Raw genomic sequence first — 57,671 nt, forward strand, 5'->3', positions numbered from 1 at the left:
GAGACGGGCTGGCAGTGGGGTACGTGGGCCGCCCGGAGCTGACGGCGGAGCGCTTCGTACCAAGCCCATTCGGTGAGGGAGAGCGGCTGTACCGCACGGGGGACGTGGTGCGGTGGCTGGGGAACGGAACGTTGGAGTTCCTGGGCCGAGCGGACACGCAGGTGAAGGTGAGGGGCTACCGCATCGAGTTGGGAGAAGTGGAAGCGGCGCTGGCCCAGCACAGTGGCGTCAACGAAGCCGTGGTGGTGGCGCGGGAGGATGGAGGCGAAGGCAAGCGGTTGGTGGCCTACGTGACGGCGCAGGAAGGGGCCTCGCTGGACACGGGTGCACTGCGAAGCCACGTGAAGCAGCGGCTGCCGGAGTACATGGTGCCGTCGGCGTACGTGGTGCTGGAGTCGCTGCCGCTGACGCCGAACGGTAAGGTGGACCGCCAGGCGCTGCCCGCACCAGATGCACAAGGCCCGAAGACGGCGCACTTTGAAGCGCCTCGCACGGCGACTGAGGAGAAGCTGACGTCCATCTTCGCTGAGGTGCTGAACGTCGAGCGCGTCAGCGTCGATGAAGACTTCTTCGAGCTGGGTGGCCACTCGCTGCTGGCCACGCAGTTGGTGTCACGCGTCCGCGAGTCCTTCCAGGTTGAACTGCCACTCAGGACCGTTTTCGAGTCCCGGTCTGTTGAGACGCTGGCGAGGTGGCTGGACGGTGCCTCGGGAGTCGCTGCTGGGCTGAGAGGCCCTCCGCTGGTTCGCGCTTCACGCGACGGCACGCTTCCTCTGTCGTTCGCGCAGCAACGGCTGTGGTTCCTCCACCAGCTTGACCCCGACAGTGCCTTCTACAACGTGCCCGTGGCAGTGAAGCTCTTAGGGGCCCTTGATGTTGCGGCGCTGGAATGGAGCTTCCATTCACTCGTTCTCCGTCATGAGGCGCTGCGCACGACCTTCCGTTCCGAGGCAGGTGTTCCCACCCAGGTCATCTCTCCCACAGGACGGGGCGCGTTGGAGTTCGTGGACCTGAGTGCGCTCCAGGGTACGGAGAAGCCCTTGGAGGTCCAGCGTCGAACGGAACTTCAAACACTTCGTCCGTTCAACCTGGAGACGGGTCCGCTGCTGAGGGCGACGCTGCTGAAGGAGGGGGAAGAAGCGCACGTGCTGGTGCTGGTGATGCACCACATCGTCTCGGATGGCTGGTCCATGGGCGTGCTGGTGAGGGAGTTGGTGGCCCTGTACGAGGCGTATTCGCAGGGGCGCGAGTCACCGCTGGCGGAGCTGGCGGTGCAGTACGCGGACTACGCGGTGTGGCAGCGAGAGTGGCTGAAGGGTGAGGTGCTGGAAGAGCAGCTCGGGTACTGGAGGAAGCAGCTAGCGGGTGCGCCGGCGGCGTTGGAGTTGCCGACGGACAAGGTGAGGCCGGCGGTCCAGACGTACCGAGGAGACACGAGAGGGCTGGAGTGGCCGAAGGAGTTGTGGGAGGGCGTGAAGGGGCTGGCGCAGCGGGAGAACGCGACGCCCTTCATGGTGCTGCTGGCGGCCTTCCAGGTGGTGCTGTCGCGCTATGCGCGCCAGGACGACATCTCTGTGGGCTCCCCCATCGCCAATCGCACGCGAGCCGAGACGGAGGAGTTGATTGGCTTCTTCGTGAACACGCTCGTGCTGCGGACACGGCTGGATGGCAATCCCAGCTTCCGTGAGCTGCTGGCGCAGGTGCGCGAAGTGACGCTGGGGGCGTACGCGCACCAGGAAGTGCCTTTCGAGAGGCTGGTGGAGGAGCTGCAGCCGGAGCGGGACCTGAGCCGCAGCCCGCTGTTCCAGGTGATGTTGGTGCTGCAGAACACCCCGGGAGGCGCGGTAAGCCTGCCCGGACTGAAGTTGGAGGCAGCGGAGTCGACTGGGAAGACGTCGAAGTTCGACTTGACGCTCGGCTTGGGAGCGTCGAGCGCAGGTGGACTGACAGGCGCGTTGGAGTTCAACAGCGACCTGTTCGAAGCCGAGACGATGGAGCGGCTGCTAGGGCATCTGAGGGTGCTGTTGGAGGCCGCCGTCGCTGAGCCGGAGACGCGGCTGGCCGAGCTGCCGTTGATGGGCAGTGAGGAGCAGCAGCGACTGGTGAAGGAATGGAGCGGGACGGCGTCGACGTACCCACGCGATGCGAGCCTGAGTGCTCTCTTCGAGCAGCAGGCACAGCGGACGCCGGACGCGGTGGCGGTGGAGTACGAGGGCCAGCGACTGACGTACGCGGAATTGAACCGACGTGCGAACCAGTTGGCGCACCACCTGAGGTCCATGGGTGTAGGGCCGGAAGTCCGGGTGGGGTTGTGCGTGGAGCGCTCGCTGGAGCTGGTGGTGAGCGTGCTGGGCATCCTGAAGGCGGGAGGCGTGTACGTGCCGCTGGATGCCAGCTACCCGCTGGAGCGCCTGGCGTGGATGAAGGCGGAGGCCGGCGTCGCCGTGCTGGTAGCGCAGGAGAAGCTGGCGGACGAGGTGGCCACGGGCGGTGAGCTGGTGGTGTGCCTGGACACGGAGTGGGACACGCAGATTGCCCATCAGCCGCAAACCACGCCGAGCGCCAACGTGGGCGGTGGCAACCTGGCGTACGTGATGTTCACGTCAGGGAGCACGGGGAAGCCGAAGGGCGTGGGCGTGCCCCACCGAGCGGTGTCACGCCTGGTGCTGGGGACGGACTTCGCGCACTTCGGGCCGGAGGAAGTGTGGCTGCAACTGGCGCCCATCTCTTTCGATGCATCGACGCTGGAGGTATGGGGCGCGTTGCTGCACGGCTCGCGGTTGGTGGTGTACCCGGCAGGGACTCCGACGCTGGAGGAGTTGGGCCGGAAGCTGGAGTCTTCAGGTGTGACGTCGCTGTGGCTGACGGCTGCGCTCTTCGAGCAGATGCAGGCGCGGCAGCCGAAGGCGTTGGCCAGTGTCCGTCAGCTGCTTGCAGGGGGCGACGCGCTCCCGGTGTCCCGCGTGAAGGAGCGGCTGGCAGCGGGCGGTGTGCTCATCAACGGGTATGGCCCGACGGAGAATACGACGTTCTCCAGCACGTACCGGATGGAGAGGCCGGAGGAAGTAGGTGCCTCGGTGTCCATTGGCCGGCCAGTGAGGAACACGGTGGCCTACGTGCTGGACGGGGCAATGCGTCCAGTGCCTGTGGGCGTTCCGGGTGAGCTGTACGTGGGCGGAGACGGGCTGGCAGTGGGGTACGTGGGGCGCCCGGAGCTGACGGCGGAGCGCTTCGTACCAAGCCCATTCGGCGAAGGAGAGCGGCTGTACCGCACGGGGGACGTGGTGCGGTGGTTGGGGAACGGGACGTTGGAGTTCCTGGGCCGAGCGGACACGCAGGTGAAGGTGCGCGGTTACCGGATTGAGCTGGGCGAAGTGGAAGCGGCGCTGGCCCAGCACAGTGGCGTCAACGAAGCCGTGGTGGTGGCACGCGAGGACGGGAGCGAAGGCAAGCGGTTGGTGGCCTACGTGACGACGCAGGAAGGTGCCTCGCTGGACACGGGTGCACTGCGAAGCCATGTGAAGCAGCGACTGCCGGAGTACATGGTGCCGTCAGCGTACGTGGTGCTGGAGTCGTTGCCGCTGACGCCGAACGGCAAGGTGGACCGCAAGGCACTGCCCGCACCGGACTCAGAGGGCACGGCGAGCGAGAAATATGTGGCGCCTCGAACAGCGACCGAAAAGACGTTGGCCGCAATCTTCGTCGACGTCCTGAAGGTCGAGCGGGTCGGGCTCGACGGAGACTTCTTCGAACTGGGCGGACACTCTTTGCTGGCAACGCAGTTGGTGTCGCGCGTGCGGGAGGAACTCCAAGTCGAGCTCCCCCTTCGAGACATCTTCGAGTGTCCCACGGTGGAGAAGCTCGCCCAGCGGCTGGACCACACTTCGAAAACGGATGGCGGCGCGCAGCCACCACCGTTGGTACGGGTTCCTCGCGACAGGGCGCTTCCCCTGTCATTCGCCCAGCAGCGCTTGTGGTTCCTCGCGCAGTTGGAGCCTGACAGCACCGTCTACAACGTCCCGGCGTCGGTGCGGTTGACGGGCGCCTTGAACGTTCCCGCGCTGACGCAGAGCTTCGACGCGCTGGTCCAGCGTCACGAGGCGCTGCGCACCACGTTCCGGACCGAGGGCGGTTCGCCGGTACAGGTCATCGACCCACGGGGCGGCGCGCGGCTCGACATCGTGGACCTGCGCTCGCTGCCAGCGGCGCGGAGGGAAGAGGAGGCGCAGCGGATCGCGCAAGAGGCGTCACAGCGCCCGTTCGACCTGGAAAGCGGTCCGCTGCTGTGGATCGCCTTGCTCGCGCTGTCGGAGCAGGACCATGTGTTGGTGCTGGTGATGCACCACATCGTCTCGGACGGTTGGTCCATGGGGCTCCTGGTTCGCGAGCTGACCGAGCTCTATGCGTCCTTCTCTCAGGGGCAGCCGTCGCACCTGCCGGAGCTGCCGCTTCAGTACGCGGACTATGCGGTCTGGCAGCGCGAGTGGCTCCAGGGGGGCGTCCTGGATGCGCAGCTCGGCTACTGGAAGCAACGCCTGGACGGCGCGCCCCGGTTGCTGGAGCTGCCCACGGACAGGCCGCGTCCGGCAGTCCAGTCCCTGGAAGGGGCGTACGTGCCCTTCTCATTGGGCCTTGAGCTTTCGGAGGCGGTTCATGCACTCGCCCGCCGAGAAGGCGTCACGCCGTTCATGGTGCTGCTGGCGGCGTTCCAGGCCGTGCTGGCGCGCTACTCAGGGCAGGACGACGTGAGCGTCGGTTCGCCCATCGCCGGACGCACTCGCGCGGAGACGGAGGGGCTCATCGGCTTCTTCGTGAACACGCTGGTGCTCAGAACCCGGCTGGAGGGGAGCCCGTCCTTCCGTGAGCTGTTGGCTCGGGTCCGGGAGGTCACGCTTGGCGCCTACGCGCACCAGGACGTGCCTTTCGAAAAGCTCGTCGAGGCGCTGCGTCCGGAGCGCAGCCTCAGTCATTCGCCGCTGTTCCAGGTCATGCTCACCTTCGACAGCACACCAGATGCTGGAGGAGACGCGCAGGCTGGCATGGGGATGAAGCACGTCGCCGTGGAGCACCGGGTGTCGCGGTTCGACCTCTCGCTCGGCTTCGTGGAAGGCAAGGACGGCTTCTCCGGTGGACTGGAGTACAGCACCGTCCTCTTCGAGCCCGAGACTGCGGCGCGACTTCTGGCCCACCTGAAGACGTTGCTTGAAGGTGCCGTGGCGGAGCCGGATCGGTCCGTGTACGCGCTGCCCTTGCTGGACGCGGATGAACAGCGGCGGTTGCTGGTGGAGTGGAATGAGACCGGCTCCGGCGACATCTCGGAGACGAGCATCCACGCCCTGGTCGAACGGCAGGCGGCGGCCACTCCCGACGCCGTGGCGGTGGTGGCTGGTGACGAAGTGCTCACGTACCGCGAGCTCATGCAGCGGTCGGACCGGCTGGCGCGGAAGCTCCGCACGCTGGGCGTCGGGCCGGAGGTCCGCGTGGGCCTCTGTGCGGAGCGCAATGCGGACCTGCTGATCGCGGTGCTCGGCATCCTCAAGGCGGGTGGCGCGTACGTCCCGTTGGACCCGGCATACCCGAGCCAGCGGCTGGCCTTCATGATCGAGGACTCCCGGCCTCGCGTCCTGGTGGGCCAGCGCGCGCTGCTCGACGCGCTGCCTCCCGGGGACGTGGCCCGGTTGGCGCTCGACGATGCGGATGGGCTCGTGGCGGAAGCCGAGGCGGCGCCGGTGCCCAGGTCCGCTCCGGACCATCTGGCCTACGTTCTGTTCACGTCGGGCAGCACGGGCCGGCCGAAGGGCGTGGCCCTGGCGCATCGCAGCGCCGTGGCCTTCCTGCGCTGGACGACGCAGGCCTTCTCGTCGGACGAGCTGGTGGGGGTTCTCGCCTCCACGTCGCTCAACTTCGACCTGTCCGTGTTCGAGATGTTCGCGCCGCTCATCCGTGGCGGGGCCGTGGTCATCGCTCGCAATGCCTTGGAGTTGCCGTCGCTCCCGGGGGCCCGGCGGGTGACGCTCGTCAACACGGTGCCCTCCGCGATGGCGGAGTTGGTGCGCGCCCATGCCGTGCCGGACTCGGTGCGCACGGTGAACCTGGCGGGAGAACCGCTGGCCCAATCCCTGGTGGAAGCCATCCACCAGTCCGCACCCGGTGTGCAGCGCGTGCTCAACCTCTACGGCCCCACCGAGGACACGACGTACTCGACCTGGACCGTGGCCCCTCGCGGCGCCACGCGGGAGCCCACCGTGGGGCGACCGATTGAGGGGACTCGCGCGTACGTGCTGGATGCGCTCGGTCAACCCGTGCCTCAGGGCGTGGCGGGCGAGCTGTACCTGGGCGGGGATGGGCTTGCCCGAGGGTATGTCGACCGGCCCGAGTTGACCGCAGAGCGCTTCGTTCCCGACGCGTTCAGTCCGCGGCCCGGAGCGCGGCTGTACCGCACCGGAGATAGCGTGCGGTGGTTGCCGGATGGCGTGCTGCAGTACCTGGGCCGAATCGACCAGCAGGTGAAGGTGCGTGGCTTCCGAATCGAGCTGGGCGAAATCGAGGCCGTGTTGCGCAGGCATCCGGACGTGCGCGAGGCCGTGGTGCTTGTGCGCGACGACGGGAGCGAAGGACGGCGCCTGGTGGCGTACATCGTGCCCCAGCCGGACGGGGTGCTCGATGCCACGGCGCTCCGACGCTTCGTGAAGGAAGGCCTGCCGGACTTCATGGTGCCCTCGGTGGTGATGGTGCTGGCCTCGCTGCCGCTGACGCCCAATGGCAAGGTGGACCGCAAGGCGCTCCCGGCGCCGGACGCACTCCGTCCGGAGTCGACGCGGGCCTATGTGGCGCCTCGGGATGCACTGGAGCTCCTGCTCACGCGCATCTGGGAGGAGTTGCTGGGCACCGGCCCCATTGGCATCCACTCCGACTTCTTCGAGCTGGGAGGGCACTCGCTCCTGGCCATGCGGATGGTGTCGCTCATCCGCGAGCGCCTGGGACGCAGCCTGCCCGTGGTTTCACTGTTCCAGGCGGGGACGCTGGCGGAGCTGGCTTCTCGGCTCCGGCAGACACCCGGGCACGTGTCCCCGCTGGTGCCGATTCAGAACGGCGGTTCGCAGCGGCCCGTCTTCTGCGTCCACCCAGTCAGCGGCAACGTCCTGCCGTACCTGGAACTGTCGCGGCGCCTGGGGCCGGACCAACCGTTCTACGCGTTCCAGGCCCCGGGCCTCGAAGGCGAGCGGGCGCCGCTGGGGACCGTGGAGGCGATGGCCTCCACCTATGTGGAGGCCATGCGTGGCGTCCAAGCCAGCGGGCCATACCGGCTGGCGGGGTGGTCCTTGGGAGGTGTCGTGGCGTTCGAAATGGCGCGGCAGTTGGAGCAGCAGGGGGAGCAGGTGGAGCAGCTGACGCTCATCGACGCCTACGCCTTTGATCAGCGGACAGAGGAACCCGTGGGCGCGGAGTGGATTGCCGCCCGGTTCGTGGAGTTCACGGGCCAGCTCCTGGGCCTGCCCGTCTCGGAGTTGATGGCGGATGCGCATCTCGCGGACGAGGCTTCGCTGCTGGGCCGCCTGTTGGAGCTGGGGCGGCGCACCGGCATTCTGGCTCAGGGCGTTGGATCCGAACAACTCCGCGCGCTGTACCGTGTCTACGAGAGCAACCTCCGCGCCCTCTGGGATTATCAACCGGGACACTACGGTGGCCGCGTCACGCTGCTGCGCGCGAGCGAGACGCACGTGCCCACGGGCAATGATGGCGGCTGGGGAGCGCTGGCGGCAGGAGGGGTGGAGGTGCACGAACTCTCCGGTGACCACCACTCCATCCTCAGGGCGCCAGCGGTTGACGTGATCGCGGAGACGATGGCGCTGAAGTCGTCCCCGTAGACGTCCACCTGCCGCAGTTGATGAGGATGCCCGCCGCGGCAGTCAGATGCCGCGGCAACGCCGCTCCCGTGCCCGGGGGATGTCCTTCACCAGGCGGGTTCCCGCGGAGGTGCCGTCGCTGCCCCACAGCTCCGTGATCTGTTCACCAAAGCCAGACGGGGGCGAACGCCATCTCCGTGAGGGCTCAGGGGTTCGTCTGATGGCACTCGCTGGCGGGGCGGAAGGGCAGGGCGTAGAGCTCGCGCCCGCTGGCTTCGTCCTCGGCGGTGAAGAACACGTCCCAGCCGGAGCGGATGAAGGCGCGTGGGGCTCGCGCTGTCCCTGCGTCGAGCTTCCGGGTGCCGGACGCAGTGCCGTTGCTCACCCAGGGCTCCGAGCCATGCCCCGTCGTCGCGCCGAAGAAGAGCCAGCCCTGGACGGCGGTCACCTCGGTAGGAGATGCGCCCTCCGTCCCGGGCACCAGGTCCGCGAAGAGCTTCGTTCCTCTCGACGTGCCATCGCTCACCCACAACTCGCGGCCGTGTCGGCCGTCATCCGCCGCGAAGTAGAGGTGCTCTCCAAGCACGGCCAGGAACGCCGGCGCCGAGCCCTCCGCTCCGGGCCGGAGGTCCTTCACCCGCCGCGTGCCAGACACCGTGCCGTCGCTGACCCACAGTTCCTCGCCCTCCGGGGCGTCCGAGCCCGCGCTGAAATAGAGCCGGCCCTGGAACGCCACCAGGTCGTGTGGGTACCGGCCCGGAAAGAAGCGCAGGCGGCGTGTGCCCTCCGCCGTGCCGTCCGTGACGTAGAGCGTGGCCTCGCCCTTGTCGGGGTCCACCAGGAAGAAGAGCCTTCCGCCCGCGGACTTCATGCGGAAGATGACCGTGTCCTCGAAGACCTTGAGGAGGGGCATGAAGGCCGCGCCGCCTTCGCTTCGCACGAGCCAGTTCTCTTCGCCCACGCTGATGACGAAGTAGAGCGAGCCGTCGTGAACGGCGAAGCGGCGAGGGAAGGCACTGTCCTCGCCTGGGACGAGGTCCGCGACCTCATGGGTGCCCGCGTCCGTGCCATCGCTGCTCCACAGCTCGTTGCCGTGCGCGCCACCCGGCGCGGCGGCGGAGAAGTAGAGCCGGCCCCGGTACGCGACCAGCGTCTGCCCCTCTCCCTGTCCGGCGCCCATGGGAAGCACGCGCTTCACCAGGGACGTACCTTCGGACGTGCCGTCGCTGGTCCACAGGGCGCGGCCATTCACCCCATCGTCCGCGATGAAGAAGAGCCGGTCTCCCACGCGTGTGAGGTCGGTAGGGTTGGAGCCCTCCGGTCCCGGCGCGATGTCCCGGAGCAGCCGGGTTCCTTCGCCTTTCGTGCCGCTGCTCGTCCACAGCTCGGCGCCGTGTTGACCGTCATCCGCGGTGAAGAAGAGCAAGCCATCACCGTGGAGGCGTTCCTGGATGGCTGCCTCCTGGGGGCCGGGGTGGATGTCCGCGAGCCTGCGCACGCTGGTCCCGCAGGGCTCCCACATTCGGTGGTCCGCGGGCCGCCGCGCGGGCGCTTCATCGGATGACAGGAGCGCGTCGTCCACCGGTGGCGGCTCACAGGCAGCCAGAAAGGTCAGCAGCACCGGGGTCGTACGCCAGGACATCGTCATCAGCCGCTCCGTGAGGTCGAGACCATCTTGGAGCGTCAATCTGTGGATGGTGGGGGCTTGCCCCACCTGCCCATGGGTCCTGAACGCCGTTTGTAACGTGACGCTTCACACCGACTGGCCGTGTGACGCCTGTCTGTTTCACTTTCCAAGAAAAAGTTGAAACAATTGAAAAACAGGACACGCTCCTGATACTTCGAGTGCACCTCCCCGCGGTACCGGAAAGGTGCACTGTATGCAGCGATGTATCGGAGCAGCCCCACGGCGTTTCCTGTCCCTCTCCCTCATGTCCGTCATGGCGCTGAGCCAGGGGTGCCAACCCACGGATGAAGAGTTGCCTGTCGAGGAGTCCGCGACGGGCGAAGTCGCACAACCCGTCTCGGTTCCTGGCTTCGCGGAGATGCACCACCACATGTTCGCCGAGGAGGCGTTCGGCGGTGGTTGGTTCCACGGCAAGCACAACGGCTCCCTGGTGAGCTGTGACGGCGGATTTCCGGAGAGCGACCACGCGCGTGTTCGCATGGACCTGGGCTCCATGCTCAACGTGTGCCCCAACGCGGGCGGAATCAACCTGAGCGGCGTGCCGGTGCTGTCGCAGATGTTCGGGGTGGGCGGCGCGGTGGCGTCGGAAATCATCGGCGAGGTCGAAGGGACGGAGGGCGACACCGGTCTCCACCTGGGCCGGATGAGCGTTCCCACGCAGTGGCCGCGCTGGGACACCATCGCGCATCAGCAGGCCTGGGAGGGCTGGTTGCAGCAGGCGCATCAGGGAGGCATGTCCCTGGTCACCATCTCCCTGGTGAGCAACGAGTTCCTCTGCAGGGCGCTGCCGTACCAGAACATCAAGCGTCCATGTGACGAGATGGTGGACGTGGACGTGCAGTTGCAGATGGCGCGTGACTTCGACGCTCGCACGCCGTGGGCGGAGATCGCGCTTTCGCCGGCGCACGCGCGGCAGATCATCGCCTCCGGCAAGCTGGCCATGGTGCTCTCCATCGAGTCGAGCAAGCTGTTCGGCACCAAGAACTGGCAGTCCGAGCTCAACCGCGTCTACTCGCTGGGCGTGCGCTCCATCCAGCCGGTGCACCAACTGGACAACCGCTTCGGCGGCGCGGCGCCCCACAACGCCATCTTCCAGGTCTCGCAGTTCCTGGAGAACTGCCACGTGGACACCGACTGCGGCCTCACGGGCAACGGCTTCACGCTGGGCTTCGACGTGGACGCCAACTGCAAGAACACCAAGGGCCTGACGTCCGAGGGCCGGGCGCTGGTCGCCGAGATGATGAACAAGGGCATGCTCGTCGACGTGGCGCACATGTCCGAGCGCTCCGTGGACGACACGTTCGCCATTGCCCAGAGCCGCAACTACTACCCCATGTACATCTCCCACGGTCATTTCCGTGAGGTGATGCACCCGGGGCTCGCCGCCAACGAGAAGACGACGCCCGCGTCCATCATCCGCTACCTGCGCCAGACGGGCGGCATGTTCGGCCTGCGCACCGCGCACGACGAGACGCGCGACTACACCCGCACGCCGGTCGCCAACAACTGCCAGGGCTCCACGCGCTCGCTGGCGCAGGCCTACGAGTTCGGCCGCCTGGGCCTCAAGGTGAACATGGGCTTCGGCGCGGACCTCAACGGCTTCATCCAGCAGACCCGCCCGCGGTTCGGCCCCCACGGCGCCTGCTCGGCCGGCTTCGCCGCGGAGGCGGCGTTCCAGGCCCAGCAGCAGCTCACCGCTGGCCCGCCGCCGCTGGGCACGGACTTCGACAACTACGGCCTGGCCCACGTGGGCCTGCTGCCGGACGTGGTGCGTGACCTGAAGCAGCTCGGCGTCAACACCACGGGGCTGGAGGGCTCGTCCGAGACGTTCATCCGGATGTGGGAGCGGGCCACCGGCACGCGCACCGGCATGGCGGACAGCGCGACGAACATCGACACCAGCGGTGTGGCGGCCTACGTGCCGAAGGAGACCCGCGCGGCCCAGTATCCGACCAGCTCCACCTGCACCAACGACAGCGACTGCGCCAGCACCCAGTACTGCGGCTGGGGGCTCAACGCCGGCAAGTGCCAGAACAAGAAGCCCAAGGGCGCCATCTGCGGCAGCGCCCGGGAGTGCCTGTCCAACAACTGCCGGTGGACCCTGACCTGCGGCTGAGGTCGCTTGCTGGCATGTGAGCAAGCCATGTCAACCCACATGCCAGACGTTCCCGCGGCTGGCCGTTCGCTGAGCGGCGGCCACCGCGGGGCTCCTTCATTCGTTGCCCGCCTGGGGGCTTCATGGTATCGAAAATGATAGTCAATATCGATAACTGGAGCTTTCGTGACGACGACGACTGAGCGTGTCTATCGGCGGGGACCGTTCCCCGTGAAGTTCCGCCTCTTGGAGGTGAAGCGGGTGACGCGGGTGACGCCGCAGATGGTTCGCATCACCCTTGCGGGCGAGGACCTGGAGGGCTTCTACAGCCCCGGCGCGGACGACCACGTGAAGCTGCTGTTCCCGGAGGAGGGCAAGCGCATGCCTGTCATCCCCACGGTGACGCCTACGGGGTTGGTGCTGAAGGAAGGCGAGCGCAAGCCGGACGCGCGTGACTACACGCCGCGCCGCTATGACGCCGCGGCAGGCGAGCTGGACATCGACTTCGTGGTGCACGGCACGGGGCCCGCGACGACGTGGGCGAGCAAGGCGCAGGTGGGTGACCTGCTGGCCGTGGGTGGGCCGCGCGGCTCCACGTTCGTGGCGCAGGACTTCAGTTGGTACCTGCTCGCGGGCGATCAGTCAGCGCTGCCGGCCATTGGCCGCATCCTGGAGGAACTGCCGGAGGGGACGCGCGCCATCGTGTTCTGCGAAGTCCCGGACGCGTCCGAGGAGCAGCAGTTCACCACCCGCGCCAACGCGACGGTGACGTGGCTGCACCGCAACGGCGTGGAGGCGGGGCACTCGGACGTGTTGCAGCAGGCCATCCGTGGGCTGGAGTTCCCCGAGGGGGACTACTTCGCCTGGGTGGCGGGTGAGGCGCACACCGTGCGCCCCATCAAGGACCACCTCATCAACGAGCGTGGCGCCAACAAGAGCTGGGTCCGGGTGACGGGCTATTGGAAGCGCGGCACCTCGGACCACCACGACGCGAAGGGCTAGGCCGCCGCCGGCTGCGCGAGGGAGCGGAGGACTGCGCCCGTCATCTCGATGGCGTAGTCAATCTGCTCCTCCGTGTGCGCCGTGCTGAGGAAGGTGACGTCGCGGCGCAGCAGGATGCCCCGGCGGGCCATGCCCGCCTGGAAGGGCTGCATCTGCTTCGCGTGCTCCGCCGGGTCCTTGGCGAACAGGAAGAAGGGAATCGCGTCGTAGCCAATCACGCGCAACGACGAGCCCGCGGCCTCCGCCTGGGCGTTGACGCCCTCGCGCAGCTTGCGGCCCAGGCGGGCCAGGTGCTGGATGTAGGCGCCATCCCGGTAGCCCTTCAGCACCGCCTCGCACACGTACAGCGACAGCAACTCACCGCCGAAGGTGGTGGACACCTGGAGCTCGCTCAGGCGGCTCAGGTGCTTCGCCGGACCGGCGATGGCTGACAGCGGCATGCCGCCAGCGATGCTCTTGGACAGCGTGACGAAGTCCGCGCGGACGTCGAAGAACTCCTGGGCGCCGCCCACGGCGAGCCGGAAGCCGGTGACGACCTCGTCCAGGGCGAACAGGACGTTGTTCGCGGTGCACGTGGCGCGCACCTGTTGCAGGAAGGCCGGGGTGAGGGGCCGGTTGTAGGGCACCGACAGCAGCACCAGGGCGAGCTCGCTGGCGTTCTTCTCGATGCTGGCCAGCAGGGCCGGCTCGTCCGGGGGCGTGAAGAGCGGCATCCGGAGGGTCAGCGCCGCCAGCGCGGCCGGGACGCCCGGCGTGTCGAACATGAAGTGGTCGTGCCAGCCGTTGTAGCCGACGGTGATGATCTTCTGCTTGCCGGTGATGTGGCGCGCCAGGCGCACGGCGGCGGACGTGGCATCCGCGCCCGTTTTGAAGAAGCGAGTCATCTCCGCGCCGGGGATGAGGTCCACCAGCGTCTGGGCGGCGGAGACCTCCACCGGCGTGGGCAGCGAGTGGAGGACACCTTCCTCCAGGTGCTCCCGGATGGCGTTCACCACGGCCGGGTCATTGTGGCCCAGCATGTTGGCGCCCAGGCCGCCGATGAAGTCGATGTACTCCTGGCCGTCCACGTCCTCCACCAGCGCGCCCTTGCCCTTGGCCAGGAACACGGGGAAGGCGCCGAGCGCGAACATCTCCGGGCGCTTCATCATGGACTGCGTGACGCCGGGGACCAGCCGCCGCGCCTCGGCGAGGAGCTGGTTGGAGCGGTCGAGCTTCAGCTCGCCCTGGATGGGACGAGGCAGGGAAGGGTGCTTCTTGACGGGAGTGTCCATGGACGTTTCCTTCTGTGGGGCGAGACGGAGACTGCGATTCACCGAGGCGTGGGCGCCGCGTTGAGCGGGACGGCGCTACGGCCAAAGGTCCAGAGGATGAAGAGCGAGACGGTGGTGACGCCCACGGCGAGCCATCCGGCCAGCCCGAAGCCCACCAGCTCACCGCCAGGCGTGGTGGCCAGCATCAAGCCGCTGGCCCATGCCGCGAGCCCGGAGGCGCCGTCGCTGGCGGCCATGTTCATGGCCATGTACCGCCCACGCAGCGGCGGCGGCACCTTCGCGGAGATCAACGCGATGGTGGGGATGGGCCGCGTGGACGTCAGGGACATGAAGAGGACGAAGGCGACCATCACCACCGGCAGCGGAGCGGCGGGAAGGTGCGTGAAGCCCAGGTGCGGCACCATGGTGCCCACCAGCAACAGCCCCAGCACCCGGGCGGGGCCAAACCGGTCCACCCAGCGGCCCACCTGACGCGCCGCGAGCAGCGTGGCGGCGCCGCCAGCCAGGTACACCCAGGGCAGGTCGGTCTGCTTCAATCCGAGGTTCCCGACCATGAACGCGCTCAGGTACGGAATCAGCAAGAAGCTGGAGAAGGCGACGCTGAACGTCAGCAGCCAGCCCAGCGCGAAGCCCGGCGTGCAGAGCGCCGTGACGGAAGGCGCCTGCCGCTCCGAGTCCGTGGTGACATGCGCATCCAGCCGCGGGAGCACGGCGAGCAGCCCGAACCACAGGAGCGCCCCCAGGATGCCAATGGCCCAGAAGGGCGCGCGCCAGCCGAGCATGTTGGCCATGCCCAGGCTCAGGGGAACACCCGCCACCGCGGACAACCCGAGCGAGGACATCACCGTGCCAATGGCCTGGCCTCGGCGTTCACCGGGGATGGTGTCCGCGATGATGGACATGATGACCGCGCCCATGAGTCCCGCGCATCCTCCCGCGAGGCTCCGGGCCACCAGCAGCCACGCATGGCTCTGCGCCGCGCCGCAGGCCAGCGTGGCTGTGATGAACCCTCCCAGGATGACCAGCAACGTGCTTCTGCGGCCAAACCTGTCGACCCACGCGAGCCCCAGCACGCCCATGGCGGCAGAGGCCAACGTGTAGGAGGACACCAACGTTCCGAACTGCGCGGCTGACAGACTGAACAGCCGCATGAACTCCGGCCCCAGCGGCAGGACGATCATGAAGTCCAGCAGGTGGGTGAACTGTACGCCCGCCAGCAGCAGGATGAGCAGACGCTCCTGTCGCAGTGTGAACGAGGCGGTCACGAAAGGCTCCAGCGATTCAGGCAGCACGGGCTTCGTGCGTGCGAAGGGACGGCATGGATTCGGCGACGAGGAAGGCCAACTGAAGGGCCTGGTCCGCGTTGAGGCGCGGATCGCAGTGGGTGTGGTAGCGGCTGGAGAGGTCGTCTTCCGTCACGGGCTGGGGACCGCCCAGACATTCCGTGACGTTCTGCCCGGTCATCTCCAGGTGCAGGCCCCCCGGGTGGACGCCTTCCGCGGCGGCGGCGTCCATGAAGCCACACACCTCCGTGAGGATGCGGTCGAAGGAGCGCGTCTTGTAGCCATTGCCGGCCTTGTGGGTGTTGCCGTGCATCGGGTCGATGGACCAGATGACCGGACGCCCGTCCCGGCGCGTGGCGGCCATGAGCCGGGGCAGCCGTTCCGCGACCAGGTCCGCGCCAAACCGCCCGATGAGCGTGATGCGGCCCGGGATGCCCTGGGGATTGAGGAGGTCCATCAGCCGGAGCACTTCATCGGGCTCCATGGTGGGGCCACACTTGATGCCAATGGGGTTCTGGATGCCGCGCATGAACTCCACATGGCCGCCGTCGAGCTGGCGGGTGCGCTCGCCAATCCACAGCATGTGCGCGGACGCGTCGTACCAGCCGCTGCCGTCGGGCTCGGCGCGCGTCATGGCCTCCTCCACGTTGAGGAGCAGGGCTTCGTGGCTGGTGAAGAAGTCGATGGCATTGGAGCCGCTGCGAGGCTCCGGGCTGACACCCAGCGCCCGCATGAACGACAGGGATTCGAGGATGCGGTCCGCCAGCAAGCGGTTGATGCCGCCCTGGGGCCAGCGCTGGGGCTCGGCGAGCTCCTCGTAGCCGCGCTGGGCGAAGGCTCGCAGCAGGTTCAGCGTGGCGGAGGACTGGTGATAGGCCTTGAGCAGCCGGCGCGGGTCTGGCGTTCGCGCTTGGGCGTCGAACTCCATGCCGTTGATGATGTCCCCGCGGTAGCTGGGCAGGGTGACGCCGCCCAGCGTCTCCATGGGACTGGAGCGCGGCTTGGCGAACTGCCCGGCGATGCGGCCCACCTTCACCACCGGCCGGTTGCCGGCGAAGGTCAGCACCATGGCCATCTGCAACAGCAGCCGGTAGGTGTCCCGGATGTTGTCGGTGGTGAACTCCTTGAAGCTCTCCGCGCAGTCGCCCCCTTGCAGCAGGATGGCCTTGCCCTCGGCGACCCTGGCGAGCCGGGCGGTGAGCTGGCGCGTCTCGTCCGCGAAGACGAGCGGAGGCAGGCGGGACAGCTCGGCCTCGGTCTGGGCCAGGGCCTGCGCGTCCGGATAGTCCTCCGGCATGTACTTGACGGGCTTGTGCCGCCAGGAGTCTGGCGTCCAGGTGGGGTTCGTCACGGGAGTGCCGTTTCGGTTGGAAGGCGGGTTGCGGGCACGGGCGGCAGCAGGCCCCGCGCAATGCAGTAGTCGAGGTATCGGTACAGCAGCGCACGGTCCGTGGGCGGGCAGGTGATGCCCGTTCCCTCGAGCGCTTGATGGACCCGCTCACAGCGGATGGGGCCCAGGCCAAACGCGGGCACGTCCGTGCCCGAGCGCAGGTCGAAAAAGGCGAGCGTGGATTGGTTCTCCCCGGTGCCGGCGCGCTCCGCCACGCGGGTGCGCCACTCGCCCACGGGGCAGTGCTCCACGGGGTAGCCGTAGTCACGGACCCAGGCGAACAGCTCACGGAGCTTCACCTCGGGCGTGGGACACAGGTTGAATACCGTGGGCGGGCGGGTGTCGCGCGCCATGCGGACGATGGCTCCCGCCACGTAGTCCACGGGCGTCCACACCTCGGCGACGTCGAGCTGGGGCAGCGCGCCCACGGGGATTCCCGCCAGCAGGATGCGCCACACCAGGTCCTGCGGGTTGACGATGGCGCTGTCGGGCGCACCCACCACGCGGCCCAGTCGGTACACGGCCACGGGGAGGCCGCGCGCTCCGGCCTGTTCGACGAGCCGCTCGGCGATCCACTTGCTCTGCTGGTAGCCGTCTCGCAGTCCCGGGTGCGCGGGCACGAAGGCCTCCGGCACGTCGGGGCTGAGGTCCGTCTGCGGCGCCACGGCCAGGGTGGAGACGTAGTGGAAGGGCTTGGCGCGGACCGCGGCGGCCAGGCGCAGCAGCTCGCGGGTGCCGCGCACATTCACGGCCTGGAGGCTGCCGTATTCGCGCACCACGCTGACCACGGCGGCGTTGTGGATGACGGTGTCACACTCCGAGGCCAGCCCGTGGAAGCGCGCCTGACTCAGGCCCAGCCAGGGCTGGGTGAGGTCCGAGGGCAGCGCCACCACGCGCTCCGTCAGGTGTTCGGGGGAGAGCTGCTGGGACGCCAGCGCGGCCTGGATGCGCTCCAGGGCGTGTGCCTCATCGCGAGCGCGGACCAGGCACACCACGCGCGCGTCCGTCTGGCGCAGGAGCTGGTGGAGCAGGTGCGCCCCGACGAAGCCGGTGGCTCCGGTGAGGACGACCTGACGCAGCCGTGGGGATTCGGCGGACTCCACCGTGAGCTTGGGGACGACGTCCTCGGACAGCACGGCGTCGGCGAGCATGCTCTCGGTGAGGCCCCCGGCGTCGGAGGCGCCGTCGGTGCCTTGTTCCAGCGCCTGGGCCAGTCCGGCCGCCGTCGGATAGCGGAAGACGGTGGCGACGGGAATCTCGCGGCCCAGCTCGATGCTGAGCCGGTTGGCGACCTGGATGCTCTGGAGCGACTGGCCGCCAAGGTCGAAGAAGTCATCCTGCGCGGACGTCGTCGTCACGCCCAGCACCTCTTCCCAGACCTTCAGCACCACGCGCTCCAGGGCCGTGGTTCCCGCTGTCGTGGTCGCGGCCTCTTCGGTGGGCAGCAGGCGGCGCAGCTCGGCGCGGTCCAGCTTGCCGGTGCTGGTGCGTGGCAGCCGCTCCGTGAACACGAACGTACCGGGCACCATGGGGGCAGGCAGGCCGTCCAGCAGGTGCTGCCGCAGCTCCGCCACGGTGGGCGCGGGCTGCGTCGTAACGACGTGCGCGCAAAGCCGGCGCGAGCCGCTGGGGAGCACCTGTCCGACGACGGCCGCGTCGCGCACGCCCGGGTGGCCGAGCAGCGCCGTTTCGACCTCGGACGGGTCGATGCGGTGGCCGCTGATCTTGAACTCGTCGTCGACGCGGCCCACGAAGACAATCTGGCCGTCCTCGCGCAGCCGGGCCTTGTCCCCTGTGCGGTAGGCGCGGGGGCTTCCCGGCAGGGCGTCGAGCGTGATGAAGCGCGTTGCCGTCAGCGCCTCGCGGCCCAGGTAGCCCCGGGCGAGCGCGCCGCCCAGCAGGTGGAGCTCGCCTTCCTCACCCGTGGGGACGATGCGGCCCTGTGCGTCGGCAATCACCGCGCGCACGCCGGGCAGGGGGCATCCGATGGGCACGTCTTCCCCGGCGGGCGTCACGTCGGGACCGCCGCTGAGCGTGGCGACGGTGGCCACCACGGTGGCCTCCGTGGGGCCGTAGGTGTTGAGCAGCCGGACCTGGGAACCGGCGGAGGCCCGCCATCGGGCGACGCGCTCGGGCAAGGCGGCCTCACCGCCGATGATGACGGTGCGCAGCGAGGGCGGCAGCCGGGCCGCGCCCGTGGACACGCTGTAGGCCAGCTCGTGCCAGAACGCCGTGGGCAGGTCCAGCAGGGTGATGCCATGGGTGGCGCAGGCTTCGAGCAGCCGGGGCACCGACTGGAGCATCTCGTCCGTGCGCAGCACCAGCGTGGCGCCGGCGCACAAGGAGACGAAGATCTCCTCTACGCTGGCATCGAAGTGCAGCGGCGCGAATTGCAACACCCGCTCTTCGGACGTCACCTCGTAGCGGAACGTCGCTCCCGCCACGAAGTGGGCCAGGGCGTCGTGGTCAATCTGCACGCCGTTGGGCTGGCCGGTGGAGCCGGAGGTGTAGATGACGTACGCCAGCGGCGCGCCCGACTGGGTCGCCGTGGCCGGCAGCTCCGGGCCGGCGCGCCGGTGCACCGCGAGCTGCCCGGGTGCCTGCGGAGGCATGCCGGCCGTGAGGTCCTTCTCGGCGCTGCTCACCGTCAGTCGCGGCGCGGCGTCATCCAGGATGGCCTTCGTCCGGGATTCGGGACCGAAGGGGTCCACGGGGAGGTATCCCGCGCCGGAGAAGAGGACACCCAGCGTGGCCACGATGGCGTCGATGCTCCGGGGCAGGGAGACGGCCACCAGCGTGTCGGGTCGCGCGCCATCGGCCCGCAGCCGCTCCGCGAGCGCCTGGGCGGACTGGAGCAGCGCCGCGTAGGTGAGGCGGTGCTCGCCATGCTCCACGGCGATGGCATCCGGACGCGCACGGGCCTGCTCCTTGAAGAGCTCCAGCACGGGCCGTTGTGGAATCGGCAGGGGCCCGCCGTCCACGACGGAGGGCCGCGCGGGGGCGGGCGCCGCGCGCACGGGCTGCTCGGGCGAGGCCACCAGTGACTCCAACAACTGGAGGAAGCCGCGCTGGTGGGCGTCCAGGACGTTGGGGCTGTAGCAGGCGGGATTCGCGTCGAAGTCCACGCGCAGGCCGCTGCCATCGGAGCGTGCGTACATGCCGATGGACAGGTCCTCGACGGGGCCCGCGGAGAGGTTGTGGGCGAAGGCCGGCATCCCCGCGAAGCGCAGGGCGTAGTCGAACGGCATGATGTTGACCACGGGGCCGAACAGCCGCCGCTGGCCGCCCACGCGCTTCAAGTCGCGGCGAAGCTGCTCGTAGCGGTAGCGCAGGTGCGGCCTCATGGCGCGCAGCTCCGCCGCCACGTCACGGGCGATGGCGAACAAGCCGGCGTCCGGACGCACCGGGACGCGCAGCGGCACGATGTTCATGGCCATGCACGGCACGCGGATGGCGGCCGAGCCCAGGCGGGTCATCACCGGCAGACCCAGCACGACTTCGGGAGCACCGGTGTGCTGGTGCAGCCAAGCCGCCGTCGCCGCGAGCACCAGGTCCGGCCACGTGAGCCCGGCCTGCTTCGCGGCGGCCTGCATCCGCTCCAGGTCCGCGGGTGACAGATGCCGCGTCTGGCGCACGAATCGCGGCGTCATGGGCGCGGGCTCCGCGAGCGTCACTGGCGTAGGGCCATGGGTGAAGCGCTCCACCCAGAAGGCGCGGTCCGCGACGTGCTGCGTGCCCCCCTGGTAGGCGGCGTCCTCATCGATGACGGCGCGGAGGGAGCCGAACCCATTCGTGGCGGGCTTGCCCGTCACCCGGGCCGTGTAGAGGTCCGCCACGCGGCGGGCCACCAGCGAGAAGCCGAAGCCGTCCAGGGCGATGTGGTGGGCCCGCTGGAACCAGAAGTAACGGTCCGGCGCCGCCTTGAACAACGCCTCCGCGAACAGCGGGCCCTGGCCCAGGTCCACCGTGCGCGTCAGGTCCTCGTGCATCCAGGACTGGGCCTCGGCCCAGGGGGCGGGCGTGTGGCTGATGTCGGCGACGTGCAGTTGCCATGACGCACGGGGCTGCACGCACTGCACGGGACCGGAGGCACCGGGGACGAAGCGCGCGTGGAGCGCCTCCGCCTCGTCGATGGCCTGACGCAAGGCGGACTCGAAGTGCTCCACGACGAGCGGCCCGCGGATCTCGATGCACTCACCCGCGTTGTAGACGGCGCTCGTGAGGTCGAACTGCTGGCCGACCCAGATTCCATGCTGGGCCGCGGACAGCGGCCAACCTGCTTCGTGTGTTTCGCCCATCGCCAGGGACTCCCGTGTGTTCATGCGTCAGGGGCGCGAGGTGACTCGCGCACCGCGGAGCTACGCGGCGTTCCGGGAAGCGGGCGTGTTGCCCAGGGAAAGCAGCGTGAACCAGTCGGCGAGCGTCGGCCGTTCGGCCAGCTCCACGAAGGTGGTCTCCGCGCCAGCGGTTCGCCACTTCTCCACCAGCGTCATCAGCCGGATGGAGTCCATTCCGCGCTCGAGCAGGTTGTCGTCGTCCCCCAGCGCCTCCGGCGACTCCTGGAGCAACTCCGCCACTTCCGCGCGCACCTGCTCGCGGGTGAGCGTGCTGGACGTGGAGACGGGGCCCAGCGCGTCGAGCACCTGCTGCGTGGTGGTGGTGACGGCGCACAGTTGGGCCGCGTAGCTCAACGCGAGCTGGTGGTGCGCCAGGGAGAAGTCACCCAGCGCGTCGGCGATGAGGAAGGGCCGCACGTCGCTCATGAAGGCGTCGCTGGCCGTCTGCAGGCAGCCGATGTGCGCGTAGATACCGGAGATGAGGATCTGATCGCGGCCCAGCTTCTTCATCTGGTCCATCAGGTCCGTCTTGCGGAACGCGCTGTAGCGCCACTTGGTGAGCTGGATGTCGCTTTCGGCGGGCGTCAGCGCGTCGATGATGCGCTTCTGGTCCGGTCCGCCGTTGATGCCGCCGCCCCAGAAGTCCAGCAGCAGGCCGCGCTGCTCGGGCGTCTGGCCACCCGGTTGGGCAGAGTACACGACGGGGATGCCCAGCGCCGTGCAGCGCTGCCGCAGCCGCTGGATGTTGGCGACCAGCTCCGTCACGGGCGACTGGCCCTGCGTGAAGGCCTCCACGAAGTAGCGCTGCATGTCGTGGATGAGCAGCACGGCGCGGCTCGGGTCCGGCGTCCAGGAGACCTTGTTCTTCGGCAGGTCGGTGGCGCCGGGCATGGGATAGGGAGCGATGGCGGGGAGCGCCATGGGGAGTTCCTTTCAGCGCGTCGCGCGCGAAACCGGAGTGGGGGAGGGAGCGCCGGCGAGCACGTCGCGCAGCGCCTTCTTGCTGACCTTGCCGACGCCCGTCTTGGGGAACGCCTCGACGAACTCGACCCGGTCGGGAATCTTGAAGGCGGCCAGGCCACGCTGGCGCAGGAAGGCCGTGAGCACATGGGGCGCCGGCGGCGTGCCGCGCGCGATGACGAAGGCGCAGGTGCGCTCGCCGAGGAACGCGTCTGGAACGGCGACCACCGCGGCGTCGTGCACGTCGGGGTGGGCCAGCAGGTGGTTCTCCACCTCCTCGGCCGCGACCTTGTCGCCGCCCCGGTTGATCTGATCCTTGGCCCGGCCCTCCACCACCAGGTAGCCCTGGGGCGTCACCCGGACCACGTCACCGGTGTGGTAGAAGCCGTCGTCCGTGAAGGCCTTCGCGTTGTGGGCCTCCGCCTTGTAGTAGCCGCGGATGGTGTACGGCCCGCGCGTCAGCAACTGGCCCGTCTCGCCCGGCGCAACGTCTTCGCCGTCCTCGTCCACCACCCGGAGCTCGTCGTCCGGGGAGATGGGCCGGCCCTGGGTACTGACGATGACGTCCTCGGGGTCATCCAGGCGCGTGTAGTTGACCAGGCCCTCGGCCATGCCGAACACCTGCTGGAGCGTGCAGCCCAGCGTGGGCTTCACCCGCATGGCCGCCTCGGTGCTGAGGCGCGCGCCACCGACCTGGAGCACTCGCAGGCTGGCGAGCTGATGCCGGCGCGTCTTGGCCGCGTCCATCCAGACCATGGCCAGTGGTGGCACCACCGCGGTGATGGTGACGCGCTCGCGCTCGATGAGCGGGAACACCGTGTCCGGGCTGGGGTTGGGCGCCAGCACCGCCGTGCCGCCCGCGTAGAAGGTGCCCAGCACACCCGGCGAGCTGAGCGGAAAGTTGTGCGCCGCGGGCAGCGCGCACAGGTACACGCTCGTCTCGTCGAGCTGGCAGATGTCCACGCTGCCGCGCAGGCTGTAGATGTAGTCGTCGTGCGTGCGCGGGATGAGCTTGGGCACGCCCGTGCTTCCGCCGGAGAGCTGGAAGAAGGCCACGTCGCTGGGCGCGGGCCCCGGCGGCAGCGCCGTGGGCGCGGCGTACAGGCTGCTCAGCGCAGTGAAGGGGCCCGTGTCACCGGCGACGATGACGTGCTTCAGCGTCGGGCAGGTGCCGCGCACCTGCTCAGCCAGGGTGCGGTAGTCGAAGCCGGCCTGCTTGTCCGCGATGACGTAGGCCACCGCCTCCGTGAAGGCGCAGAAGTAGCCAATCTCCGACGCGCGGTGCGCGGGCAGCGCGAACACCGGCAGCGCGCCCAGGCGGAAGAGGGCGAAGATGACCTCGAAGAACTCGGCCACGTTGGGCAGCTGCACCACCACCCGGTCCCGAGCCTGGATGCCCAGGGTATGGAAGCCGGCGGCAAGCTGGCTGACGCGGGCGTCCAGGTCGGCGTAGGTGAGGCGGCGCTCTCCGGCCACCAGCGCGGTCCGCTCGCCGTGACGCTGGGCGCGCTCGTGGAGGAGCTGGCCGAACGTCTCGCCGCGCCAGTAGCCAGCCTCGCGGTAGCGGGCGGCGTAGGCCTCCGGCCAGGTGGGGCAGCCAGGGAGGACGGGGGACGTCATGACGGCACCCCGGCACCGTGGCCCAGGCCCATGGCGTGGAGCATGGTGCGGAACTTGGCCTCGGTTTCCGCCAGCTCGGACTCGGGCGTGGAGCCCACCACGATGCCCGCGCCCGCGAAGATGCGCAGGGTGCGCTCACTGGCCTCCGCGCAGCGGATGGTCACCGCCCACTGCCCGTCACCCGTGGCGTCGCACCAGCCCACCGTGCCGGTGTAGTAGCCGCGCTCGAAGGGCTCGATGGAGCCAATCGCCTCGTGCGCCAGCCGCGTGGGGTAGCCGCACACCGCGGGCGTCGGGTGCATGGCCGCCGCCAGCGTCAGCGAGGAGATGGAGGGGTCGGCCAGCTCACCGGTGATGCGGCTGGACAGGTGCCACATGGTGGCGGTGTTCACGAGCGACGGACCGGCGGGCACGTTCAGCGTCTTGCAGTACGGCCGCAGCGCCTCCGCGACGGCGTCGATGACCACCGCGTGCTCGTGCAGGTCCTTGGGCGATTTCAGCAGCGCGGCGGCGCGCTCCTGGTCCTCCAGCGGATCCGCGCTGCGGGTCGCGGAGCCGGCCAGGGGATTGGCGACCACCTGGAACCCGGAGCGGGACACGAGCAGCTCGGGGCTGGCGCCAATGAGCGTGCGCAGTTCCGCGCCGCGGGTCCCATCCTGCTGGGGGAGGTCGGCGGCGAAGGTGTAGCCCGAAGGGTTGCGCTGCGCGAGGTTGCGCAGCAGCTGCCGCAGGTCGATGGGGGCGGCGGCGTTGAGGTGCAGCGAACGTGACAGCACCACCTTCTGGAGCGGCCCGCTCTGCATCAGCTTCAGCGCCTGCGCGACGCCGTTCAGGTACGCGGCGGGCTCCGGCACCGGCTGGACGGTGTAGCTGGCGCTGAACGGCCGCTGCACCGGGACGTCCTTGTCGAACACCAGCGGCCCGGCGCGCTGGAGCGTCAGCGGCACCACGAGCTGTGCGGGCACCGAGCCGTCGAAGGGCACCGCGCCCACCGCCACGGGGATGTCGTGGTCGGCCTGACGCGCGTCATTCAGCACCGCCGTCACGCGCTCGGGGAGCCGCGCCAGGGCATCCGCGCCGCCCTGGTGCGGCACGGTGGCGAAGGTGCCGCGCGCCAGCAGCGTGCGGCGCGGCGTGGCGAAGAAGAACGAAGAGCCAGCCTCGTAGCTCTCGAGCAACTGCGCGGCGAGTGTCTGCGGTCCCATTGGGTGTTCCTGTTCCTTCGGCTCAGCGGGCGTCATGCACAGGGCGCCACATGGCGGCGCCTCGGCGGTAAGTGGTGAATTGGATCCTAGTAATCATTCTCAACTCTATGGCGGGCGAGGGCCTGAGCGGTGCCGCGCGAGGGCGGGGTCAGGCGTCGAGTGTCGCGCCCCCGTCGACGCGGAGGTCGTGCAGGGTGATGTGGCGTGCCGCGTCCGAGACGAGGAACCGCACCGCGTTGGCGATGTCCTCGGGGGTGGCGATGCGTTGCAGGGGGATGCCCAGGCGATAGGCCTCGGGCGAGCCGGCAATCACCGCCTGCGCGCCGGAGTCATCCGCCCAGAGCGCGCGCTGCATGGCGGTGTCCGTGGAGCCGGGGGACACGACGTTGCAGCGGATGCCGTGTGGGGCCAGCTCCAGGCCCAGGCACTTGGTGAACATGCTGGAGGCGGCCTTGGAGGCGGCGTACGCGGCCATCTGCGTGCGGGGTACGGCGGCGGCGTTGGAGCCCACGGTGACGATGACACCGCTTCGGCGGGGCACCATGCGCCGGGCCACGGCGCGGGACACCTGGAACACGCCCAGCGTGTTGACGGAGAAGGTGAACGCCCAGTCCTCGTCGCTGTAGGACAGGATGGGGCCCGTGCGCAGGACGCCCGCCACGTTGGCCAGCACCTCGATGGGGCCCAGCTCCCGCTCGATGCGCTCCACCACGGCGTCGACCGCGGCGACATCACTCACGCTGGCGGGGTAGGCCACCGCGTGTTGATGCTTCTGCCGGAGCTCGGCCACGAGGGCGCTCAGGCCGTCCGCGTTGGTGTCGACCGCGGCGATGAGGGCTTCGCCCGCCAGGGCACGTGCCACTGCCGCGCCAATACCTTGTGCGGCACCTGTGACGAGTGCCACCCGGGTGGGCGTTCCCATGTTCCTGCTCCTCCTTGTGGATGCCTGCGCCCGCTTGTTGGGCGGGCATGTAGATAATGAGAATGATTTTCATTATCGAAGCGGCGCAGATATGTGCCACGCAGCGTCAGGGGTGTCAAGAAGGGAAGTAAGGGATTGCGGGTAACGCATATTGCAATGGCCGCGCGGTCGGGCTGTCACGCATCGGGTTCCACCGTGGCGCCACGCTTCTTCTGGCCGCGTTGGAAGCGGACCGGGCTCTTGTCCGATGATGGGATTTCGCGTGCCACAGGCGAACGCGAATCACGTCCCGGCCGGGTGTGCGAAGGGCCCTGTCAGGCGCGACGTTGAGTGGCGTTGGAGTTGCAGTGGAGTCTGGCCTTCATGTCCCAGCTTCTTCAGGACGTTCGATTGGCCCTGCGTCGCATGCGGCGCGAAGCCGCATTCACGCTGGTCATCATCACCACGCTTGCGCTGGCCATTGGCGCCACCACCGCCGTCTTCAGCGCGGTGTACCAGGTGCTGCTGCGGCCTTTGCCGTACCGGGCACCGGAACAGTTGGTGACGCTGTACCAGTCAACGCCCCAGCGCGAGCGGCTGGGCGTCTCGTTGCAGTCACTCCAGGCCTGGCGCGAGCGTGCGTTTGCGTTCCAGGGACTGGAGGGGCTGTCGATCCGCGACATCACCTTGGCGGGTGACGGCGAGCTGGAGCGGGTGCGCGCGGGGCGGGCAACAGCGGGCTTGTTTTCGCTCCTGGGCGTGCGGCCCTTGCTCGGACAGGACTTCCGCGCGGACAGGGACACCAATGGTCTGCTCCTGTCGCATGCGCTGTGGCAGCGGCGCTTCGGTGGCCGCCCGGACGTGGTGGGACAGACGTTGATGGTGGATGACCAACTCCACACGGTGGTGGGGGTGTTGCCCGCGGGTTTCCGCTTCGCACCGGACGTGGAGGCGTGGAAGCCGTTGGTCCTGGCCGCGGATGAGCCGGCCGGAGGGGTGTGGCTGCGGGTGGTGGGACGCCTGCGCGAAGGCGTGTCCGCGGAGCAGGCACGCACGGAGATGACGGCCCTGGGCGCGGCGCTGGTGCGCGAGCCGGGCTTCACGGAGGAGCCCGCCGGGGTGCGGCTGGTGCCCTTGCACACGCAGGTGGTGGAGGGCTCCCGGGAGCGGTTGTGGCTCCTGGCCGGCGTGGTGGCGCTGGTGCTGCTGGTGGCCTGCGCCAACGTGGCCAACCTGTTGCTGGCGCGGGCTACCGCGCGGGAGCGCGAGGTGTCAGTGCGCGCCGCCCTGGGCGCGGGCCGAGCGCGGCTGGTGCGGCAGTTCCTGGTGGAGAGCGGGATGTTGGCGCTCGTGGGCGGCGCGGCCGGACTGGTCCTGGCGATGTGGGGCATGGATTTACTGCGCGCGCTCATGCCGCCTCAGTTCGTGGATGCCGAGGCTCTCCGCCTGCAGCCGCATGTCCTGGGCATCGCGCTGGTTCTCTCGGTGGTGACCAGCCTGCTCTTTGGCCTGGTCCCCGCGCTGCGGGTGTCGCGCGCGGATGCGCGGGGCGCGCTGGGCGGGCTGCGCGGTGGTGCAGGGGCCACGCGGGGCGAAGGCGGGCGCGTGGTGCTGGTGGTCGCGCAGGTGGCCCTGGCACTGATTCCGCTGGTGGGCGCGGGCCTGATGCTTCGCACCGTCCATGCCTTGAGCGTGGTGCCGCTGGGCTTCAATCCCCAGGGCGTCACCGTGGTGGACCTCTCCCTACCATCGGCGAAGTACCGGGACGAGGCCGTCCAACGGGCCCTCTTCGCCAGCGTGTTGGAGCGGGTGCGCGCGCTTCCGGGCGTGACGTCCGCGGGCATGTCCAGCACGGTGCCCCTGTGGGGACGCAATGGCCTGGCGCCGGTGCTGCTGCCGGGCGAGCAGGCATCACAGGCGGACTCCCGGGAGTTGGTCCACTTCCGCACCACCAGCGACGGTTACTTCAACACCCTGGGCATCCCGCTGAAGGAAGGGCGCACCATCGAAGCCTGGGATGGGTCGGGCACCGCGCCGGTGGTCGTGGTGAACGAGACGTTCGCCCGGCGCTACTTCCCCGGGCGGAGCGCGGTGGGGCAGCGCGTGCAACTGGTGCTCGACGGTGAGGCCTTCCGCGAAATCGTGGGCGTGGTGGGGGATGTCCAGCACAACAGCCTGGATGCGCCCCCGGTCAGCGAGGCCTTCGTCCCCATGGGACAGCTCTGGGGACTGCACATGCTGCTCACCGTGCGAGCCTCGCAGGACGCTGTCGCGCTGGCCCCGGTGCTGCGCGAGCAGCTTCGCGCCGTGGCCCCCGAACTCCCGAGAGTCCCCGTGCGCTCCCTGGAATCGGTCGTGGACGCCAGCCTGGGTCACACGAAGGTGCTGGGTTCGCTGCTGGTGGCCCTGGCGGTGCTGGGGCTGGTGCTCGCAGGCGTGGGGCTCTACGGCGTGTTGTCCTATTCGGTCAGTCAGCGGACGCGCGAGCTGGGCATCCGCATGGCATTGGGCGCGACCGGGCAATATCTGGTGTGGCGCGTGGTGGGGCAGGGGCTTCGGATGGCCGTGGCCGGCGTCCTCCTGGGGCTTGTCGGCGCCGCCGTGTTCGCGCGCAGCCTGTCCAGTGTCCTGTATGGCGTGAGCGCGTTCGACGTCGTCACCTTCGCGGCCGTGCCCGCGCTGCTCGCCGCAGTGGCGTTGCTGGCCAGTTGGCTGCCCGCGCGCCGCGTCACCCGCGTGCCGCTGCACGAGGCGTTGCGCTCGGACGACTGAGGAAGTCTCCGGGACGTTCGATGCACGCTATCGGCGATTCGCGAGCTGGCTTAGGACTGGGGACAACCTGGCTGGAGGTGCCGCGCGATGAGGAAGGTGAGTCCCACCGGAAAGCCCGTGCCGGGAAACCGTGGTGCCCTGGTGGCAGTCTTGCAGCGGGACTTGTCGGGCACCCTCCGGATGGGGACCGTCTTCGGTGTCCTCGGGCTGGTGGCCGTCGTGGCTGGCTGGACGTCCATGGAGCAACTGATTGACGCCGGGCGTCGCGAGTTGGCGTATCGCGTGTTGCTCGTCTTCTTGGGGGTGCCCGCCATCATGGGTGGGCTGCTGTGCTGGTGGCTCGCGCCCCGCAAAACGCGCAGGCTCGTGCGAAGCGTGGAATCGGACGAGCGGACCCCGATGCTGATGTCGGTGGAGCGCAAGGTATTCGGGAGTGGAAGCGACGAAATCGTCCACTTCGTGGCCACGCTGTACAGCCTGAGCGCCCATCAGCTGGTGTTGAGGGACGTGCGCCTGCGGCACGGGAACAATTGCCTGGCGTATCCCTACGACGAAGGGGTCTCCAAGGTGCCGGTGGATGTCTATGGAAGGCCTGGCGAAGGGCCGGTGGTCATTGATGCGGGCTGGGGATTCCTGCTTCCCTCCAACCGGACCTATCCTTGGTTCTAGCAGCTCACGGGCCCGCCTTCCTCAGTCGTACTTGAGCGCGATGATGGGGTCCACGCGCGAGGCACGCAGCGCGGGCACCCAGGTGGCCACCAGTCCCACGCCCAGCAGCACCAGCGGCGCGGCGACAAAGGACAGCGGGTCCAGGGCGCTGACGCCGTGGACGAAGCCGGACACCACCCGCGTCAGCGCCAGCGCACCCGCGCACCCCAGCACCACCCCGCCCGCCACCGAGCCCAGGCCCTGTCGGAGCACCAGCCTCACCACATCGCCCCGCGTAGCGCCGAGCGCCAGTCGCACGCCCATCTCCCGCGTCCGCTGGCTCACCAGATAGGACAACACGCCGTAGATGCCCACTGCGGCCAGCGCGAGCGCCAGCGCCGCCATCATCCCCAGCAACATCATGTTGAAGCGCTCGGAGCCGAGCGAGCGCGCGACGTGGTCCTCCAGCTTCAGCGTCTCCATCACCGGTTGCTGCGCGTCCACCGCCCACACCTCGCGCTGGGCGGCCGTTACGATGTCCGCGTGGCCGCCCCTGGCGCGCACCAGCAGGTTTCGCGGAATCATCCGCACGACCATCGACGCGACGCCCTGCGACATCTGTCCCGGCGGCAGGTACAGCACCGGGGGCGCCTCGTCATTCAGGCCGTCCTCGCGCACGTCCCGCACCACGCCCACCACGACGCGGGGCACCACGTCCCGGAGGGACGGCACCGAATGCGCCACCCGGATGCGCTGGCCGAGGGGGTCCTCGCCCGGCCAGAACCTGCGCGCCGCCGTCTCGTTGATGACCACCACCGGCTCCGAGCCCGCCACGTCGTTCTCCGCCAGCAGCCGCCCGCGGACGAGGCCGATGCGCATCACACCGAAGTAGTCCGGCGTCACCGGGCGGTACTGCCCCCAGCCCGCGCCGGGGCCGTTGTCATCCCCCGTGTACTTGCCCTCGATGGAGAACGACATGCTGGGGCCCCTGTCCATGGGCAACGACGTGGCGAACGCGACCGCCTCCACGCCCGGCAACGACCGCACGCGCTCCTCCACCTGCGTCTCGAAGCGCTCCAGTGCCTGCAACGTGCCGTAGCGTCCCTCCGGGAGCGACAGCCGCAGCACGTGGACGCCGTGCGGGTCGAAGCCCGGCTGCACGCGCTGGAGCGCGGAGAACCCGCGGATGAGCAGCGCCGCGCCCACCAGCAGCATCACCGCCAACGCCACTTGACCCACCACCAGGAACGCGCGCGTGCGCCCACCCCCCGGGCCCAGGGTCGCCCGCTGGCTGCCCTCGCGGAGCGCCATCTGGAGGTCCGTGCGCGACGCTTGCCACGCGGGCAACAGCCCGAACAACAGGCCCGTGAGGAGCGACGCGGCCAGCGTGAAGCCCAACACCGTGCCATCGATTCCCACCTGCGCGCCCGCGAGCCCTCCGTCCCCGGGCAGCAGACCCGAGGTGGCCGGCGCCAGCGACAACAACCCGGGCAACACCGCCATCGCCAACAGCACCCCGAGCCCTCCGCCGGCCACGGAGAGCAAGAGGCTCTCCGTGAGCATCTGCCGCGCGAGCCGCCCCGGCGCCGCGCCCAACGCCGCGCGCACCACCAGTTCGCGGTTGCGCGCCGCCGCCCGCGCGAGCTGGAGGTTTGCCAGGTTGACACATGCGATGAGCAACACCAGGCTCACCGCGCCCATCAGCACCCAGAGCGCCAACCGCGTGTCGCCCGCGAGGAACGCCCGCAGGTCCACCGGGGCGAACTCCTGGCCCTCATCGAGCAGGACCGGGTTCTCCGCGCGCACGCGTCCCCCCAAGGTCTCCAGCGCCGCCGCCGCGCCGTCGGTCGAGACGCCCGGGCGCAGCCTGCCGGTGACGAAGAGGAAGTGGGAGTTGGTCCGGTCCGTGAGGTCGAGCTGGAGCGGCGTCCACAGGTGCACGCCCGTGGGGTACGCGAACGACGCGGGCGCCACGCCCACCACCGTATAGGGCTCGTCGTTGAGGACGACGGAGCGGCCCACCACGTCCGGCGCGCCGCCGAAGCGCCGCCGCCACAGGCTCTCGCTGAGGACGACCACGCGAGGCCCGCCCACCACATCCTCCTCCGGCAGGAAGCCGCGTCCCAAACTCGGCCTCACGCCGAAGGTCTCGAAGAAGTCCGCCGTCACGCGCATGCCCGGCAATCGCTCCGGCATGCCGTCGCCCACGGCGCTGAAGCCCGAAGGCAGCACCTCGTAGGCCGCGACGCGCGAGAAGGGCGACCCCTCCGCGGACATCCACGCGTATCCAGCGATGGACTGCGACGCCGACCGCCCGTGGTCCTTGGTGACTCGCACCACCTGCATCAGCCGGTCTGGCTCCGGGTACGGCAGCGGTCGCAGCAGCACCCCGTTCACCACGCTGAAGATGGCCGTGTTCGCCCCGATGGCCAGGGCCAGCGTCAGGAGACAGACCAGCGTGAACCCACGATTCTTCAGCAAGAGCCGGAGAGAGAAGCGGACATCCTCGATAAGGGCGGACACGGGGGGACCTCGGGGGCGTGTGTTCGCCCTACGGCGCACGATGACGGTCATTGCACTGGCTGCTGGACCAGCAACTTACCTGAGTGTGGCGCTTCCCTCCTTGCGGAAGAGGAAGGTCACCTTGCCATTCGGTTCGAGAAATGCCGCGTGTACGGCACTCAGGTCGCCACGGCCATGCGCGCGCAGGTGGCTGAGAAGCTCCTTGTGGGAGATGCGCGTCTTGCGCAGGTTGCCGTGCACCAGGCTGCCTTCTCGAATCAGCTCCAGCGGACGACCTTCCAGCACCCGTGCCGCATGGCGGTTGCGGAAAGCCAGCCAGGAGAAGAGCCGGTCCCATGCCCCCATCGTGGCCAGGGCGATAAAGCCCGTGGTGAGGCTGTCATCGTTGGCCACGATGGTCATCCGCATGCAGACCGAGAGGAGGAAGAGCAGGGCCAGGTCGAAGCTTGCGTAGCGGCTCAGCTCCTTGCGTCCAACCAACCGCAGGACGAACTGCACGAAGAGGAACACCAGCGAGACGCGGATGATGACCTCAAAGGGATGCAGGTCCGGCACCCAGAGGCCATGCCAGTCAATAGGCTTCATGTTGGAAAGCTGCCCACGCGCGCCCCCTCCGGTTGGCGTGGGAGCTCTCACCCAGCCATTCCCAGGGCAGCCGGAGCGGGCAAGGACTCTCTCAAGGATGATGGGGGCGGGGGGCTGATGCACAGGGAGAGGCCATGGTCCAGAGGCTCAGCGAGGCGGTTCCCATCGAGCGCTGCGAGGTTCTTGCTTACGAGGTCCCAACGGACGCGCAGGAGGCGGACGGCACCATCGAGTGGGACAGCACGACGCTCGTCGTGGTGGTGCTGACGGCGGGAGGCACGCGCGGGCTCGGCTACACGTACGCGGACGCGTCGGCGGCGAGCCTCATCCGCCGCTCGCTCGCCCGGGCGCTCGAGGGGCACGACGTGATGGACGTGCCGGCGCGGATGCGCTCATTGCTGAGGCAGGTCCGCAACAAGGGGAGGCCGGGGCTGGTGGCCATGGCGCTCTCCGCGGTGGACGTGGCGTTGTGGGACACGAAGGCGCGCTTGATGGACCTGCCGCTGGTGCGGTTGCTGGGCGCCTCAAGGGATGCGGCACCTGTCTACGGCAGCGGGGGCTTTACCTCGTACTCCATCGACCGGCTCCAGGCGCAGCTCGCCGGCTGGGTGGAGCAGGGGATTCCACGGGTGAAGATGAAGGTGGGCAGCCACCCCGAGGAGGACCCAGTCCGGGTGGAGTCCGCGCGGCGCGCCATCGGGCCCCGCGCGGAGCTCTTCGTGGATGGGAACGGTGCATACACGGTGCCGCAGGCCCTCTCGCTCGCGGAGCGCTTCGCGGCGCACGGCGTCTCCTGGTTCGAAGAGCCCGTCTCCAGTGATGACCTGGAGGGGCTCCACCGCCTGCGTGCTCGCGTCCCCGCCGGCATGGCCGTGGCGGCGGGCGAGTATGGGGACAGCAGCCTCTACTTCCGGCGCATGTTGGAAGCGGGCGCGGTGGATGTCCTCCAGGCGGACGCCACGCGCTGCCTGGGCATCAGCGGGTTCCTTCAGGCAGACGCGCTGTGCGACGCGTTCGGCGTGCCTCTCTCTGCCCACTGCGCCCCCGCGCTCCATGCCCATGTGGCGTGCGCGGCTCGGCGGCTGGTGCACATCGAGTACTTTCACGACCACGCACGTTTGGAGCGGATGCTCTTCGACGGCGTGGCGTCGGTCAGGCATGGGACGCTCGCGCCGGACCTGTCGCGTCCGGGACTGGGGCTGGAGTTGAAGCGGGCGGATGCGGCCCGCTACGAGGTGGGCGCCCCGTCCTGAGGCACGGCATCCTGGGCGTGCTGTTCGACGCCCTCTACCCGCTGTAGACACGGCTCAGACGACGCCGTGGTGCCGGACGGGCGCGCGAGGTACGCAGCCGCCGCAGGCCCAGGAGCAGCAGGCCCCCCAGCACCGCCGCGGTGCGCGGGCGCTGAAGCGGCGGCCGCCCCAGCCCCTTCGTCACCCAGCCGCGCTCGGGGAAATCGCCCGAGGGGCCCGTGTTCCCGTAGGCCTTGGCCATCTGCACCACCTGCGCGATGTGCAGCGCCCGGCGGTTCGTGTTCTGCGCAATCTGCTCCCGGCAACTGAAGCCGTCGGCGATGACGAGCGCGTCCCGGGGCGTGGCGCGCACCTTGGGCAGCAGCACGCGCTCGCCCACCTGCTGGGAGACCGTGAACTTCTCTCCGGCCTCAAAGCCGAACGAGCCCGCCATGCCGCAGCAGCCCGTCTCTGGGACTTCGTATTCCAGCCCCAGCTTGTCGAGCACGGCCTTCTCGTCCGTCATCTGGAAGAGTGACTTGTGATGGCAGTGGCCGTGTACCACCGCCTTCTTTGCCATGTGGGGCAGGGGCACTTCCTTCGCGTACCGGGTCAGGAACTCGCTGAAGAGGAACGTCTGACGGCGGAGCTGTGTGGCTAGCTCCCAGTCCGGGAAGAGGTTGCGCAGCTCATCTCGAAAGACGGACACGCAGCTCGGCTCCAGGCCCACCAGCGGCACGCCCGCTTCAATCTCCCGGCGGAGGCTCTCCAGCGTGCGCCGCAGCATCCACTTCGCCGTCGTCAGCATGCCGAAGTCGTAGAGCGGCCGGCCGCAGCACAGGAACCCCTGGGGAACCACCACCTCGAAGCCCGCGTCCTCCAGCACGTCCAGCGCCGCTGCCGCCGTCTCCGGAAAGAAGTGGTTGTTGAAGGTGTCCGGCCACAGCATCACCCGCTGGTGGCCCTTCGGGGCCGACACCGGCCGGCGCGCCACCCATCGTTGGAAGGACTCGGGCGCGAAGCGTGGCATCTTCCGCTGCGTCGACATGCCGGCCAGCCTCTGGATCAGCATGCGGGTCGGTGGGAAACCGGTGAGGACATTCACCAGTCGAGGGGCCCGCATGGCTGCGCGGGCCCAGAGCATGATGAGGCCCATGGCGTAGGCGGGCCGCGGGCGCAGGTGCCCCTGGTAGTAGTGCGACAGGAACTCCGCCTTGTACGTCGCCAGGTCCACCTGCACCGGGCAGTCGCCCTTGCAGCCCTTGCACGCCAGGCACAGATCCAATGACTCCTTCACCTTGTCGTCGCGCCAGCCATTCTTGATGACCTCGCCCTGGAGCATCTCGAAGAGCAGGTGAGCGCGGCCGCGCGTGGTGTGCTTCTCCTCCTTCGTCACCATGTAGCTGGGGCACATGGTGCCGCCGTCGTCCCGCCGGCACTTGCCAACGCCCACGCAGCGCTCGGTGGCCCGGTACAGCAGGCCGTCGTCGTCCGGGTACTTGAAGTGCGTCCGCGGCTTCCAGGTGCGCGCCCGGAAGTCTCGGCCCAGGCGCAACTCCTGGTCGATGGGGTTCGGGTCCACCACCTTGCCTGGGTTCATCTTCCCCTGCGGATCCCAGATGCTCTTGAACTCGCGGAAGGCCTGCACCAGCTCCGGGCCAAACATGCGCGGGAGGAACTCGGCGCGTGACTGGCCATCGCCGTGCTCGCCGGACATCGAGCCCCCCATGGACACGCAGAGGTCCACCGCTTCCTCGATGAAGGCGCGGTACTGCTGGATGCCTCTGGCTGAGGTGAGGTCGAAGTCGATGCGCGTATGGACGCACGCCTGGCCGAAGTGGCCATAGAGCGAAGCGTCATACCCGTACTTGTCGTACAGCTTGCGCAGGGCGCGCAGGTAGGCCCCCAGCTTCGCTGGAGGCACCGCCGAGTCCTCCCATCCGGGACAGGTGTCTGGCTGGCCGGGTACACGCGCGGTGGCGCCCAGGCCCGCCTCGCGAACCTTCCACGCGTGCTCCATGTGTTCCCTGTCCGAATACAGCCGCATGTCCACGGGAGCGCCGCGGCCCTTGCGCAGCGCATCCATCATCTCGCGCGCCCGCTCGAGTGCCTCCTCCCGCGTGTCGCCGCCGAGCTCGAGCATGAGGTAGCCCTGGCCCTGTGGGAGGATGTCGAGGAACTCGGCGTGCGAGCTCATGGGATGGAGGGACTCCATCTGGCTGGTGCGGCCCTTCAGGACGACGTTGTGGATGAGTTCGTCATCCAGCCCCTCCAGCGCGAGCGGGTGGAAGCGCTCGGCGAGCTCATGGGCGTGGCCTCCGGCGGTGTAGATGTCCGGATAGCCGAGCATCACCACCACCCGGTGCGGTGGGCTGGGCACGAGCTTCAGCGTCGCCTCCAGGATGGTGACGCACGTGCCCTCGGTGCCCACCAGGGCGCGCGCCACGTCGAAGCCGTGCTCGGGCAGCAGCGCGTCGAGGTTGTAGCCGGAGATGCGCCTCGGAATCGGCGGGTAGCGGCGGCGAATCTCCTCCGCGTACCTGTCTCTCAAATCGCGCAGCTTGCGATAGATGTCTCCGCGCCGGCCGCCGGCCCGGATGAGGGCTTCCAGCTCCGCGTCGCTGGTGGGACCCACCTTCAGGCGCAGGCCGTCATAGGTGAGCACGTCCAGCGCCCGCACGTTGTGCGAGACGGGGCCGGCCATCTGGGCATGAGAGCCACACGAGTTGTTGCCCAGCATGCCGCCGAGGGTGCAGTGGTTGTGCGTGGCGGGATCCGGGCCGAAGGTGAGGTGGTACTGCTCGGCCGTGTCGCGCAGGTGGTCCAGGATGGTGCCGGGCTGAACGCGGGCCGTCTTCGTGCCGGGATCCACCTCCAGCACCCGGCCCAGGTACTTCGTCCAGTCGATGACGACGGCCACGTTGCAGCACTGGCCGGCGAGGCTCGTGCCTCCGCCGCGCGACAGCAAGGGGGCGTCGTATTCGCGGCAGGCACGCACGGTGGCGAGGACGTCGTCGAGGCTGCGAGGGATGACGACCCCTAGGGGGACCTGCCGGTAGTTGGAGGCGTCCGTGGCGTAGAGCGCACGGCTCCCATTGTCGAAGCGGACCTCGCCCTCCACGGAGCGGCGCAGCGCTGCCTCCAGCCCTTGGACGTCCACGGCGACGTCACCGCCCTGGGGACCTGGGAGCGGATGGGCGACGGGCCGCTTGCGCGAGAGCCGCGAGAGGGTGCGTTGGATGGCGTCCGTCGAGCGCATGGTGGTTCCTCTCCCGTTCAGGTGCGTGCCCGAGGCGGGGGCACGCAGAGAACCTGCGCACCGCGCGCGCGGCACGGACATGCCGTGGCGGCGCGGCGCACGTCCTCCCGCCTCGTCTGGTACGGCTGGGGCGAGGGCCCCCGGGCAGGACTGCCGGGTGCTGGTTCCCCGCATCTCCAGGGGATGCCCAGCTTCGGGAGGCACCCCTTCGCTCCCAGCCCTAGGAGTTTCAATGAGCGCCACCGTCGCCGATTATCTGCTCTACCGCCTGACCCAGTGGGGCGTCCGCCGGCTCTATGGCTATCCGGGCGATGGCATCAACGGCATCATCGGCGCGCTGGGGCGTACCACCGAGCTCCGGTTCATCCAGGCGCGCCACGAGGAGATGGCTGCCTTCATGGCGTGCGCGCACGCGAAGTTCACGGGGGAGGTGGGCGTCTGCCTGGCCACCTCCGGCCCGGGTGCCATCCACCTGCTCAATGGGCTCTACGACGCCAAGCTGGACCACCAGCCCGTGGTGGCCATTGTCGGCCAGCAGGCACGCTCGGCCCTGGGCGGCCATTACCAGCAGGAGGTGGACCTCACCACGCTCTTCAAGGACGTGGCCAGCGAGTACGTCACCATGGTGACGAAGACCTCCGCCGTCCGCCACGCCATCGACCGGGCAGTGCGAATCGCGCTGAACCAACGCTCTGTGACGTGCGTCATCCTCCCGAACGACTTGCAGGAGCTGGAGTACCAGAAGCCTCCGCGGAAACACGGCACCGTTCACTCCAGCGTGGACTTCAGCCCGCCGTACGTCATTCCCCAGGAGAAGGACCTGCGCCGCGCCGCCGCCGTGCTCAACGCCGGCAAGAAGGTGTCCATCCTCATCGGCGCGGGTGCGATGAACGCCGCCAACGAGGTGGTGGAGGTGGCCGACCTGCTGGGCGCTGGGGTGGCCAAGGCGCTCCTGGGCAAGGCGGTGCTGCCGGACGCGCTGCCGTTCGTGACGGGCGCCATCGGCCTTCTGGGGACGAAGCCCTCGTGGGACATGATGATGGACTGCGACACGCTGCTGATGGTGGGCACGAGCTTCCCGTACTCGGAATTCCTCCCTCCAGAGGGCCAGGCGCGCGGCGTGCAGATCGACATCGACGGTCGCATGCTCGCCATCCGCTACCCCATGGAGGTGGCGCTCGCGGGGGACAGCAAGGAGACGCTGCGCGCGCTGATTCCCATGCTTCAGCGCAAGCAGGACCGGAGCTGGCGCGAGCAGCTCGAGAAGGGCATCCGCCAGTGGTGGAAGATGCTGGAGGCGCAGGCGATGAATTCGGCCGACCCCATCAACCCCCAGCGCGTCTTCTGGGAGCTGAGCCCCAAGTTGCCCGACGGCGTCATCCTGACCGCGGACTCGGGCTCGGGGACGAACTGGTTCGCTCGCGACTTGAAGATGCGCAAGGGGATGCTGGCGTCGCTGTCGGGCAACCTCGCCACCATGGGCTGCGGCATGCCGTACGCGATTGGGGCGAAGTTCGCATTCCCACACCGGCCGGTGCTCGCCATGGTGGGTGACGGCGCGATGCAGATGAACGGCAACGCGGAGCTCGTCACCGTGGCGAAGTACTGGAAGGAGTGGAAGGACCCGCGCTTCATCGTCCTGGTGCTCAACAACCGCGACCTCAACCAGGTGACGTGGGAGCAGCGTGTCATGGCCGGTGACCCGAAGACGCCGGCCACGCAGACGCTGCCGGACTTCCCCTACGCGCGCTACGCGGAGTCGCTGGGCCTGCGCGGCGTGCGTGTGGACCGCCCCGAGCAGATTGCCCGCGCCTGGGACGAGGCGCTCTCCGCGAACAGGCCCGTGCTGCTGGAAGCCTACACGGACCCCGACGTACCGCCGCTGCCGCCGCACATCACCTTCGAGCAGGCCCGGAACTTCGCAGCGGCGCTCCTGGAAGGGGACGAGGACACGGCGGGCGTCATCAGGCAATCCCTCAAGGGCATGGTGGACAAGCTCCTTCCGCACAAGGGGTAGCGGCCGGACCTGTCGTCGCAACACGTCACAGGCAGGACCTCTCAGGTTTCAGCGGTGGTGAAATGAAACGGGCCCGACGCGAATGCACCGCGTCGGGCCCCGGAGGATGACGCGCCTTGGGCGGCGCGAGTGATTCAGTTGTAGGTGGCGGTGTAGGTGCCGGCCAGCGCACCGTCGATGAAGGCGAAGTCCACGCCCTTGATGGTGCGCGTCACCGTCGTCACAGCGGAGCCCGCGCGGGTGACGGACAGCAGCGTGCGGCCCGTCGTGGTGCGGGTGGGGACCATGAGGGACAGGTTGCGCGCGGGGCTCGTGAGGTTGAAGGTGAGCACCGTGCCGGTGAAGGCCACGGTGGACACCTGGGTGGCCTCGCGGGCATCGAGCCACTCCAACAACTGCTTCGCGGTGATGACCGGCACGCCGTCACGCTTGGCGGACGCGATGATGGCGGCCGAGCCGGAGGAGCCGGCCGACGGCTGCGAGTCGACGTGCATGTTGGCGTTGAAGGCGCCGTAGTAGCCCTTGGGGCCCAGCGCGTTGTCCAGCAGCGTGTCGATGTGCAGCGGGTAGGACTGGCCGGACTCGTCCGTCATCTGCGTGGCGAGCTGGTAGACGTCCAGCGGAGTGCCGTCCAGGTCCGCGAAGCGCATGGCCAGGCCGGAGCCAGTGAACATGCCCGGGCGGTCCTGCACCCAGTAGTCGGGCCAGTAATAGTAGTTGGTGTCCAGGCGGATGCCGTGCAGGCGCGACACCTTGGGCTGGGTGGACCAGTCGCTGAACGCGATGCAGTGCGTGCGGTTGGTGACGGGCGCGGGGACGGCGGGGAAGGCGGACGCGAAGCTGGCGAGCTGCGGGGTGAAGAAGTTCGGGTCCAGCGTGTTGGCCGTGTAGTCCGCGCAGCCGGTGTTGATGTGCAGGGCGTACTCGAAGCCCTGGGCCACATAGGTATTGGCCTGGGTGGCGCTCAGTCCGCCCACGTAGTCGTAGACGGTGCCTCGGATGCACTCCCAGTCGTCCACACTGCATCCGGTGGGGCTGTCCGCGAGGTACTGGTTCCAGCGCTGGGTGGTGGCGCCACTCGGGTGTCCGTCGCCCGTCATCACCACGACGGCCTTCTTGGCGCTGGGGAAGTACCAGAGGCGCGGCAGCGGCGTGGTGCTCGTCTGGTGCAGCACGTTGGCGAGCAGGCGCTGCTGCTCGTCCGCCTGGGGAATCTGGACCTTGGCCAGGTTCACCCAGTCCGGCTGCGGGTCGAAGGACGCGTTGCCGTAGAACATGTCGTTGGCGCGCGCGCCTGGGCCAATGGAGGAGCCGTCCCGGTTCTGTCCCTGCCAGGCCGGGTTGCCCTGCCGCGTGTAGATGACGGACTTGGCCAGGTCATACATGAAGGCGGTGGCGGTGCCGCTGCCCACGGCGCGCTGGCTGACGGCGGTGAACGTCGTCGCGGTGGTGGCGTCCGAGTAGAGCGTGGCGACGGTGCGCGTGCCAGTGACGACGGTGCGCTTGTCCGCGAGCCCGTGGTACTGCATCGTCTCCGCGGTGATGCCCGTGCCCGGGGCCTGGGTGTCGTTGACCAGGATGTAGCCATTGGCCTGCGTGCCCTGAGAGGCATTGAGTCCGAGCAGTGACTGGAGGTTCGCCGCGGGCCGCAGGGCGATGAGGCTGCCGCCAGCGGTGACCCAGTGGGTGATGAGCGTCACCTGGGCCGCGCTCAGCGTCTGCTCGCCGAGCACCAGCACCTTGTAGTCATCGAGGGAGACGGAGACGCCCAGGTTGCCGGCATCGGTGGTGGCGAAGGCGGCGATGCCCTCGGCCTCCAGGATTTCGCGCAGGTAATCGGTGAAGGGGTTGCCAGGAGCGGTGGCCACCAGCACGGGGCCCGCGCCGTGGACGCCCGGACGGGGCGGCGGTCCGTAGGGCTCGAAGACGACGTCCACCCAGTAGTTGGAGTTCTGGTGGCTGCCGTTGGGGAACGTGGAGGTGGAGGCATAGGCGAAGACGCCGTTGCCGCCTGGGGTGGTGGCGCCGGGCAGGGCGTGCAGCGGAGGGGCATCCACTCCGGTGGCCAGGCCGTTGCTGTCGAACGAGTAGCCGCCGAGCGGCGCGAAGTACGACGCCACGTAGGTGGTGCCGGCGGTGATGGCGACGGGAGAGGAGAACGTCACCTCCTGCCAGCCGACGGCCGTCTCGTTGGTGAAGGTGGCGGAGGCGAGCGGCTGGCCCGTGGCGCTCCACAGATTGCCCACGTGGGCGCCGTTGTTGCCGCTGCCCTTGTAGAAGCGCACGCCCGTCACCTGTCCGTCCACGTCCGAGCGGAACTTCACGCCCACTTCGATGGCGGCGGTGTCAGCGGCGGTGGCGGTGCCGGGCGTGGCGGTGGGGGCGAAGATGCGGAAGGTGTTGTCCGGGGGCTGTGTCGGGGGCGGTGCGCCGGTGGCCTGGAAGACGACGTCCACCCAGTAATTGGAGTTGCCGAAGCTGTTGCTGGGGAAGGAGCCCGCGGCGCCGTAGGTGAAGACGCCGTTGCCGCCGCTGGTGCTGCCGGGCAGCGCGAAGAGGGGCGGGGTGTCCTGGCCGCTGGCGAGGCCACCGTTGTCGAAGGCGTATGCGCCGACGGGGGCGTGGTACGAGGCGACGTAGGTGGTGTTGGCGGCAATGGGGACAGGGGAGGAGAACGTCACCTCCTGCCAGCCGGTGGCCGTCTCGGAGGTGAAGGTGGCGAAGGCCAGGCGCTGCCCGTTGGCGCTCCAGAGACTTCCCACATGGGTGCCGGTGTTGGCGGCGCCCTTGTAGAAGCGCACGCCCAGCACGTTGCCGCTCACGTTCGTCTTGAACTTCACGCCCAGCTCCACGGGGTCGGAGTCATTGGTGACGGAGGCGACGGCGGGCGTGGCGGTGACAGGCCACAGGGTGACGGGCTCCGCCGGGCGGAAGACGACGTCCACCCAGTAGTTGGAGTCGCCGAAGCTGCTGTTGGGGAAGGAGCCCGCGGCGCCGTAGGTGAAGACGCCGTTGCCGCCGCTGGTGGCGCCCGCGAGCGCGTGGAGGGGAGGGGCGTCCACGGTCGAGGCCAGCCCCGCGCTGGTGAAGCCGTAGGCGCCGCCAGGCGCGTGGTACGAGGCGACGTAGGTGGTGTTGGCACTGATGCGCACGGGCGTGGAGAACATCACCTCCTGCCAGCCGGTGGCCGTCTCGGAAGTGAAGGTGGCGAAGGCGAGGCGCGCGCCAGCGGCGCTCCAGAGACTTCCCATGTGGGTGCCGGTGTTGGCGGGGCCCTTGTAGAAGCGGATGCCGAGGATGTCTCCCTCGATGTCGGACTGGAACTTCACGCCCAACTCCACCGGAGCGAAGTCATTGGTGACAGAGGGAACGGCCGGGGTGGAGGTGGGGGCGAACAGCGTGTACGTCGGCTGGGCGCGCGCGGCGGTGGGCAGCGCGAGCAAGACGGCCGCGAGCAGCGCCAGCGCGTGGGCGCGTGGCTGCCTCGCGACCCAGTTGGGCCGTGGCTTCGAGGATGTCATTCGGACTTTTCCTTGGGGGATGGCACGACGAGACAGAGCAGCGGCGACATTTTGCTGTCTGTTTCTGGCGTGGACAATGACGCGAGACGTAGGTCCGCGAGTCATTGCCGCATGCCGCGATGCATTGACGCATCCATGTTGCAGCGACCAGGTTGGGGAAGCGCAGATGCGCTGCGGCTGGTATGAAGGGGGATGTTCCATTCTTTAGCAACGCGGGTTATCCAGTTCGACGAAATCAAGGTCCGCTTCGAGGCCGCGAACGAAGCGGAGACCTTCGGCTGGTTCGTCGAGCACTTCGAGCGGATTCAGGAACGCGCCCAGCAGCAGAATCAGCCCGCTGTCGAGATCCATCTGGCGACGGGGCTCGTGCGTGCCGACACGATCGCCCCTGCGTCTCCGTGGATTCTCGTTGTCGATGGAGATCTCGAGGTCGCGAGTGACATCGACCTGTCGACCCAGCCTTACGACATCAGTTTGTTCGTGGTGCTCGGCAGCGTGCATGCGAAGAACCTGCGCTTCAGCGGAAGCGCGTGTTGCTACGTGACGAAGTCGGTCGAGCTTGCGGGCGGCTGCTTCGGGGATCACGGTGACGAGGCGGCCGAACTCCACACCATCCGTCTGAAGGCGCGCGTATTGATGCTCGACGGCAACACCGGAGTGAACGCTCAGCATCTCGATGCGGTGGTGTTCGCGAGCCAGGGCTGGGGCCTGCCTCGACACTTCACCGACGATGACGTGGCCGCAGATTTCTTCGTCGCCGAGGCGCTGGATGAGGACGGTGGAATTGACGAGGGTGCGGTGTGGGAGTTGATGACGAGCGGGAAGGACCCGTTTCAGCCCGGAGCACTGGCGACGCTCAGCGCGAGGCGCGTCGATGCTGAGACGCGACTCAAGCCTCAAGGAGTCGTGCCGAAGCTCCGCAACGCGTTGTCGGCGAGCTGATCGCGGCACACGCTCGGCCTCTCCGTCTCGGGAGGCGACAACACGGCTCGGCCGGTCAGCCGAGGCGGCAACCTTCCTGACACAGGGGGCATCAGAGCGCCGCGAAGATGTCGCCGAGGGTGGCGAGCATCGACTCCGAGTCCCGCACCTGGAACGTCGCCGCCTGGACGCCCGCGGATTCGATGCGGTCGACGCGGAGCATGCGCACCGCTCCGCGCAGGTGGTCCCAGACGAGCAGGTACCACGCGGGCCAGCTCAGCAGCAGGTAGTGCGGCTCCACGATGCGCACCGTGCGCACGTCGTTCGAGCGGTACGTCAGCTCCAGGGCGCGCTGCTCGAAGAAGGACTCCTGGAGGGGGCGTAGCACCGCCGCTCGGGGAGGCTTCCAGGTCGCGGTGACGTTCCGTGAAGTGGGGCCGACGAGGATGCGACGGCGCAGCTTGCCGACGCGTGCGCGCTCCTCCGGTGGGAACGAGGCGGCGAGCTTTTGACGCAGGCTCTTGAGTGTCGAGAGCAGGAGGGGGGACTCGAGTCGCTCGGCGAGCGCCAGGGCGAGCAGGAGGTCGAGCAGCTCCTGGGCGCTGAGCTGCACGCGCCCGAGCCCCGTCCGGGGCGGTATCCGGATGCCGCCGCCTCGGCCTGCGTCCGACTCGATGGGGACTCCGCGGGCGGAAAGCCGGGACAAATCCCGTCGAACGGTACGCACACAGACGCCGAGCTCCTCCGCCAGCTCCGGGGCCGTCCAGGACGGCCGGGAGGCGAGGAGGCCCAGGACTCGGTCCAGGCGGTCGGTGACGGGCTCGCGCTTCAAACGTGACTCATTCTGTCACGTTCTGGGGCCATGGTCATGGGGTCGCGAACGGGCGCGGCCAGGAAACGAGAGAGCCCCATGAACACCTTGCGCGGATTGTGCACCTTCAACCTCTGGGCGGATGACCTTCGGGCGGCGACGCGCTGGTACGCGGAGCTGCTCGGCGTGGAGCCTTACTTCAGCAGCGAGGCCGCCGGACGTGGTCCCGGGTATGTCGAGTTCCGCATCGGCGATTACCAGCATGAGCTGGGCATCATCGACCGGCGATTTGCTCCGCCGGGACTCACCACGACCCGGGGCGGTACGGTCGCCTACTGGCACGTCGACGACATCGCCGCCACGCTCGAACGGTTGCGCTCACTGGGGGCTCAGCTCCTCGAAGGCGTCACCGAGCGTGGCCCCGGTTTCGTCACGGCGTCGGTCATCGACCCCTTCGGGAACGTGCTGGGCATCATGTTCAACCGTCACTACCTGGACGTCCTGGGAGGTGCCCGTGGCCAGCGTTAGGCAGGAGGTGCGTGGGGGCGCGGCGATGGATGCGCCGGTGATTGCGTTCCGGGGGGCGGCGGAGTTCGAGGCCTGGCTCCAGACGCATGCCGATGCTCCTTCTGGCGTCTGGTTGAAGCTCGCGAAGAAGGGGACGGGCATCCCGTCGCTCACCGATGACGAGGCGGTCGACGTGGGGCTCTGCTTTGGATGGATTTCGGGGCAACGGAGGTCGCTCGATGCACGCTTCTACCTGCAGAAGTACGTCCCGCGCCGGCCGCGCAGCCGCTGGTCCTGTGTGAATGTGAGGAAGGTCGAGGCGCTGCTACGCGCGGGCAGGATGCGGCCCTCGGGGCTCGCCGAGGTCGAGGCCGCCAAGGCCGATGGACGATGGGCCGCGGCCTACGCGTCCCAGAAGAACGCCACGGTGCCGGAGGACCTGACGGTGGCGCTGTCTGCGAGCCCGCATGCCGCGCGGGCGTTCGAGGCGTTTGGCAAGACGCGGCGGTACGGACTCATCCTCAAGGTGATGACAGCGCGTACCGAGAAGGGGCGCGCGAGTCAGGTCCGCCGCGTCGTCGAGGAGCTGGACGCGGCGGCGGATTGAGCGCGGGTGGGGCACACGGTGGGCACATGCTGCCCACCCGGGGCAATCAGCTCACGGGTGCGAGCGGCTCCGCTCCTGGATGAAGCGATCGAGGTCCTCGTCCTGCCCCAGATGGCGGAGCGCGCGCGCCTGGTGGCCCGCGTGGCGAAAGCCGGCCTTCTCCAGCACACGCCGGGAGCCGGGGTTGCGGGAGAAACAACTGGCATGGAGGGATTCCAGCCCGAGCGTCTCGAAGCCGTAGCGGACCAGGGCCTGGGCTGCCTCCGTCCCAAAGCCCTGTCCCCAGTACGCGCGGCCGAGCCAGTATGAGAGTTCGGCCGTGCGAGGGCGCTCCTCGTCGGCCTCCACCAGCCCGGCCAGGCCCATGAACTCGCCAGACTCGGAATGGCCGAGCGCGAAGACATGGGAACGTGCATCCAGCGAGGCAATCCAGGCTTCCGCCATGCCGTCCTCGAACGGATGTGGGATTCCCGCCGCATTCGCCGCCACCTCGCGGTCACCCGCCAGGCGCTGAATGGCGCTGGCGTCGTCAGGGAGGAGGGGACGGAGAATCATCCGGGCACTCACGAGGGCTTTCCCCCCGCGCTCAGGGGCGAGCGCGCGCTGGATGACTGGGCGCAGGTCGGCCGCACCGAGCGCGTCCAGGGCAAGCTCCCATCGGCCCTCGGCGCAGAGCCCGCTCAGGCCGCCGTCGTCATGGGCCCGCAGGGCCACCGTCCGCAGCGCTTCGCGAACCGCCTCGGCGACCGCGTGCCCTGCTTCGTCACAACGCTTGCAATCGAGCTCGACACCAAGGCGGCTGCGCCTCCCGTCCTCGGTGAGGACCCAGGGGCGCACCATCCAGGGCGGGTCATGGCGCATGTGCTGCCGGTGGCCACACTCGAGGTCCGCCACCCAGTGGTCTTCCCGGTCGAGGTGGAAGCCTGTGATTTTCTGCTTCATGAGTCCCTGTGTCGTTGGAGGCGGGGGACACGATAGGGATGGAGTCGCGGCGAATGGAAGCGCCGCGACAACGTCGCAAGCCATTCTTTGGAAATGCCAGCTTCGGGAAGCTGGTCCTGGAACTTCAGGCGGCTCAGGGGCGGACGACGCAGCGGAACCCGATGTGCGACGTGCCGCTGTCCACGGCCTGCGGTGAGCGCGCAGCCGGGCGGTAGCGCAGGCAGTAGTTCGGCGCGCACAGGTGGCTGCCGCCCTTGAGGACGCGCCGGGGAATCTTCACCTTCGGCAGGCACGGGTCCAGGCTGCGAGCCGACGTGGCCGGTCCCCGCGGATTGACGGGGATGCAGCAGGGCTTTCCGCCGTTCCCCTCGTGCCGCTCCTGGTACCAGTCCGAGGTCCACTCCCACACGTTGCCGGCCATGTCGAAGAGGCCGTAGGCGTTCGGTGGGAAGCTGCCCACCGGGGACGTGCCCTCGAAGCCATCCGTGTTCAGGTTCTGCCAGGGGAACTCACCCTGCCAGGTGTTGGCCATCAGCTTGCCACCCGGCGCGAACTCGTCGCCCCAGACGTAGACCTTCCGGTCCAGGCCTCCGCGCGCGGCGTACTCCCATTCCGCCTCGGTGGGCAGCGTCTTGCCCGCCCAGTTCGCATAGGCGAGCGCGTCCTCGAAGCAGACGTGCACCACCGGGTATTGTTCGCGCCCCTGCCAGGTGCTGCCCGCGCCTTCGGGGTGTTTCCAGCAGGCGCCCGCCGTATAGAACCACCACTGCGTCAGGTCGCGAAGGTCCACGCGAGCGAGCGTCTTCTTGAAGACGAGCGAGCCCGGGACGAGCAGCGCTGGATTCGCGCCGGGAAAGTCGTCGGGGTTCAACGGGCGCTCGGCCACGGTGACGTAGCCGGTGGCCTCCACGAAGCGCGCGAAGTCCGCGTTCGTCACCAGCTGGCTGTCCATCCAGAAGTCCGTCACCGTCACCTGGTGCGTCGGCCGCTCCTCGGGATAGTGATGGTCCGAGCCCATCCAGAACGTCCCACCGGGGATGTAGACCATGCCCGGCAGCGAGCGGGCTTCCTGCCCCGCGCCGTCCTCGAGGGGCCGGCCGCCCTGGGCCGGGACTTCGTCGATGACGTCAATGCTCATGTGCGTGCCTCCTTCCCTGCGAGAACGGAGGGGCGCGCCGTGCCCCGGCAGCAAACGTGGGGGGCCACGCGGCACGGAACAATCCGGCCCTCAAGGGTAGGCCCCGTGTCCGCGCCTGCGCCTGCCGGTCGTCGCCCGGCCCGGGGGCGCTTGTGGGTTCCTGGACGCAGCCCCACCGTGGAGACGGCTCCCTCATGGACTCGCACTCGACGATTGCCGAATTCTCCCTGGTGAAGGGCGGGCCGCTCTTCGAGACCGAGCGCCGGCTCCGGCGGGGGCCGCGCAAGCGTTATGACCCCGTGTTACGGGCGCTGGCTTTCTCGGCGATCGGCTGGTTGCCCCTGCTGCTCTTCACGCTGCCTTCGGGTGGGCCGACCGTGGGCTCCCTGTTCATGGAACTCCAGGTCCATGCGCAGTTGCTGGTGGCGCTGCCCGTGCTCCTCGCCGCGGAGCCCTACATCGACGGCCGCCTGGCTTTCGCGGTCCGCCAGTTCCTCAATTCGAACCTGGTGGCGACGGATGGCCTCCAGACGTTCGAAGCGGATGCCCGGCGCGCCATGCGGTGGCGGGACAGCTATGTCGTGGAGGCGCTGCTGCTCATCCTGGCGTATGGCCTCACGTTCATCACCCCGGCCGACGCCACCCGGTCGTGGACCCTCAACGGCGACGGGTTCTCCATGGCGGGGTGGTGGAATCTCGCCGTGAGCCAACCCCTGTTCCGTTTCCTGGCGCTCCGGTGGATCTGGCGTGGCGTCATGTGGAGCGCCTTCCTGCTGCGTGTGTCACGTCTGCCGTTGACCCTGGTTCCGACACATCCGGACATGATGGGTGGGCTCGGGTTCCTGCCTGTCTGCCAGGCCAGCTTTTCGCCCGTGGTGTTCTCCCTGGCCGTGGTGGTGGCGGCATACACGTCCCGGGTGGAGCCCAAGGACCTGTCGGCCAACCCTGCGGCCTACGTGATTCCGCTGGTGGTCATCGCGGCCGGCGCGGTGGTGCTGGTGTTCGCGCCGATGGGCTTCTTCGTGCCCCAGCTCGTGCGGGCGAAGCGGATTGGTGACGAGGACTTCTCGAAGGTCGCGGCCAAGCACTCGCGGCAGTTCGAACACAAGTGGTTCCGGGGCGGACCGGAGCCGGAGCTGCTGGGCGCGCCGGAGATGTCCTCGCTGGCGGACATCGGCACGGCCTTCACGCTGGCGCGGAGGATGCGCCTGTTGCTCTGGGACAAGATGGCCCTGCTGGCCGTGGTGGGGGCGGCGCTGGCGCCGCTGATCATGTTGCTGGTGATGGACCGGCAGTTCATCTCCGTCCTCAAGTTCATCCACGATGGCTTGCGGTGACGCGGGCCCGGAGGGCTCCGGGCCCGGTCATGCCGATGCGCTCAGAACGTGGCGCCGACGTTCAGCGTGGCGTTGTAGCTGGAGCCTCCCGCGAACGTGACGTCTGTCACGGGTTGGTTCTCCGCGGGCGGCAGCGTGGGGACGAGCTCCTGGTTGAAGAGGAGGTTGTAGTTGGCCCGCAGGTCCGCGGTGAAGGAGCCGGTGTAGAAGCGCAGCCCCGCGCCCAGCGGCACGGCGCCAGCGGTGTCGTCGCGGTAGCCCAGCGCTTCCGCGCCGCGGCGGACGTTGTACCAGTTCATGCCGAGGCCGCCGAGGAGGTACGGCTGCACGGGGCTCGCCGTCAGGCCGATGGTGGCCACGGCCTGACCTCCGTTGCGGACGATGTCCGGGTTTCGCGCCAGGTCCTCCAGGCCGCGCCGGTCGAGCTTGTTGATGGCGCCGGTGTAGCCCAGCTCGATGCCCAGCACGGTGGACGGTTTGAGCGTGGCCGTGGCGCCGTACGCCGCGCCCGGATCGATTCGGGGGGCCAGCCCACCGCTGTAGCCCTCCACGCCGCCGCCCACGGTGACGGTGAGCCCGCGCATGTCGGGCTTGTCCTTGGCCAGCGCCGTGCCTCCGCACAACGCGCCCGCGACGACCAGTGCCTGGATTCGTTTCATTTCGAGCGCCTCCAACAGACGGGGTTGTTCCGCCAGGAAGCTGGGGCCGCGGACAGACGGGTTCAAGGCGAGCCGGCAAGGCATCTCCGCGAGCCCTCCCAAGCGTGCCTGTGTCCCACCGCCGGACACCCCACCTGGTGCCGTGGCGTTGTCCGGCCGGGTTGAAACGGGAATCGCGTGGCTTTATAGAGGGGGGCGCCAGCGGCCTCATCGTGAGGGTGTCTGGCCCGGACGAGGCGCGCCGTACCCGGTCAGGACAAGACGACGCGACAACGGGAGTCGTACGTCATGTCCTGGATTCTACTCGTCATCGCGGGGTTGCTCGAGGTCGGTTGGGCCATCGGTCTCAAGTACACCGAGGGCTTCACCCGGCTGGTACCAAGCGTCCTCACGGGCGGCGCCATCGTCGCCAGCATGGTGCTTCTGGGGATCGCCACGAAGAACCTGCCCATTGGCACGGCCTATGGTGTTTGGGTCGGCATTGGCGCCGTGGGCGCGGCCATCATGGGCATCGTGCTCTTCAATGAGCCGGCCACGCCCGCGCGCGTCTTCTTCCTGGTGCTGCTCCTCACCTCCATCGTGGGCTTGAAGGTCACCAGCGGCCGGTAGGTGGCCTTTCGGTGCTGATTTCCCAGGCGCTGCCTTGAAGGCGGCGCTACACGTGGGGGTCATGCGCGATGCGTTCCTGAGTGGAGGTCGTCCGAAGCGGCGGGGCCTGTGGCGGTATGCCCTGGGCGTGATGGGGCTGGGCGCGGGCGTGGGGGCCCTCCTCACGTGGACGACGACGGACGGCCTCCAGTCTTTCGGCGCACGGGCGGATGGGGCGCGCCTGGAGCGGATGAAGGCATCGTCGCGCTATCAGGCTGGCATCTTCATCAACACCGCCGGTGCCAGGCTGCCGCAGAATGGGCCGGACTGGGGCACGTTGAAGGAGATGCTCTTCGGCACCCAGCAGCGTACGCCGCCGTCCGCGCTGCCCATGGAACGGGACGTGGCCGCGGCGCTGGCGAAGCCGCCGGAGAGCGGCCTGCGCGTGACGTGGCTGGGTCACTCCACGCTGCTGGTGGAGATTGACGGCTTCCGCATCCTCACAGACCCCATCTGGGGCGAGCGCGCGTCGCCGTCCACCATTGCTGGGCCCAAGCGGTTCCATCCGCCTCCGCTTCCGCTGGAGGCGCTGCCGGACGTGGACGCGGTGCTGCTGTCGCACGACCACTACGACCACCTGGACATGCCCACCATCCGGGCGCTGGTGCCGCGTCAGGTGAAGTTCTACGCGCCGCTGGGCGTGGGGGCGCACCTGGAGAAGTGGGGCGTTCCGGCGGAGCGCGTGGTGGAGCTGGACTGGTGGCAGGAGGTGTCACTGGGAGAGGGGGAGGGCCGCCTGCGCATGGTGGCTACGCCCGCGCAGCACTTCTCCGGCCGGGGCCTGACGGACCGCAACAGCACGTCCTGGACGTCGTGGACGCTGCTGGGCTCGCAGCACCGGGTCTTCTTCAGCGGGGACACGGGGCTGACGGAGGAGTTCGCGGAGGTGGGGCGCCGCTTCGGTCCGTTCGACGTCACCATGTTCGAGGTGGGGGCCTTCCATCCCTCTTGGGGAAGCATCCACCTGGGGCCGGAGCAGGCGCTGAAGGCGCATGAGATGGTGCGGGGGCGCACCTTGCTGCCCATCCACTGGGGGACGTTCAACCTGGCGCTGCACGCCTGGGATGCGCCCGCGAACGAGCTGGCGGCCGGGGCGCGCGAGCGGGGCGTGAGTCTGCTCACGCCCGTCCTGGGCCGCCCCGTGGAGCCAACGCGGGAGCGCGCGGACACGGCGTGGTGGAGCACGGTGCAGGCCGCTGCTGTCGCTGGCGACGCGCCTTGATGTATCGCCGAGGCCCTGACGTCACCCGGAGTCAGTCGGCACCCTGACAACCACGTCCTGAACATTCGGCGGTCGCGTATGACTGCTTTGTCGTGCTTCGGCCTGTATCCAAGGTCTCCCGGCGATGCACTGAGATGTCTGTCGTTGGGTATGAGACATGCAGTGCGGCCGGGCATGACTCGAACGGTACTCGTAGCGGTGCTCCTGTTCGCAGGCACCGGGAAGGCTCAAGGCGTGGAGACCGCGTCGGTGCCGCAGGCCCCTCGTGCGGAGCGAGCCGGGCTGGCCATCTGGACGGCCTCCCTCATCGATTGGAGTCTGCTTCTGGTGGGGCCCATCCTGGGTGTGGGCCTCAATGTCGCGCTGCCGGTGGGCATGAACGTGCCCTTGACGGATACAACGGATGGCGTTTTCGAACTCCGCCCCATGCTGGCGCGCAAGCGGTGCACCAACATCCACGGGGACGCGATGCCTCGTTGCGGCACCCTGCAAGCCCTTCGGGCCACGGTGGGCCTGGCGTGGACGCCCTGGCCGGGCGAGCGGGGCGATGGCTTCTTCATCCAGCCCAAGCTGAGTGGCATGGTGACGCATCAGAGCGTGCGTGGGACGGAAATCCCAGTGACGGCGGAGGGCACGAGGATGGAGACGGGCGGACAGGTCTCCCTCGGGTTCGACGTGGGGTACCGGAAGACGTCCCGCCGCTCGCGTTCTTTCCTGGCTCCGGTGATCGGCGTTGGCGTGGGCTATAGCTGGAACCAGCAGCGCAGGCGGGTCGACCCGGGATGGCTCTTTGCTCGGGAGCCGGCACGTGGCTGGAAAGACAAGTTCATCGTGGACCTGAACCTGGACCTCTTGCGGTTCGGGGCCACGTTCTGACTCTGGTTTCAATGCCGAGTTGTGGTGGGTGAAGTCCATGCCCGGCGTGAATTTGCGCTGGGAAAGCAGTCGCCGGTGTCCGCGGAGTAAGGGGTTCCCGAGGGATTGCACCCCCGCACGCTGGCGCCCACAATGCGACGCGTCTGGATTGTCAGATGGAGCATCATTTCCCGTTTTGAGCCCGAATCGGGCACGGCCGGATGCGACTCTCACTCACCCATAAGATCACCCTGGCGCCCATCATCGTGGCGCTCCTGTTCGTCCTTCTCACCCAGGGCTACACCGTGCCTCGGCTCCAGGAAGCCTTCGAGGCGCAGGGGCGGGAGCTGAGCGGCGCGCTGCCTGCGGTGCTCGCCGCCGCGGTGGCGGACGGCATGAAGCGGAGCGCGCACGACGAGGTCCAGCAGACGCTGGAGGCCGTGGCTCGGCATGGCGGGGCGGCCTACGTCGCCGCGTTCGACGCGGGTGGGACGTTGGTGGGCGTGGCCGGTGAGAAGGCCCAGATGCTACGGGATGCCCGCGAGCAGTTGAGGTCCTCCGAGGGAGGGCTCGTCCTGCGGGATGGGGATACGGAGTTGCAGGACCTGGTGGCGCCGGTACCAGGTGACGCCGGCTGGGTCCACGTGGGCTTCGACCGCACCCATGCGCGGGGGCTCGTGGAAGGGGCGCTGGCGAACGTGGGCATCACCGTGCTGGTCGCGCTGCTCGTCTTCACCGCGGCGGCCTTCCTGGTCGGCCGCGCCATCGTGTCGCCCCTGAACCAGCTCTCCTCCGCGGTTCGCCATATCGCCGAGCGCGGCGACCTGCGGCAGACCATTCGCATCGACTCGGATGACGAGGTGGGGCAGCTCGCGCGGGCCGTGGGCATGCTGGTGGGCAAGCTGAAGGAGCTGCTGCATCAGCTCCAGTCCTCCACGGAGCTGCTGAGTGACTCGGTGTCGGGGCTGACGGAGTCGGCGGATCAGCAGAATGAGATGGTGACGCGCCACGCGGCCGCGCTGCAGGAGACGCAGGTGACGGCGCAGGAGATTCGCCAGACGGCGATGCTGGCGTCGGGCTCCGCGGAGTCCGTCATCCAGGTGGCCGAGCGCGCCGAGCAACTGAGCCGCACCGGCGAAGAGGCCGTCTCGGCGAGCATCGACGGCATGGAGGAAGTGCGCAATCAGGTGGCGGAGATCGCCGCGCGCATCACCTCCCTGGGCGAGCGGACCAGGCAGATCAGCGGCATTACCGAGACGGTGAAGGATCTGGCGGACCAGTCCCACCTGCTGGCCGTCAACGCCGCCATCGAAGCGGCGCGGTCCGGGGAGCACGGCAAGGGCTTCGTCGTGGTGGCGAAGGAGATTCGCGCGCTGGCGGACCAGTCCATCCGGGCCACCAACCAGGTGCGGCGCATCCTCCAGGACATCAATCAAGCCATCATCGGCACGGTGGAGATCACCGTTGAAGGCACCGAGCGCATGGAGGCGGGGCTGGCGCAGGTCCGCACGTCCGGCGAGACGCTGAAGGAACTCACCGCCATCGTCGAGGACAGCACCGCGGCGGCGCGGCAGATCGCGCGGACGGTCAGCCAGCAGGCCACGGGCATCGAGCAGATCTTCACCGCGGTCAACGAGCTGAACACCCTGATGACGGACACCGTGTCCCGCATCTCCACGACCAGTGACTCCGCCATGTCCCTGAGAATGCTCTCCGAGCGCGTCTCTCAGGTCGTCCGCGCCTACGACGTCTGACGGCGCTGCTGGAGCTTCTTCGACCGCTACGACGCGGACGGAGCGGCCTTCTTCCGTGACGCGTATTTCGTGGCGTGGGGGCGCTTCGCTGAGACGCGGCGCCGCTTCGCGCTCAGATGCACCTCGTCGCTCCGGCAGACGCGCACATGGAGGAAGCGCTGGAGTTGGGAGAGCGCCAGGTCATGGTCGTGGTCGCTCTCCGCCGCGCAGCAGTCGCTCAGCACCGTGAGCTGGTATTCGTGCATGTGCGCGTCATGGGCGCTGAAGAAGATGCACAGGTTGGTGGCCAGCCCCGCGAGGATGAGCTTCCGGGTGCCCAGGTGCTCCAGCAAGGGCACCAGGGAGGTGGCGAAGAAGGCCGAGTGCTTGGGCTTGAGGATGAAGTAGTCATCCGGCTGCGGCTTGAGGGCCCGGGCGATGTTCCGGCCCCGGCTCCCTTTGCGTGTGCAATGGGCGTAGGTGTCGCGGAAGTTGCTGCGCCAGTACCCGAAGTTGTCGTTGACGTAGATGACGGGGACGCCGGCCCGCCGCATCCTGTCCGCGAAGGGGCCCAGGCGCTCCACCATGCGCAGGGCCCACGGGAGGACCTTCTCCCCGCCGGGGAAATCCAGGTCGTTGATGACGTCGATGATGAGCAGGGCCGTGTCGGAGCGTTTCCCCGCTGACATCCGCTGCCGTGGCTTCGTGGTTCTGGCCTTCCGCGTCACATCCACCCCGTCTTCAGGAGGCTGCTGCGCGGAAGGGTAAGCACGGCCCCGGGGGACGGCGAGTCACCTCCGTCAGCGGGACTCCGCCTTCTTGTAGCGCAGGCGCTTCATGGCCTCGAAGCGGGCCCTGTCCTTGGGCGGCGTGGTGGCCACCAGCCCGTCAAGCATGCGCTTCGAACTCTGGAAGATCTCCTCGACGGCGACCTCGAAGGCGTCGGTGTTCTGCTTCGACGGCGTCCGCGTCCCGGCAATCTTCCGGACGAATTGAAGCGCCGCCGCGCGGATGTCGGCATCGGTGGCGGGAGGCGCGAAGTTGAACAGGGGCTTGATGTTCCGGCACATGCCCTCAGGGTAAGGCGAGTCCGGAAAACAGGCCATTGCGCATCACGGAGCCCTCGTCATGGGCGCGTCCTTCCCGGCGCCGAAGACCGAGTAGAGGACTGGGAGCACCACGAGGGTGAGCAGGGTGGACGACAGGACGCCTCCAATGACGACCGTGGCCAGGGGCCGCTGGACCTCCGCGCCGACGCCGGTGTTGAGCGCCATGGGCACGAAGCCGATGGCGGCCACCGCGGCGGTCATCAGCACGGGCCGCAGCCGGGACACGGCCGCATGGCGGATGGCTTCGCCCAGGGCCTGGCCTTGCTCCAACAAGGCGCGGACCCGTGAGACGAGCACCATGTCCCCCAGGACCGACACGCCTGACAGCGCGATGAAGCCCACGGCGGCGGAGATGGAAAAGGGCAGGCCCCGCAGCAGAAGCGCGAGCACGCCGCCCACGAGCGCGAAGGGGACGCCCGCGAAGATGCGCACGGCGTCCAGGACGCGCTGATAGGTGAGGTAGAGCAGCAGGAAGATGAGCGCCAGCGCGACCGGCACCACGATGAGCAGGCGCGTCTGTGCGCGTTCGAGGTGTTCGAACTGGCCGCCGTAGCGGACGTAGTAGCCCGTGGGCAGCTCCAGCTTCTCATCGAGTGTTCGGCGGACCTCCGCGACGAAGCCGCCGAGGTCGCGTTCTCGCACGTTGGCCTGGACCACCAGCCGCCGCTTGCCCCACTCGCGCTGGATGGTGGTGGGGCCAGACTTCTCCTTCATGGTCGTCAGCCGTCCCAGGGGAACGCGCTCGCCGCCGGGCGCGGCCACGGGGATGGTGGCGAGTCGCGTGGGCTCCTCGCGGTACTCCTCGGAGAGGCGCACGGCCAGGTCGAAGCGCCGATCGCCTTCGCGCACCTCGCCGACGATGCGCGTGCCCACGGCTTCCACGACGTCGAGGACGGAGCGGGCGGGAATCCCGTAACGGGCCACCGCGGCCCGGTCCACCGTGACTTCCAGCACGGGCTGGCCCGTCACCTGCTCCACGGTGACATCGGCGGCACCGGGAATGGCCTTCACCAGGGTCTCCAGCTCACGGGCCTTGGCCTTGAGCACGTCGAGGTCATCCCCGAAGAGCTTGATGCCGACGTCGCTCCGCACGCCCGCGATCATCTCGTTGACGCGCATTTCAATGGGCTGGAGGAAGGCCATGCGCATGCCTGGGAGGTCCGCCAGTTCGGCCTTCATCTCGTTCACCAACTCCTCCTGGGTGGTGGCCCGCTTCCACTGCGCCCGAGGCTTGAGGGTGATGAAGACGTCGGAGAGCTCGACGCCCATGGGGTCCGTGGCCACCTCCGCGGTGCCGGTCCGGGTCCAGACGCGTCGCACCTCGTCTGGGAACCGGGACAGCAGCACCCGCTCTATCTGGCTGCCATAGCGGATGGATTCGGAGAGGGAGACCTCCGCCAGGCGCACGGTGTTGATGACGAGCGTGCCTTCGGACAGGCGGGGAACGAACTCGCTGCCGAGGCGCGTGGCGGCGACGGTGGCCCCCACGATGAGGAGCGCGGCGGCGGTCAGGGTGACACGCGCGTGGGCCAGCGCCCATTCGAGGACGGGCCGGTAGAATCGTTGGAGCCAGCGCATGAGCCGTGGCTCATGGTGAGGGCTGCCGCCGCCTCGCTTCAGCGCGAAGGAGGCCAGTACCGGCATCAGCGTCATGGAGAGCAGCGCACTGCCCAGGAGCGCGAAGATGACCGTGAGGGCCATGGGGCGGAACAACTTCCCCTCCACGCCTTCGAGGGCGAGGATGGGCAGGTAGACCACCATGATGATGAGCTCGCCGAAGAGCGTGGGCTTGCGGACCTCGACGGCGGCATCCCGCACCACCTCCAGCAGGGAGCGTCCGTCCCGGGCCTCGGAGAGTCGCCGCTCCGCGTTCTCCACCATGATGACGGAGGAGTCGACGACGAGCCCGAAGTCGATGGCGCCCAGCGACATGAGCGTGCCAGCGATGCCGAAGCGCAACATCGCGTTGAAGGCGAACAGGAGCGACAGCGGAATGGCCGCCGCCACGATGAGGCCGGCGCGCCAGTTGCCCAGGAAGATGAAGAGCACCGCGATGACGAGCAACGCGCCTTCCAGCAGGTTGGTCCGGACGGTGCGCAGCACGTGGTCCACAAGCTCGGTGCGCTCATAGACGGGCTCCACGCGCACGTCCTCCGGCAGCGTCCGTTGGATGTCCTCCAAGCGCTGGGCGAGCGCCTTCGTCACCGTGTGGGAGTTCTCGCCTACCAGCATGAAGCCCAGGCCCAGCACGGCCTCGCCCTCGCCATCCGCGGTGGTGGCGCCGCGCCGGATTTCATGGCCCACCTCGACGCGCGCCACGTCCCGGATTCGCACGGGGACGCCGTGGTGCGCCGCGATGACCACGTCCTCGATGGCGTTGCCGTCCGTGAGCACTCCCACCCCGAGCACGAGTGTCGCCGTGCCGCCCCGCTCGAGCACGCCGCCCCCGACGTTGGCGTTGTTCTCCTCCAGCGCCCGGTAGATGTCGCCGAGGGACAGGTTGAACTGCTGCAAGCGGCGGGGGTCGACGATGACGTGCCACTGCTTCTCCTCGCCGCCCCAGGCATTCACCTCCGCCACGCCCGGCACGCTGCGCAGTTGGGGCGCGATGACCCAGTCGTGCAGGGTGCGCAGCTCCTCGAGGCTCTTCGTCCGGCTCTTGACGAGATAGTGGAAAACCTCGCCCAGGCCGGTGGCGACGGGCCCGAGCGTCGGGGGCGCGATGCCCGCGGGTAGCTGCACTCGGCTCAGCCGTTCGGACACCTGCTGCCGCGCGAACCACAGGTCGGTTCCGTCTTCGAACTGGAGGGTGACCTGGGAGAGACCGAACTTGGAGATGGAGCGCAGCTCGCTGACGCGAGGCAGGCCCGCGAGCGCCTGCTCCACGGGGACGGTGAGCTGGCGCTCCACTTCGTTGGGCGTGAGCGCCGGTGCGACGGTGTTGACCTGCACTTGCGTGGGCGTCGTGTCCGGGATGGCGTCGATGGGCAGCGCCCGGAAGGCGAGCAGGCCCGAAATGACGAGGGC

Annotated in this window: 35 protein-coding genes and 1 riboswitch (1 of these 36 running past the window's edge); of the genes, 15 read left to right on the top strand and 20 right to left on the bottom strand. The window is 68.9% G+C overall.

Features of this window, described 5'->3' with window-relative positions:
* Positions 1–14: 14 nt before the first annotated feature.
* Positions 15–7,868, top strand: coding sequence for a non-ribosomal peptide synthetase (locus FMP39_RS14120; RefSeq protein WP_255508491.1), 7,854 nt, complete (start codon positions 15–17; stop codon positions 7,866–7,868).
* A gap of 184 nt (positions 7,869–8,052) precedes the next feature.
* On the opposite strand, the gene FMP39_RS14130 is transcribed toward FMP39_RS14120, so the two are convergent.
* Complete coding sequence (locus FMP39_RS14130) at positions 8,053–9,534, bottom strand: ELWxxDGT repeat protein (protein WP_228557977.1); 1,482 nt, start codon at positions 9,532–9,534, stop codon at positions 8,053–8,055.
* 193 nt (positions 9,535–9,727) lie between these two features.
* On the opposite strand from FMP39_RS14130, the gene FMP39_RS14135 reads away from it, so the two are divergent.
* Together FMP39_RS14135 and FMP39_RS14140 are read left to right on the top strand one after the other, a co-directional pair.
* A complete protein-coding gene (locus FMP39_RS14135) occupies positions 9,728–11,650 on the top strand; it encodes a membrane dipeptidase (protein WP_141590404.1) in 1,923 nt (640 codons plus the stop codon).
* Positions 11,651–11,815: 165 nt separating this feature from the next.
* Positions 11,816–12,631 carry a siderophore-interacting protein gene (locus tag FMP39_RS14140; RefSeq protein WP_141590405.1) on the top strand — a complete coding sequence of 272 codons (816 nt, stop codon included), beginning with the start codon at positions 11,816–11,818 and terminating at the stop codon, positions 12,629–12,631.
* On the opposite strand, the gene mxcL is transcribed toward FMP39_RS14140, so the two are convergent.
* From mxcL to FMP39_RS14180, 8 genes are all read right to left on the bottom strand, one after another.
* On the bottom strand, positions 12,628–13,902 hold the full coding sequence (mxcL, locus tag FMP39_RS14145; RefSeq protein WP_141590406.1) for a myxochelin B biosynthesis transaminase MxcL: 1,275 nt from the start codon (positions 13,900–13,902) through the stop codon (positions 12,628–12,630). The genes FMP39_RS14140 and mxcL overlap by 4 nt on opposite strands.
* Before the next feature lie 38 nt (positions 13,903–13,940).
* Positions 13,941–15,167, bottom strand: a complete 1,227-nt coding sequence (mxcK, locus tag FMP39_RS14150) for a myxochelin export MFS transporter MxcK (protein ID WP_194858395.1) — start codon at positions 15,165–15,167, stop codon at positions 13,941–13,943.
* A 16-nt stretch (positions 15,168–15,183) separates the two neighbouring features.
* A complete protein-coding gene (locus FMP39_RS14155; RefSeq protein WP_141590408.1) occupies positions 15,184–16,536 on the bottom strand; it encodes a class II 3-deoxy-7-phosphoheptulonate synthase in 1,353 nt (450 codons plus the stop codon).
* On the bottom strand, positions 16,533–20,873 hold the full coding sequence (gene mxcG / locus FMP39_RS14160; protein ID WP_141590409.1) for a myxochelin non-ribosomal peptide synthetase MxcG: 4,341 nt from the start codon (positions 20,871–20,873) through the stop codon (positions 16,533–16,535). The genes FMP39_RS14155 and mxcG overlap by 4 nt, the downstream gene beginning before the upstream one ends.
* A gap of 60 nt (positions 20,874–20,933) precedes the next feature.
* Complete coding sequence (locus tag FMP39_RS14165) at positions 20,934–21,833, bottom strand: isochorismatase family protein (RefSeq protein ID WP_141590410.1); 900 nt, start codon at positions 21,831–21,833, stop codon at positions 20,934–20,936.
* 12 nt (positions 21,834–21,845) lie between these two features.
* A complete protein-coding gene (locus tag FMP39_RS14170; RefSeq protein WP_141590411.1) occupies positions 21,846–23,492 on the bottom strand; it encodes a (2,3-dihydroxybenzoyl)adenylate synthase in 1,647 nt (548 codons plus the stop codon).
* Positions 23,489–24,733, bottom strand: coding sequence for an isochorismate synthase DhbC (dhbC, locus tag FMP39_RS14175; protein WP_141590412.1), 1,245 nt, complete (start codon positions 24,731–24,733; stop codon positions 23,489–23,491). The genes FMP39_RS14170 and dhbC overlap by 4 nt, the downstream gene beginning before the upstream one ends.
* A 112-nt stretch (positions 24,734–24,845) precedes the next feature.
* A complete protein-coding gene (locus FMP39_RS14180) occupies positions 24,846–25,619 on the bottom strand; it encodes a 2,3-dihydro-2,3-dihydroxybenzoate dehydrogenase (protein WP_011553665.1) in 774 nt (257 codons plus the stop codon).
* Positions 25,620–25,982: 363 nt separating this feature from the next.
* On the opposite strand from FMP39_RS14180, the gene FMP39_RS14185 reads away from it, so the two are divergent.
* Both FMP39_RS14185 and FMP39_RS14190 read left to right on the top strand, forming a co-directional pair.
* On the top strand, positions 25,983–28,370 hold the full coding sequence (locus tag FMP39_RS14185; protein ID WP_228557978.1) for an ABC transporter permease: 2,388 nt from the start codon (positions 25,983–25,985) through the stop codon (positions 28,368–28,370).
* Between the two features lie 141 nt (positions 28,371–28,511).
* Positions 28,512–29,039 carry a hypothetical protein gene (locus FMP39_RS14190; RefSeq protein WP_228557979.1) on the top strand — a complete coding sequence of 176 codons (528 nt, stop codon included), beginning with the start codon at positions 28,512–28,514 and terminating at the stop codon, positions 29,037–29,039.
* Positions 29,040–29,060: 21 nt separating this feature from the next.
* Here the strand turns inward: FMP39_RS14190 and FMP39_RS14195 are convergent, their stop codons facing one another.
* Positions 29,061–31,541, bottom strand: coding sequence for an ABC transporter permease (locus FMP39_RS14195; RefSeq protein ID WP_141590414.1), 2,481 nt, complete (start codon positions 31,539–31,541; stop codon positions 29,061–29,063).
* Between the two features lie 75 nt (positions 31,542–31,616).
* Complete coding sequence (locus tag FMP39_RS37945) at positions 31,617–32,126, bottom strand: DUF421 domain-containing protein (RefSeq protein ID WP_228557980.1); 510 nt, start codon at positions 32,124–32,126, stop codon at positions 31,617–31,619.
* Positions 32,127–32,260: 134 nt separating this feature from the next.
* Here FMP39_RS37945 and FMP39_RS14210 point away from each other — a divergent pair, with 134 nt between their 5' ends.
* Positions 32,261–33,379, top strand: a complete 1,119-nt coding sequence (locus FMP39_RS14210) for an enolase C-terminal domain-like protein (protein ID WP_141590415.1) — start codon at positions 32,261–32,263, stop codon at positions 33,377–33,379.
* Between the two features lie 34 nt (positions 33,380–33,413).
* Here FMP39_RS14210 and FMP39_RS14215 read toward each other — a convergent pair whose 3' ends face one another.
* On the bottom strand, positions 33,414–36,617 hold the full coding sequence (locus FMP39_RS14215; protein WP_141590416.1) for an FAD-binding and (Fe-S)-binding domain-containing protein: 3,204 nt from the start codon (positions 36,615–36,617) through the stop codon (positions 33,414–33,416).
* Between the two features lie 232 nt (positions 36,618–36,849).
* Between FMP39_RS14215 and FMP39_RS14220 the strand changes: the two genes are divergently transcribed.
* Positions 36,850–38,634, top strand: a complete 1,785-nt coding sequence (locus FMP39_RS14220) for a thiamine pyrophosphate-requiring protein (protein WP_141590417.1) — start codon at positions 36,850–36,852, stop codon at positions 38,632–38,634.
* A gap of 134 nt (positions 38,635–38,768) precedes the next feature.
* Here the strand turns inward: FMP39_RS14220 and FMP39_RS14225 are convergent, their stop codons facing one another.
* Entirely contained in the window at positions 38,769–42,155 is a 3,387-nt protein-coding gene (locus FMP39_RS14225) for a DUF4082 domain-containing protein (protein WP_141590418.1), read from the bottom strand.
* Between the two features lie 192 nt (positions 42,156–42,347).
* Here FMP39_RS14225 and FMP39_RS14230 point away from each other — a divergent pair, with 192 nt between their 5' ends.
* The gene (locus FMP39_RS14230; RefSeq protein ID WP_141590419.1) at positions 42,348–43,097 is read left to right on the top strand and encodes a hypothetical protein; all 750 of its coding nucleotides are present in this window, start codon (positions 42,348–42,350) and stop codon (positions 43,095–43,097) included.
* Positions 43,098–43,188: 91 nt separating this feature from the next.
* On the opposite strand, the gene FMP39_RS14235 is transcribed toward FMP39_RS14230, so the two are convergent.
* The gene (locus FMP39_RS14235) at positions 43,189–43,908 is read right to left on the bottom strand and encodes a YafY family protein (RefSeq protein ID WP_141590420.1); all 720 of its coding nucleotides are present in this window, start codon (positions 43,906–43,908) and stop codon (positions 43,189–43,191) included.
* 78 nt (positions 43,909–43,986) lie between these two features.
* On the opposite strand from FMP39_RS14235, the gene FMP39_RS14240 reads away from it, so the two are divergent.
* Both FMP39_RS14240 and FMP39_RS14245 read left to right on the top strand, forming a co-directional pair.
* Positions 43,987–44,415, top strand: coding sequence for a VOC family protein (locus FMP39_RS14240; protein ID WP_141590421.1), 429 nt, complete (start codon positions 43,987–43,989; stop codon positions 44,413–44,415).
* Positions 44,402–45,001: a YdeI family protein gene (locus FMP39_RS14245; RefSeq protein WP_228557981.1), complete on the top strand. Its 600-nt coding sequence runs from the start codon at positions 44,402–44,404 to the stop codon at positions 44,999–45,001. The genes FMP39_RS14240 and FMP39_RS14245 overlap by 14 nt, the downstream gene beginning before the upstream one ends.
* 51 nt (positions 45,002–45,052) lie before the next feature.
* On the opposite strand, the gene FMP39_RS14250 is transcribed toward FMP39_RS14245, so the two are convergent.
* Together FMP39_RS14250 and FMP39_RS14255 are read right to left on the bottom strand one after the other, a co-directional pair.
* Entirely contained in the window at positions 45,053–45,943 is an 891-nt protein-coding gene (locus tag FMP39_RS14250) for a GNAT family N-acetyltransferase (protein ID WP_141590422.1), read from the bottom strand.
* 133 nt (positions 45,944–46,076) lie between these two features.
* Positions 46,077–47,081: a formylglycine-generating enzyme family protein gene (locus FMP39_RS14255; protein ID WP_141590423.1), complete on the bottom strand. Its 1,005-nt coding sequence runs from the start codon at positions 47,079–47,081 to the stop codon at positions 46,077–46,079.
* Positions 47,082–47,275: 194 nt separating this feature from the next.
* Here FMP39_RS14255 and FMP39_RS14260 point away from each other — a divergent pair, with 194 nt between their 5' ends.
* Positions 47,276–48,418 carry a hypothetical protein gene (locus FMP39_RS14260; RefSeq protein ID WP_228557982.1) on the top strand — a complete coding sequence of 381 codons (1,143 nt, stop codon included), beginning with the start codon at positions 47,276–47,278 and terminating at the stop codon, positions 48,416–48,418.
* Positions 48,419–48,459: 41 nt separating this feature from the next.
* On the opposite strand, the gene FMP39_RS14265 is transcribed toward FMP39_RS14260, so the two are convergent.
* The gene (locus tag FMP39_RS14265) at positions 48,460–49,077 is read right to left on the bottom strand and encodes a hypothetical protein (RefSeq protein ID WP_228557983.1); all 618 of its coding nucleotides are present in this window, start codon (positions 49,075–49,077) and stop codon (positions 48,460–48,462) included.
* A gap of 200 nt (positions 49,078–49,277) precedes the next feature.
* Positions 49,278–49,348: riboswitch (guanidine-III (ykkC-III) riboswitch) on the top strand.
* Positions 49,349–49,365: 17 nt separating this feature from the next.
* On the opposite strand from FMP39_RS14265, the gene sugE reads away from it, so the two are divergent.
* From sugE to FMP39_RS14285, 4 genes are all read left to right on the top strand, one after another.
* Entirely contained in the window at positions 49,366–49,686 is a 321-nt protein-coding gene (gene sugE, locus FMP39_RS14270; RefSeq protein WP_011553683.1) for a quaternary ammonium compound efflux SMR transporter SugE, read from the top strand.
* Positions 49,687–49,747: 61 nt separating this feature from the next.
* Positions 49,748–50,947, top strand: coding sequence for an MBL fold metallo-hydrolase (locus FMP39_RS14275; RefSeq protein ID WP_141590426.1), 1,200 nt, complete (start codon positions 49,748–49,750; stop codon positions 50,945–50,947).
* A 174-nt stretch (positions 50,948–51,121) separates the two neighbouring features.
* The gene (locus FMP39_RS14280; protein ID WP_228557984.1) at positions 51,122–51,823 is read left to right on the top strand and encodes a hypothetical protein; all 702 of its coding nucleotides are present in this window, start codon (positions 51,122–51,124) and stop codon (positions 51,821–51,823) included.
* Positions 51,824–52,023: 200 nt separating this feature from the next.
* Complete coding sequence (locus tag FMP39_RS14285) at positions 52,024–53,556, top strand: methyl-accepting chemotaxis protein (RefSeq protein WP_141590427.1); 1,533 nt, start codon at positions 52,024–52,026, stop codon at positions 53,554–53,556.
* Between the two features lie 26 nt (positions 53,557–53,582).
* Here the strand turns inward: FMP39_RS14285 and FMP39_RS14290 are convergent, their stop codons facing one another.
* The 3 genes from FMP39_RS14290 to FMP39_RS14300 form a co-directional block, all read right to left on the bottom strand.
* Entirely contained in the window at positions 53,583–54,224 is a 642-nt protein-coding gene (locus tag FMP39_RS14290; protein WP_141590428.1) for a cysteine hydrolase family protein, read from the bottom strand.
* 111 nt (positions 54,225–54,335) lie between these two features.
* Positions 54,336–54,605 carry a DUF2277 domain-containing protein gene (locus FMP39_RS14295; RefSeq protein ID WP_026114134.1) on the bottom strand — a complete coding sequence of 90 codons (270 nt, stop codon included), beginning with the start codon at positions 54,603–54,605 and terminating at the stop codon, positions 54,336–54,338.
* 42 nt (positions 54,606–54,647) lie between these two features.
* A protein-coding gene (locus FMP39_RS14300; RefSeq protein ID WP_141590429.1) for an efflux RND transporter permease subunit crosses the window boundary here: on the bottom strand, positions 54,648–57,671 show its 3' portion. Its footprint extends 63 nt past the window's final position; only the last 3,024 of its 3,087 coding nucleotides appear in the window; its start codon lies off the right edge, out of view; its stop codon occupies positions 54,648–54,650.

This window comes from Myxococcus sp. AB056 (assembly GCF_006547365.1).
GTDB classification, from domain to species: Bacteria; Myxococcota; Myxococcia; order Myxococcales; family Myxococcaceae; genus Myxococcus; species Myxococcus virescens.

Bases quoted from the DNA above. Each gene is read 5' to 3' on its own strand.
- FMP39_RS14295 (WP_026114134.1), bottom strand. From the start codon at position 54,605: ATGTGCCGGAACATCAAGCCCCTGTTCAACTTCGCGCCTCCCGCCACC.
- FMP39_RS14290 (WP_141590428.1), bottom strand. From the start codon at position 54,224: ATGTCAGCGGGGAAACGCTCCGACACGGCCCTGCTCATCATCGACGTC.
- mxcL (WP_141590406.1), bottom strand. From the start codon at position 13,902: ATGGACACTCCCGTCAAGAAGCACCCTTCCCTGCCTCGTCCCATCCAG.
- FMP39_RS14230 (WP_141590419.1), top strand. From the start codon at position 42,348: ATGTTCCATTCTTTAGCAACGCGGGTTATCCAGTTCGACGAAATCAAG.
- FMP39_RS14215 (WP_141590416.1), bottom strand. From the start codon at position 36,617: ATGCGCTCGACGGACGCCATCCAACGCACCCTCTCGCGGCTCTCGCGC.
- FMP39_RS14135 (WP_141590404.1), top strand. From the start codon at position 9,728: ATGCAGCGATGTATCGGAGCAGCCCCACGGCGTTTCCTGTCCCTCTCC.
- FMP39_RS37945 (WP_228557980.1), bottom strand. From the start codon at position 32,126: ATGAAGCCTATTGACTGGCATGGCCTCTGGGTGCCGGACCTGCATCCC.
- FMP39_RS14275 (WP_141590426.1), top strand. From the start codon at position 49,748: ATGCGCGATGCGTTCCTGAGTGGAGGTCGTCCGAAGCGGCGGGGCCTG.
- dhbC (WP_141590412.1), bottom strand. From the start codon at position 24,733: ATGACGCCCGCTGAGCCGAAGGAACAGGAACACCCAATGGGACCGCAG.
- FMP39_RS14165 (WP_141590410.1), bottom strand. From the start codon at position 21,833: ATGGCGCTCCCCGCCATCGCTCCCTATCCCATGCCCGGCGCCACCGAC.
- sugE (WP_011553683.1), top strand. From the start codon at position 49,366: ATGTCCTGGATTCTACTCGTCATCGCGGGGTTGCTCGAGGTCGGTTGG.
- mxcG (WP_141590409.1), bottom strand. From the start codon at position 20,873: ATGGGCGAAACACACGAAGCAGGTTGGCCGCTGTCCGCGGCCCAGCAT.
- FMP39_RS14170 (WP_141590411.1), bottom strand. From the start codon at position 23,492: ATGACGTCCCCCGTCCTCCCTGGCTGCCCCACCTGGCCGGAGGCCTAC.
- FMP39_RS14250 (WP_141590422.1), bottom strand. From the start codon at position 45,943: ATGAAGCAGAAAATCACAGGCTTCCACCTCGACCGGGAAGACCACTGG.
- FMP39_RS14180 (WP_011553665.1), bottom strand. From the start codon at position 25,619: ATGGGAACGCCCACCCGGGTGGCACTCGTCACAGGTGCCGCACAAGGT.
- FMP39_RS14220 (WP_141590417.1), top strand. From the start codon at position 36,850: ATGAGCGCCACCGTCGCCGATTATCTGCTCTACCGCCTGACCCAGTGG.
- FMP39_RS14240 (WP_141590421.1), top strand. From the start codon at position 43,987: ATGAACACCTTGCGCGGATTGTGCACCTTCAACCTCTGGGCGGATGAC.
- FMP39_RS14255 (WP_141590423.1), bottom strand. From the start codon at position 47,081: ATGAGCATTGACGTCATCGACGAAGTCCCGGCCCAGGGCGGCCGGCCC.
- FMP39_RS14260 (WP_228557982.1), top strand. From the start codon at position 47,276: ATGGACTCGCACTCGACGATTGCCGAATTCTCCCTGGTGAAGGGCGGG.
- FMP39_RS14185 (WP_228557978.1), top strand. From the start codon at position 25,983: ATGTCCCAGCTTCTTCAGGACGTTCGATTGGCCCTGCGTCGCATGCGG.
- FMP39_RS14285 (WP_141590427.1), top strand. From the start codon at position 52,024: ATGCGACTCTCACTCACCCATAAGATCACCCTGGCGCCCATCATCGTG.
- FMP39_RS14265 (WP_228557983.1), bottom strand. From the start codon at position 49,077: ATGAAACGAATCCAGGCACTGGTCGTCGCGGGCGCGTTGTGCGGAGGC.
- FMP39_RS14210 (WP_141590415.1), top strand. From the start codon at position 32,261: ATGGTCCAGAGGCTCAGCGAGGCGGTTCCCATCGAGCGCTGCGAGGTT.
- FMP39_RS14225 (WP_141590418.1), bottom strand. From the start codon at position 42,155: ATGACATCCTCGAAGCCACGGCCCAACTGGGTCGCGAGGCAGCCACGC.
- FMP39_RS14280 (WP_228557984.1), top strand. From the start codon at position 51,122: ATGACTCGAACGGTACTCGTAGCGGTGCTCCTGTTCGCAGGCACCGGG.